43 protein-coding genes and 3 pseudogenes are annotated in these 41,013 nt (G+C 62.3%); 25 read left to right on the plus strand and 21 right to left on the minus strand.

What is annotated here, in order from left to right; translation table 11 throughout:
- From LPA34_RS24640 to LPA34_RS24655, 4 genes and pseudogenes are all read left to right on the plus strand, one after another.
- Positions 1–116 (plus strand): 4Fe-4S dicluster domain-containing protein (locus LPA34_RS24640; protein WP_148092860.1); only part of this gene is annotated, 116 nt, incomplete at its 5' end.
- A gap of 59 nt (positions 117–175) precedes the next feature.
- Positions 176–1,363: a beta-ketothiolase BktB gene (gene bktB, locus LPA34_RS24645; protein WP_228983404.1), complete on the plus strand. Its 1,188-nt coding sequence runs from the start codon at positions 176–178 to the stop codon at positions 1,361–1,363.
- A gap of 34 nt (positions 1,364–1,397) precedes the next feature.
- A pseudogene (locus LPA34_RS24650) lies at positions 1,398–2,243 on the plus strand (3-hydroxybutyryl-CoA dehydrogenase).
- Between the two features lie 102 nt (positions 2,244–2,345).
- Positions 2,346–3,008 (plus strand): type II toxin-antitoxin system HipA family toxin, encoded by a 663-nt coding sequence (locus LPA34_RS24655; RefSeq protein WP_228983405.1) that lies wholly within the window; start codon positions 2,346–2,348, stop codon positions 3,006–3,008.
- A gap of 151 nt (positions 3,009–3,159) precedes the next feature.
- On the opposite strand, the gene LPA34_RS24660 is transcribed toward LPA34_RS24655, so the two are convergent.
- The 3 genes from LPA34_RS24660 to LPA34_RS24670 are packed head-to-tail and all read right to left on the minus strand — an operon-like array spanning position 3,160 to position 6,010.
- Positions 3,160–3,930 carry an ATP-binding cassette domain-containing protein gene (locus LPA34_RS24660; RefSeq protein ID WP_228983406.1) on the minus strand — a complete coding sequence of 257 codons (771 nt, stop codon included), beginning with the start codon at positions 3,928–3,930 and terminating at the stop codon, positions 3,160–3,162.
- Positions 3,930–4,922: an ABC transporter permease gene (locus tag LPA34_RS24665; protein WP_407672619.1), complete on the minus strand. Its 993-nt coding sequence runs from the start codon at positions 4,920–4,922 to the stop codon at positions 3,930–3,932. The genes LPA34_RS24660 and LPA34_RS24665 overlap by 1 nt, the downstream gene beginning before the upstream one ends.
- Positions 4,923–4,930: 8 nt before the next feature.
- Positions 4,931–6,010, minus strand: coding sequence for a sugar ABC transporter substrate-binding protein (locus tag LPA34_RS24670; RefSeq protein WP_228983408.1), 1,080 nt, complete (start codon positions 6,008–6,010; stop codon positions 4,931–4,933).
- Between the two features lie 342 nt (positions 6,011–6,352).
- Here LPA34_RS24670 and LPA34_RS24675 point away from each other — a divergent pair, with 342 nt between their 5' ends.
- Entirely contained in the window at positions 6,353–8,095 is a 1,743-nt protein-coding gene (locus LPA34_RS24675; RefSeq protein ID WP_228983409.1) for an IlvD/Edd family dehydratase, read from the plus strand.
- A 150-nt stretch (positions 8,096–8,245) separates the two neighbouring features.
- On the opposite strand, the pseudogene LPA34_RS24680 reads toward LPA34_RS24675, so the two are convergent.
- From LPA34_RS24680 to LPA34_RS24715, 8 genes and pseudogenes are all read right to left on the minus strand, one after another.
- Positions 8,246–8,323 (minus strand): annotated as a pseudogene (locus LPA34_RS24680) (3-oxoacyl-ACP reductase); the annotation flags it as partial.
- Positions 8,324–8,427: 104 nt separating this feature from the next.
- Entirely contained in the window at positions 8,428–9,180 is a 753-nt protein-coding gene (locus LPA34_RS24685; RefSeq protein ID WP_228983410.1) for an SDR family oxidoreductase, read from the minus strand.
- Between the two features lie 248 nt (positions 9,181–9,428).
- Positions 9,429–9,809 carry an SRPBCC family protein gene (locus tag LPA34_RS24690; RefSeq protein WP_228983411.1) on the minus strand — a complete coding sequence of 127 codons (381 nt, stop codon included), beginning with the start codon at positions 9,807–9,809 and terminating at the stop codon, positions 9,429–9,431.
- Between the two features lie 124 nt (positions 9,810–9,933).
- Complete coding sequence (locus LPA34_RS24695) at positions 9,934–10,425, minus strand: VOC family protein (protein ID WP_228983412.1); 492 nt, start codon at positions 10,423–10,425, stop codon at positions 9,934–9,936.
- A 122-nt stretch (positions 10,426–10,547) separates the two neighbouring features.
- Positions 10,548–11,276, minus strand: coding sequence for a FadR/GntR family transcriptional regulator (locus LPA34_RS24700; protein ID WP_228983413.1), 729 nt, complete (start codon positions 11,274–11,276; stop codon positions 10,548–10,550).
- A gap of 214 nt (positions 11,277–11,490) precedes the next feature.
- Positions 11,491–11,853 (minus strand): nucleotide pyrophosphohydrolase, encoded by a 363-nt coding sequence (locus LPA34_RS24705; protein ID WP_228983472.1) that lies wholly within the window; start codon positions 11,851–11,853, stop codon positions 11,491–11,493.
- Positions 11,854–11,864: 11 nt separating this feature from the next.
- Positions 11,865–12,359: a hypothetical protein gene (locus tag LPA34_RS24710; protein ID WP_228983414.1), complete on the minus strand. Its 495-nt coding sequence runs from the start codon at positions 12,357–12,359 to the stop codon at positions 11,865–11,867.
- A gap of 70 nt (positions 12,360–12,429) precedes the next feature.
- A complete protein-coding gene (locus LPA34_RS24715; RefSeq protein ID WP_228983415.1) occupies positions 12,430–13,413 on the minus strand; it encodes an aldo/keto reductase in 984 nt (327 codons plus the stop codon).
- 151 nt (positions 13,414–13,564) lie between these two features.
- On the opposite strand from LPA34_RS24715, the gene LPA34_RS24720 reads away from it, so the two are divergent.
- A complete protein-coding gene (locus LPA34_RS24720) occupies positions 13,565–14,464 on the plus strand; it encodes a LysR family transcriptional regulator (RefSeq protein WP_228983416.1) in 900 nt (299 codons plus the stop codon).
- A 51-nt stretch (positions 14,465–14,515) separates the two neighbouring features.
- Here the strand turns inward: LPA34_RS24720 and LPA34_RS24725 are convergent, their stop codons facing one another.
- Together LPA34_RS24725 and LPA34_RS24730 are read right to left on the minus strand one after the other, a co-directional pair.
- Positions 14,516–15,520, minus strand: coding sequence for an aldo/keto reductase (locus LPA34_RS24725; protein WP_228983418.1), 1,005 nt, complete (start codon positions 15,518–15,520; stop codon positions 14,516–14,518).
- 72 nt (positions 15,521–15,592) lie between these two features.
- The gene (locus LPA34_RS24730; RefSeq protein ID WP_228983420.1) at positions 15,593–15,919 is read right to left on the minus strand and encodes a carboxymuconolactone decarboxylase family protein; all 327 of its coding nucleotides are present in this window, start codon (positions 15,917–15,919) and stop codon (positions 15,593–15,595) included.
- A gap of 155 nt (positions 15,920–16,074) precedes the next feature.
- Here LPA34_RS24730 and LPA34_RS24735 point away from each other — a divergent pair, with 155 nt between their 5' ends.
- The 3 genes from LPA34_RS24735 (at position 16,075) to vapC (ending at position 17,936) form a co-directional block, all read left to right on the plus strand.
- Positions 16,075–16,968 carry a LysR family transcriptional regulator gene (locus tag LPA34_RS24735; RefSeq protein WP_228983423.1) on the plus strand — a complete coding sequence of 298 codons (894 nt, stop codon included), beginning with the start codon at positions 16,075–16,077 and terminating at the stop codon, positions 16,966–16,968.
- A gap of 327 nt (positions 16,969–17,295) precedes the next feature.
- Positions 17,296–17,526, plus strand: a complete 231-nt coding sequence (gene vapB, locus LPA34_RS24740) for a type II toxin-antitoxin system VapB family antitoxin (RefSeq protein ID WP_228983425.1) — start codon at positions 17,296–17,298, stop codon at positions 17,524–17,526.
- A complete protein-coding gene (gene vapC / locus LPA34_RS24745) occupies positions 17,526–17,936 on the plus strand; it encodes a type II toxin-antitoxin system tRNA(fMet)-specific endonuclease VapC (protein ID WP_228983426.1) in 411 nt (136 codons plus the stop codon). Before vapB ends, vapC begins: the two co-directional genes overlap by 1 nt.
- Before the next feature lie 16 nt (positions 17,937–17,952).
- Here vapC and LPA34_RS24750 read toward each other — a convergent pair whose 3' ends face one another.
- Both LPA34_RS24750 and LPA34_RS24755 read right to left on the minus strand, forming a co-directional pair.
- Positions 17,953–18,186, minus strand: coding sequence for a hypothetical protein (locus tag LPA34_RS24750; RefSeq protein ID WP_228983428.1), 234 nt, complete (start codon positions 18,184–18,186; stop codon positions 17,953–17,955).
- A 91-nt stretch (positions 18,187–18,277) separates the two neighbouring features.
- A complete protein-coding gene (locus LPA34_RS24755; protein WP_228983432.1) occupies positions 18,278–18,745 on the minus strand; it encodes an Lrp/AsnC family transcriptional regulator in 468 nt (155 codons plus the stop codon).
- A gap of 136 nt (positions 18,746–18,881) precedes the next feature.
- Here LPA34_RS24755 and LPA34_RS24760 point away from each other — a divergent pair, with 136 nt between their 5' ends.
- The gene (locus tag LPA34_RS24760; RefSeq protein WP_228983435.1) at positions 18,882–19,511 is read left to right on the plus strand and encodes a LysE family translocator; all 630 of its coding nucleotides are present in this window, start codon (positions 18,882–18,884) and stop codon (positions 19,509–19,511) included.
- Positions 19,512–19,554: 43 nt separating this feature from the next.
- On the opposite strand, the pseudogene LPA34_RS24765 reads toward LPA34_RS24760, so the two are convergent.
- Positions 19,555–19,725 (minus strand): annotated as a pseudogene (locus tag LPA34_RS24765) (DUF1289 domain-containing protein); the annotation flags it as partial.
- Positions 19,726–19,884: 159 nt separating this feature from the next.
- On the opposite strand from LPA34_RS24765, the gene LPA34_RS24770 reads away from it, so the two are divergent.
- Entirely contained in the window at positions 19,885–20,205 is a 321-nt protein-coding gene (locus LPA34_RS24770; protein WP_228983437.1) for a YnfA family protein, read from the plus strand.
- Between the two features lie 152 nt (positions 20,206–20,357).
- On the opposite strand, the gene LPA34_RS24775 is transcribed toward LPA34_RS24770, so the two are convergent.
- Positions 20,358–20,873, minus strand: a complete 516-nt coding sequence (locus tag LPA34_RS24775; protein WP_228983440.1) for a DUF1993 domain-containing protein — start codon at positions 20,871–20,873, stop codon at positions 20,358–20,360.
- 292 nt (positions 20,874–21,165) lie between these two features.
- Between LPA34_RS24775 and LPA34_RS24780 the strand changes: the two genes are divergently transcribed.
- The 4 genes from LPA34_RS24780 to LPA34_RS24790 all read left to right on the plus strand — a co-directional run bounded on the left by LPA34_RS24780 (position 21,166) and on the right by LPA34_RS24790 (position 25,391).
- The gene (locus LPA34_RS24780; protein ID WP_228983442.1) at positions 21,166–22,725 is read left to right on the plus strand and encodes a S53 family peptidase; all 1,560 of its coding nucleotides are present in this window, start codon (positions 21,166–21,168) and stop codon (positions 22,723–22,725) included.
- A gap of 118 nt (positions 22,726–22,843) precedes the next feature.
- Positions 22,844–24,499 carry a S10 family peptidase gene (locus tag LPA34_RS24785; protein ID WP_228983445.1) on the plus strand — a complete coding sequence of 552 codons (1,656 nt, stop codon included), beginning with the start codon at positions 22,844–22,846 and terminating at the stop codon, positions 24,497–24,499.
- A 490-nt stretch (positions 24,500–24,989) separates the two neighbouring features.
- Complete coding sequence (locus LPA34_RS26925) at positions 24,990–25,115, plus strand: hypothetical protein (RefSeq protein ID WP_267478884.1); 126 nt, start codon at positions 24,990–24,992, stop codon at positions 25,113–25,115.
- Positions 25,116–25,127: 12 nt separating this feature from the next.
- A complete protein-coding gene (locus LPA34_RS24790) occupies positions 25,128–25,391 on the plus strand; it encodes an RNA-binding protein (RefSeq protein WP_228983447.1) in 264 nt (87 codons plus the stop codon).
- Positions 25,392–25,427: 36 nt separating this feature from the next.
- Here LPA34_RS24790 and nadE read toward each other — a convergent pair whose 3' ends face one another.
- Positions 25,428–26,279, minus strand: a complete 852-nt coding sequence (nadE, locus tag LPA34_RS24795) for an ammonia-dependent NAD(+) synthetase (protein ID WP_228983448.1) — start codon at positions 26,277–26,279, stop codon at positions 25,428–25,430.
- Positions 26,280–26,491: 212 nt separating this feature from the next.
- Here nadE and LPA34_RS24800 point away from each other — a divergent pair, with 212 nt between their 5' ends.
- The gene (locus tag LPA34_RS24800; RefSeq protein ID WP_411179034.1) at positions 26,492–27,583 is read left to right on the plus strand and encodes a L,D-transpeptidase; all 1,092 of its coding nucleotides are present in this window, start codon (positions 26,492–26,494) and stop codon (positions 27,581–27,583) included.
- Between the two features lie 180 nt (positions 27,584–27,763).
- On the opposite strand, the gene LPA34_RS24805 is transcribed toward LPA34_RS24800, so the two are convergent.
- Both LPA34_RS24805 and LPA34_RS24810 read right to left on the minus strand, forming a co-directional pair.
- Entirely contained in the window at positions 27,764–28,633 is an 870-nt protein-coding gene (locus LPA34_RS24805) for a DMT family transporter (RefSeq protein ID WP_228983449.1), read from the minus strand.
- A gap of 123 nt (positions 28,634–28,756) precedes the next feature.
- Positions 28,757–30,313 (minus strand): ABC1 kinase family protein, encoded by a 1,557-nt coding sequence (locus LPA34_RS24810; protein ID WP_228983450.1) that lies wholly within the window; start codon positions 30,311–30,313, stop codon positions 28,757–28,759.
- A 155-nt stretch (positions 30,314–30,468) separates the two neighbouring features.
- Between LPA34_RS24810 and LPA34_RS24815 the strand changes: the two genes are divergently transcribed.
- Positions 30,469–31,224, plus strand: a complete 756-nt coding sequence (locus tag LPA34_RS24815; protein ID WP_228983451.1) for a DeoR/GlpR family DNA-binding transcription regulator — start codon at positions 30,469–30,471, stop codon at positions 31,222–31,224.
- A 51-nt stretch (positions 31,225–31,275) separates the two neighbouring features.
- On the opposite strand, the gene LPA34_RS24820 is transcribed toward LPA34_RS24815, so the two are convergent.
- Positions 31,276–32,442: a 2-aminoethylphosphonate--pyruvate transaminase gene (locus tag LPA34_RS24820; RefSeq protein ID WP_407672620.1), complete on the minus strand. Its 1,167-nt coding sequence runs from the start codon at positions 32,440–32,442 to the stop codon at positions 31,276–31,278.
- A 279-nt stretch (positions 32,443–32,721) separates the two neighbouring features.
- On the opposite strand from LPA34_RS24820, the gene phnS reads away from it, so the two are divergent.
- The 8 genes from phnS (at position 32,722) to LPA34_RS24860 (ending at position 40,848) form a co-directional block, all read left to right on the plus strand.
- Positions 32,722–33,810, plus strand: coding sequence for a 2-aminoethylphosphonate ABC transporter substrate-binding protein (phnS, locus tag LPA34_RS24825; protein WP_228983452.1), 1,089 nt, complete (start codon positions 32,722–32,724; stop codon positions 33,808–33,810).
- A gap of 50 nt (positions 33,811–33,860) precedes the next feature.
- Positions 33,861–34,961, plus strand: coding sequence for a 2-aminoethylphosphonate ABC transport system ATP-binding subunit PhnT (gene phnT / locus LPA34_RS24830; RefSeq protein WP_228983455.1), 1,101 nt, complete (start codon positions 33,861–33,863; stop codon positions 34,959–34,961).
- Positions 34,939–35,862 (plus strand): 2-aminoethylphosphonate ABC transporter permease subunit, encoded by a 924-nt coding sequence (locus tag LPA34_RS24835; protein WP_228983458.1) that lies wholly within the window; start codon positions 34,939–34,941, stop codon positions 35,860–35,862. The genes phnT and LPA34_RS24835 overlap by 23 nt, the downstream gene beginning before the upstream one ends.
- Positions 35,852–36,715 carry a 2-aminoethylphosphonate ABC transport system, membrane component PhnV gene (gene phnV, locus LPA34_RS24840; protein ID WP_228983460.1) on the plus strand — a complete coding sequence of 288 codons (864 nt, stop codon included), beginning with the start codon at positions 35,852–35,854 and terminating at the stop codon, positions 36,713–36,715. The genes LPA34_RS24835 and phnV overlap by 11 nt, the downstream gene beginning before the upstream one ends.
- 79 nt (positions 36,716–36,794) lie before the next feature.
- Positions 36,795–37,550 (plus strand): phosphonate utilization associated transcriptional regulator, encoded by a 756-nt coding sequence (locus LPA34_RS24845; protein ID WP_228983462.1) that lies wholly within the window; start codon positions 36,795–36,797, stop codon positions 37,548–37,550.
- Positions 37,551–37,572: 22 nt separating this feature from the next.
- Positions 37,573–38,832, plus strand: a complete 1,260-nt coding sequence (gene phnA / locus LPA34_RS24850) for a phosphonoacetate hydrolase (protein WP_228983464.1) — start codon at positions 37,573–37,575, stop codon at positions 38,830–38,832.
- Positions 38,829–40,283 (plus strand): phosphonoacetaldehyde dehydrogenase, encoded by a 1,455-nt coding sequence (gene phnY, locus LPA34_RS24855; protein ID WP_228983467.1) that lies wholly within the window; start codon positions 38,829–38,831, stop codon positions 40,281–40,283. The genes phnA and phnY overlap by 4 nt, the downstream gene beginning before the upstream one ends.
- Positions 40,284–40,287: 4 nt before the next feature.
- Positions 40,288–40,848 (plus strand): phosphonate degradation HD-domain oxygenase, encoded by a 561-nt coding sequence (locus LPA34_RS24860; protein ID WP_228983470.1) that lies wholly within the window; start codon positions 40,288–40,290, stop codon positions 40,846–40,848.
- The last annotated feature ends 165 nt before the right edge of the window (positions 40,849–41,013 follow it).

Here is a 41,013-nt window from a genome sequence, read left to right on the forward strand (position 1 = left end):
TGATCAATGCGCAGAACTGCGTGCACTGCAAGACGTGCGACATCAAGGACCCGACGCAGAACATCGTGTGGGTCACGCCCGAAGGCGGCGGTGGGCCTAACTATCCGAATATGTGAAGCGCGAGGCGGACTCGACAAGACAGTCCGCGTGCACCGTTTGAGTCAAGGAGTGAAAGATGCAAAGAGAAGTCGTCGTTGTTAGCGGTGTGCGTACGGCCATCGGCAAGTTCGGTGGCAGCCTGAAGGATTTGCCGCCGACTGAACTCGGCTCGCTCGTCGTGAGGGAAGTGTTGGCGCGTGCCGAAGTGAAGGGAGACGACGTCGGACATGTTGTGTTCGGCAACGTCATTGCAACAGAGCCGAAAGACCTGTACCTGGCGCGTGTTGCGGCACTCAATGGTGGTGTGTCGGAAGCGACGCCGGCCTTCACCGTGAATCGCCTGTGCGGCTCAGGTCTGCAGGCGATCGTCTCTGCCGCTCAGACAATCCTTCTCGGCGACGCCGACATCGCGATCGGCGGCGGCGCGGAGAACATGAGCCGTGCACCTTACATTACGTCCGACGTGCGCTTTGGCGCAAGAATGGGCGATACGCGTCTCGTCGACATGATGCTCGGCGCGTTGAACGATCCTTTTCATGCGATGCATATGGGCGTTACCGCCGAGAATGTCGCAGCGAGATACGGCATCACACGCGAGCAACAGGACGCGCTCGCAATCGAATCGCATCGCCGCGCGGCCCACGCAATCACAGAGGGCCGCTTCAAGGAGCAGATCCTGCCTGTCACGCGCAGGGTGAAGGGCAAGGAAATCGCATTCGATACCGACGAGCACGTGCGTCATCAGCTCGATCCGGATGAGTTTGCACAGCTTCGTCCCGCGTTCCAGAAGGCCAAAGGCACCGTGACGGCGGGCAATGCGTCCGGTCTCAATGACGCGGCGGCCGCCATACTGATGATGGAGCGCGAAACCGCGCGGCAACGTGGCCTGAAGCCGCTGGCGCGTCTCGTTTCGTATGCGCATGCGGGCGTCGATCCGCGCTATATGGGAATCGGTCCGGTCCCCGCTACGCGCATCGCGCTTCAGCGCGCCGGTCTACGAATCGAAGACCTCGACGTCATTGAGGCAAACGAGGCCTTCGCGGCACAAGCATGCGCGGTCAGTCAGGAATTGCAATTCGACCCGGCCAGGGTCAATCCGAATGGGTCGGGGATTTCACTTGGACATCCGATCGGCGCGACGGGTGCATTGATTACCGTGAAAGCGCTTTATGAGCTGCAGCGGATCGGTGGCCGCCATGCGCTTGTGACCATGTGCATTGGCGGTGGACAGGGCATTGCCGCCGTGTTTGAGAATATGCAGTAGCGCGACGCACTGCATCGGGAGAAAGAAAATGGTGATGAAAATCGAAACGGTTGGGATCGTCGGAGCGGGCACGATGGGCAACGGTATCGCCCAGACTGTCGCGATGGGGGGCTCAGGGCGGTCATGATAGACATCCACGAGACTGCGCTGGAAGCGGGTATGGCGACATTGGCGGGTAGTCTCGAACGACTCGTATCAAAAGGCAAAATCGATGCAGCCGCGCGTGACAATGCGCTCGCCCGTATCGAAACGTCGACTGACTATCAGCGTCTCGCTGATGTCGATATCGTGATCGAAGCAGCCACGGAAAACGGCGAACTGAAAAACCGTATCCTGCGACAGATCGAAGCCGCGGTCCGGCCCGATTATTGCGTCGAACACGTCGTCGATTTCGATCACCACACTCGGTGCGACGCTGGCGGACCCATCGCGCTTCATCGGCATGCACTTTTTTAATCCGGTGCCGCTGCTTGCGCTAGTGGAAATCATTCGTGGTTTGCAGACCAGCGCTGAAACCGAAGCAGCCGTACGCGAGCTCACGTTGCGTCTCGACAAGTCGCCGGTCGGCGTCAGGAACTCCCCGGGTTTCGTGGTCAACCGGATTCTCGTGCCCATGATCAACGAGGCGTTCTTTGTGCTGGCCGAGGGCGTGGCCACGGCAGAAGAGATCGACGCGGGCATGCGCCTCGGCGCAAATCACCCGATCGGCCCCCTGGCGCTCGCCGATCTGATCGGTCTGGACGTCTGCCTGTCGGTGATGGATGTTCTCTTCAATGACTTTCGCGATTCGAAATACCGTGCGTGTCCGTTGCTGAGGGAATACGTAGCCGCCGGGCAACTCGGACGGAAAACGAAGCGCGGTGTGTATCAGTACGGCTAGATTCAGCCGCCTGTCTGGCCCTGACTTCCCTGAAGATCGACAGGGCCGGCCGGGACTGTCGTTCGATAATCGTTAGGCCTGCTGCCGGTCCAATGCCGGCTCGTGAAATTCCAGGGCGAGTCCGAGCACAAGGAGGTGTGCGCCATTGAGGCAACCTATGCCTTACTGGCACGGGACTGTGGTCTGGATATGCCAGAAACTGCCTGGTTTGATGTGGATACGAAGCTGGCAGCTTTCGGTATCGCCCGTTTTGATCGCGAAGGTAGTCGGCGTGTGCCGGTCCATACCGTTGCCGGTGCGCTAAACGCCAACTTTCGCGTTCCGTCGTCCGTGGACTACACGTCCATGCTGCGCCTCACAGGTTTCATGACGCGCGATGTCCGCGAAATCCTTAAGGCTTACGAACGCTGCGTGTTCAATGTGATCTTTCACAATCGCGATGATCACGCGAAGAATTTCTCCTTCCGCATGAACGATCGCGGCCACTGGCGGTTCTCTCCGGCCTATGGCCTGACCTTCAGCGAAGGTCCGGGCGGTGAACATCAAATGGATATTTGCGGCGAGGGCCGCACGCCGGCCAAAGCCGATCTGCTTAAACTGGCAAGCCAGACGAACATCAAAAGGGTGGACGCCATCGCCGCCATCGAGCGCATCAGCGCCGTCGCAGCAGACTTCACCAAAACCGCCAGGCGCTTTCCGATCCGGAAGGCAACGGTCGAACAGATCGCAAAAAAAATCGACACCAACCGGAGCCGCATGGCCTGACATTCAGGCGATGGTCCAGGCCTGACGCGACGAGCCTGCGGGGTGCATCAAGCCAGAACTGACGGGCGGTGCCTTCGACGTGCGGGCGAACCCGGGCGCGGGTGATGGTGAATACGAGACTCAACCGAAGGCGCGGGCGTGAAGGCAGGTTTCAGTTCGTCGTGGCGCGCATTGCCCGATACTCGCGGCGCACGATATCCATCAGCTCCGCGACCGACGTGCTTGCGGCTTCCCGCTGATAGGTCACGCGGCCACGCTGCATCAGCATCACGCGATCGGCGATATCGAGCGTCTGTGCGTAGTTGTGCATGATCATGATGATGGACAGGCCGCCTTTCTCCTTGAGCCGAAGGATCAGGTCGATAATCAGCCCTGCCTCGCGTGCGCCCATTGCGGCGAGCGGCTCGTCGAGCAGGAGTATCTTCGCATTCGAATTGACCGCGCGCGCAACGGCGATTGCCTGTCGCTGCCCGCCGGAAAGCTGCTCGACCGGCAGATCCACCGAAGGGACATGTACACCGATTTCCTCGAGACATTCCGCGGCGCGGGCACGCATCGCGCGATTGTTCAACAGCCTTATTGGACCGCGACGGATGATCTCGCGGTTCAAAAACATGTTGTGGTAAATACTGAGCGAATTGGCGAGTGCGAGATCCTGGTACACGCACTCGATGCCAAGCGAACGGGCATGATCGACGGAACGCAACAACGTTTCCTCGCCGCCCACAAAAAGCTTGCCCGTGGTCTGCTGATGAAACCCGGTCAGGATCTTGATCAGCGTCGACTTGCCGGCGCCATTGTCGCCAAGCACGCCGAGAATCTCGCCCTGTCTTAGCGTGAGCGAAACGCCGTCAAGCGCGGTGACCGCGCCGAAACGCTTGACGATGTCTTCGCCGCGCAGCGCCTCGATCACTTCGGCCATCACAACTCTCCCTTGCGCGCGAGACGAACGACGTGAATGTTGAAGATCATCGCGCCAAGGATCGCCGCGCCAAGAATCATGTTGAACGTGAAGGCATTGATCCCGATGAGCGTGAAGCCATCGTTGAGGATGCCGAGCACCGCCGCGCCAATCAGCCCGCCGATGATCGTGCCCGAGCCGCCGGCAAGCGGCGTGCCGCCAATCACGGCGGCGGCAATCGCGAGAAACATGATCTGGTTGCCGCCCGCCTGCGGATCGATCGACGTGATGCGAAAGCCTTCCAGGATGCCGGTAAAGCCCGCAAGCAACGCGGCAAGGATGAAGTTGCCGAGCTTGAGGCGGCTGACATGTATGCCGGCTTCACTCGCGCCAAGTGGATTGGCGCCGGACGCGATCGTATGTAGTCCCCAGCGCGTATAACGAAGCAGGACGTGCATCATCGCGGCAATCGCGACCGTCCAGATGATCTCGCTGTAGCCCCAGCCGCCCATGAATGCCGCAAAAAAGGTTGAATCCTCCGGCGGCGCAACCGGCGTGCCGCGTGAAATCGTCAGCGTGAGACCATTGACGAAAAACAGTGTGCCTAACGTCGTGACGAAAGAGGGGATGCGAAGATACACCGTTACCGCGCCGTTGATCAGGCCGACCACGCCGGCGGCGAGAACACCGCTCAGCAACGAGAGCCATGGGGGCAGGCCTGCTTCGTGCGCGAAGTGCATGATGAACGGCGCAAATGCAAAGACCATCCCGGCCGAAAGATCGATCTCGCCGCCGATCATCAGCATGATTTCGCCAAACGCAATGATCGCCACCGGAGCGATGAACTGCGAGAGATTCTGAAGGCTTGCGCTCGTCAGCAGAAAATCATGATTGACGGTTTCAAAGTAAATGCTAAGGATGAGCGCGACCGCGAAGATGCGAATCTCGCTGGAACGCCCGAGCGCGCCAGACCAGCGCCTCGGGCGTTTGGCGGATTGAGTGGTATCCGTCACGGATGACGTCACCCTTTGATCGCACCCGTACGTGGCACGATCTGGGCTTTGGTGCTCTTGCCCTCATAACGTGTCGAGGTGGTCAGGTAAGGATCGACCGTGCCCTTCGTGACGAACTTCAGACCCGTGTTGATGTTGGCGGGTCCAACAAGGCCACCGGAGGCAAGGAAGGTGAACGCTTCGACCACGGTATAGAAACCCTGAACGTACGGCTGCTGGTCGATCGTGAAATCGAGGAAGCCGTCATGGATCAGGTCGACCGTGCGTGGCAGCAGATCGAAGCCGCCGCCATGAACACCCTTCGATGGCAGACTGGATTCCTTCATGACCTCCGCAACGCCCTGCGTGCTGCCCGCATCGACCGCGAACATGCCTTTGAGGTCCTGATGGCCCAGATAGAATGATTTGATCTTCGATAGTTCTTCGTTGACTGTCGCGCCGGTTGCGATGGTCTGCACGTCGATTTTCTTGCCCGACTTCTTGATGGCCGCGACCGCGCCGTCAAGCCGCGGCTGGATGTTGAGCTGGCCAGGCGTCGCGATGAAGAGCGCGACGAGGCCGCTATCGATCAGGCTCACGATGCGCTCGCCCATCTGGTAACCCGACAGGTACAGGTCCTGTCCGATATACGCAAGACGCGGATTCGTCGAACCCGAAGGTGCATCCGCGTTATAGGCAAAGACGGGAATGCCGGCATCGAGCGCGGCCTGGATCGGTTTGTCGAACGCTCTTGGGTCGACGATCGGCACGGCGATCGCGTCGGCCTTCGCGGCCACCGCGGCGTTGACCGCGTTCACCATTTCGGCGATGTCGGCGTTGGCCGAACCGGTCCACTGATAATCCATGCCGAGCAGGGCAGTGGCGTCCTGAATGCCGTATTGCGTCGGAACGAAAAACGGATTCGTCGTGACGTGGTTGACGAAAACGATCTTCCAGCGCTTGTGCGCGGGAAAGGATCCGCCTTCGGCCGCCTGCGCCGGCGTGATCGCGCCACCTAGCAGTGCAAGTGCGGCAGACAGACCCGCACCCTGCAGCAGCCCGCGACGCATGCCCTGGACTTCACCTTTGTCTTCTTTGTCTTGCGCCATCTCAGTCTCCTGTCTTTCAGTTATCAGACACTTCACTGTGCATGACGGCGCAGGCCGGAAAAGCACCGTAGCCGGGCATCACGTCCTGAATGAACCCCGCGGGCATGCGCACACGCATGGCAACGTTGCCGAAAATCCTATATCACGCCCTTTTACCTATTAATCGATGTATACCCTTAACTAGTCCGACTAATTAACCCGCGCGGTGCGCCAGAGGTCGTGGAAGTACGGAGAGCTGTGCAGCACAGCACGTTTATGACGGAGCGCCTGGTCGACATGATCTTCACGAAGCGCCACTTGAATAGTATTACTATCGAGGTGCTTTCAAGGAGGAGAAGGGACATGAGCCAGGGAAAACGCCCACTACGCTCTGCACAATGGTTCGGTTCGGCCGACAAAAACGGCTTCATGTACCGGAGCTGGATGAAAAACCAGGGCATTCCCGATCACGAGTTCGGCGGAAAGCCAATTATTGGGATCTGTAATACGTGGTCCGAGCTGACACCTTGTAACGCACATTTTCGAAAGCTTGCCGAACACGTGAAGCGCGGCGTGCTGGAAGCGGGTGGTTTTCCGGTCGAATTCCCCGTGTTTTCCAACGGCGAATCGAACCTGCGTCCCACGGCCATGCTGACGCGCAATCTCGCGAGCATGGACGTCGAGGAATCGATACGCGGCAATCCGGTCGACGCGGTCGTGCTGCTCGTCGGTTGCGACAAGACCACGCCGGCGCTTTTGATGGGCGCGGCAAGCTGCGACGTGCCGGCGATCGCCGTAAGCGGCGGCCCGATGCTCAACGGCAAGCATCAGGGCCGCGATATCGGTTCGGGCACGATCGTCTGGCAATTGAGCGAGCAGGTGAAGGCGGGCAAGATCTCGCTGCATGATTTCATGTCGGCCGAAGCCGGCATGTCGCGCTCCGCGGGCACCTGCAACACGATGGGCACGGCGTCGACAATGGCATGCATGGCAGAGGTGTTGGGCGTCTCGCTTCCCCACAACGCCGCGATTCCCGCCGTGGATGCGCGCCGCTATGTTCTCGCGCACATGTCGGGCATGCGCATCGTCGAGATGGCGCTCGATGATCTGCGTCTGTCGCAACTGCTTACGCGTGAAGCGTTCGAAAATGCGATTCGTGTGAATGCGGCGATTGGCGGTTCGACGAACGCGGCGATCCATCTGAAGGCGATCGCGGGGCGCATCGGCGTAAGTCTTGAACTTGACGACTGGACGCGCATCGGTCGCGGCACGCCGACGCTCGTCGATCTGCAACCGTCAGGGCGTTATCTGATGGAGGAGTTCTATTACGCGGGCGGCCTGCCGGCGGTGGTGCGTCGCCTTGGCGAGGCTGGGCTTTTACCGTATCCGGATGCACTGACTGCGAACGGTCATTCGCTGTGGGACAACTGCAAGGACGCGCCGCTTTACGACGACGCAGTGATCCGCCCGCTCGACAAACCCGTGTTCCCCGATGGCGGGTTGTTCGTGCTGCGTGGCAATCTCGCGCCGAACGGGGCGGTGCTCAAACCTTCAGCGTCGACACCCGCGCTGCTCAGGCATCGTGGACGCGCTGTCGTGTTCGAGAACCTGGAGGATTACAAGGCGCGCATCGGCGCGGCCGATCTCGACGTCACGGCCGATTCCGTGCTGGTGTTGAAGAACTGCGGCCCGAAGGGATATCCCGGCATGGCCGAAGTGGGCAACATGGGACTGCCGCCGAAATTGCTGGCGCAAGGCGTGACCGACATGGTGCGCATTTCCGATGCCCGTATGAGCGGCACCGCGTACGGAACGGTGGTGCTGCACGTGGCGCCCGAGGCGCGCGCGGGCGGCCCGCTTGCAGTGGTTCAGGACGGCGACTGGATCGTACTGGATTGTGATGCGGGGCGGTTGCATCTCGACATAAGCGACGCAGAACTGTCTACGCGGCTTGCAGCGTGGCGCGCGACGCACAGGGACGATCCCGCTGACGCAAGCGGCTACCGGCATCTGTACGTAGAGCACGTCCTGCAGGCGGACCAGGGGTGCGATTTCGATTTCCTGGTGGGTTGCCGGGGCGCCGAGGTGCCCCGACATTCGCATTGACATGCGTTACCCGCGTGGGCGAATCCGCGCGGGATCCATCTGGATATCCGGATTCCATGGCTGGTTTCTGCGTGTGCGACACAACAGTCGCTGCGTGGGGCGGTCGTTACTTCCTGGACGCCGAACGGCCATCTGCGGACCCTCATCCCAGCGAAACGCCTTGACGACTTCGGCGCCTATGCCCTGCGATGCGCCGGTAACGACGACAACCTTTTGTGACGTGCTCATGCTTGACCCAGGAAATTATTGCTCGGCTGCAACGCCGATCGGGCTGGCAGCCCAGATCAAGGCAAATGAAGGTGCGTTGATTCAGGTTTCGCCTTAACCGGCGATCAACCCTCTTTCGCCTTTGCCAGCCACTGGTCGAGACTGACGCGACCGATCCGCGCGTCGCCGAGCGGCACGAGCGACTGTTCCTCGACACGGCCACCGTAGTACCGCGCCTCGCGATCCGTCACCACCGGGCGTGGGTCGCCTGCCGACTTCAGATAACGCGCGACAATCTCCGCGAAGGGCGCACGGTCTGGGCCGGCGATTTCGATCGTGCCGTTCAGTGGCGCGGCGAGCGCGATCTGCGCGAGGATCGCCGCGACATCGTCCGCGGCGATCGGCTGAAACAGTCCGTCGCCGATCCGCACCGTGCCGCCGTCCGTGCCGAAATCCGCGATACCGCCGATGAACTCCATGAACTGGGTCGCGCGCACGATTGTGTATGGCACACCCGCTGCTTCGATCACATCTTCCTGCGCGACCTTGGCAGTGAAATACGCGTTCTCCTGCGTACGGTCGCAGCCGACGATGGATAGCGCGACATGATGGCGTACTCCCGCGGCCACTTCAGCCTTGCCGAGATTGCGCGCCGAGGTGCGGAAGAAGTCGAGCACCGCCTGCGGCTCCCATGACGGCGCATTGGTCACATCCACTACGACGTCCGCTCCCGCGAGCGCGTTGCCCAGTCCCTCGCCGGTGACGGCATTCACGCCGCTACGTGGCGACGCAGCGAGCGCTTCATGGCCCGCCTCGCTGAGCAGCGTGACGAGGCGCGACCCGATCAGGCCGGAACCACCCATTACGACTATCTTCATGTCAGTTTCTCCAGAGGAAAAAACAAGGAACGCGCGGGCACGCCTGGCAGGAGTTGTATTGCGTGAAAGTGTTCGCCGCTGTCCCATCGCGTGAGGCCATTGTGGAAGAATCATGCTCTACTGAGAAGTGCCAGGAATTGTCGATTCGACTAGTCCATGTCGTTTGCGCTCCCCTGGCCTGCCTGAAGCGCTGGGCCCGATGATCATTCAGGTATAAACCTGACTCGCGCGATTCCGCATCGCCAGGATTACTCCGCTTCCAGCAGTTCTTTCAACGTGTTCAGGTCGCGCATGACCCATCCCGCGTCGGCGGCGAATTTTTCGTCGCTCATCCCTGGCACGCGGAACAGCGTGAACAGCATTTCGGTACCCGTGCCATTTGCGATTACGCGCATTGGCACGTAAATCTCGCTGCCGTCTGGCAACTCGACGTAGTGATCGAGCACGCCGTATGCGTTGGGTTCGGTGAAGCGAATCTTTACGGGGCCATTCTCGCCCTCGAATCGCCACACGGTTCCTTCGTTGCCGAGCGGCTTGCCGAGCCCCGATGCCCAGCGCGCGAACGAGGCAGGCGGCGCCGTGAAGTCATATACGTCCTGCGGGCTCCGCTGGATCGATATGCTGATCATTTTCGATTCGGCCGTTTGCATCGCGATGTCGCCAGGCTTGCCTCAAGCGTTCGAATGAATACCGTGTTGTTGAATCTCATGCAGATGCGGATACTCAAATATCATCGCGTGCGCGCCATCAACTTCAGGATATGTTTCGGCCCAGCCGTGCCGCCTCTATCGCGGCGATGTCGATCTTTTGCATGGTCATCATCGCGTCGAATGCGCGCCTGGCCGCCGCGCGATCGGGGTCGCATATCGCCGCGGTGAGGGCGCGCGGGGTGATCTGCCATGACAGTCCCCACCGGTCCTTGCACCATCCGCATGCGCTTTCCTGGCCGTCATTGCCGACGATCGCATTCCACAAGCGGTCGGTTTCGGCCTGGTCGTCGGTCGCGATCTGAAAAGAGAAGGCCTCGTTGTGCCTGAAATGGGGGCCGCCGTTCAGCCCGAGGCAGGGGATGCCGACGACAGTGAACTCGACCGTCAGGACATTGCCCTGCTTACCGGCGGGATAGTCGCCCGGTGCGAGGTGGACGGCGCCGACAGTGCTGTCGGGGAATGTTTCGGCATAGAAGTTTGCGGCGTCAAGGGCGCCTCCGTCGTACCACAGACAGATCGTGTTCCTGCTGATCATTTTCGTGTCTCCTGAAGAGGGTTTGACATGCGCCCGATGTCCCGCGGATGCCCAGGATGCCCGATTCTCGCAACGCAGCATGCATCGCGAACGTCAACCGCTGAATCCGGATATCCGGATATTCACGCAGTGTCGCGGTTGGCGATTTCCAGAATGCTCTCGGCGTCGGCACGCGCGTTGTCGAGCTGGACGAGGCTCGCATGGCGCGCGCCGAGCGCGTCACGACTCTGGATCGCGGTGAGGATCGCCTTGTGGCGCGGCAGGGACAACGTATGCGTGTCGGGATGCCGGCTTGTCAGCTTGATGGATTCCGATAGCGCGAGCGAAAGCATGTTGCCGATATAGCCCAGCAGATCGTTGTGCGTAGCGGCCATGATGGCGCGATGAAACTTGAGGTCGGGGTCCAGCAACGCGCTGGCGGTTTCCGCATTTTCCATCTGCTCATAGGCCGACGCGATGTGCTCGAGGTCTTCGCTCGTCGCCGAGGCTGCGGCGAGCGCGGCGGCAGCGGGTTCGATAATGCGACGCACCGTCAGCAGCGAGCTGAAGAATTCGCCTTCCGGCACGCTTTTGATCGTCCAGTACAGCACATCGGGATCGAGCATGTGCCATTCCGCGCGCGGCTTCACGACACTGCCGACACGCGGCTTCGAGACAACCAGTCCTTTGGCGACGAGCACACGTGTCGCTTCGCGCAACACGGGGCGGCTCACGCCATAGCGCTCGCACAGCATCGCTTCAGCGGGCAGGCGCTGACCGGGCTGCACCTTGCCGCCCACGATGTCCATGCCGAGGTCCTGCACGATGCGGCCATGCAGACTCTTGCGTTCCTGCAGATGACGATAGTCCATGGTTGGCGATTGCGCTTTTGCGTGGCCTCTCTTCCGCGACGACCTGTACAGCGTTCGAGGTCATATCCGGTTCGCTGTCTCGCTGCCGGCGCGGTTCGAAGCCTGTCTCGCGAAGCTCCGTTGCGTGATCAAGCATAGCACGCGATTTTCCGGGCTGAGCCTGCCGGCGACGGGTGCGTCGTGCCCAGCAATGGCAACGGGTTTCGCGCGGGCTTTATTCCCTGTCGTCGTATTCGGAGTATTTTCGTGCGTCGCCACGTACCTTGTCGGCGGGATATTTTGTACGGTTGATTGCCATCTTTTCGAGCACGGCGGCGAAGAGATCGACATCCAGCTTGTCTGCGAGACGAACGAGATACACGAGAACGTCAGCCATTTCGTGCCGGATGGCGGTGAGCTTCGCATCGCTCAACTCGCTCCTGTCACCGGATACAAGCCACTGAAAAGGCTCCAGCAATTCGCTTGCCTCGACGCTGAGTGCTGTCGCGAGATTCTTTGGCGTGTGAAATTTGTCCCAGTCGCGCTCGCTGACAAACTCACGAACGAGTTCGCGCAGTTCCATCAGGTCATTTTGCATTTCGGCGTTTTTCACACTGCTTCCTGTGGCATGTCTGGAATGATCGCTCCGTGCGCACCCTGCGCATGGGGATGCTCGCAGTCGTCTCGCAGCAGGCCGCGGATCGGGCCTGGCGTGGCGACATATCCTTCGATGTTACAGCGCAGTGCGCGCGATGACCGTCTTACCCGGCGGGCATTTGCAGCAATGCACGAGCGGCGTATTCGTTTAGCCCGTAACGGGTGCTTCGCGGGCGGCAGCGGAGGAGGCGGGCACGAGGCACAGTGCGCAAAGCAGGCTGCCCACGCCAAAAAGCGCAATGACCCACCCATCGGCCAGGGCGAACCGTCCGCGAAGATGCCGACCATCGCCGAGCCCAGAATGCCTGTGCCGTACTGGATTGCGCCGATCAGCGCCGACACCGCGCCCGCACGTTCGGGCCAGTTCGACAGCGCGCCGGCAATCGGGTTGGTCACGATAAAGCCCGCGGCGGATACGAACAGGAAGGGCGGAATGACAAGACCCATCAGGCCGCCCCAGCCGGTCCTCGCGTCGAACGCCAGCAGCGTACCGGCCGCGGTGAATACCCACGATAAATCAGCGATCGACGCGCTGCTGGATGTGAGCCGGGTAGCGATCGCCCACCACGGTGATCTGTTGCAGCGCTGCTTCGATGGCGGCGAGATCGCTAGCCGACAGATCGACCGCGGCGGCACCGACGTTCTCGCTCAGGCGATGCAACTTCGTCGTGCCGGGAATCGGCACGATCCAGGGCTTTTGCGCCAGCAGCCACGCAAGCGCGATCTGCGCGCGCGTCGCGCCGCGGTCGGCGGCAATCTGGCCGAGTACGTCGACGAGGCCCGCGTTCGCCTTGCGGTTCTCCTCGGAGAAGCGCGGCACGACGTTGCGGAAGTCGGTCTTGTCGAACGCCGTCGCGGCATCGATCGCGCCCGTCAGAAAGCCCTTGCCGAGCGGGCTGAACGGCACGAAGCCGATGCCCAGTTCCTCGAGCGTCGGCAGCACTTTCTGCTCCGGCTCGCGCCACCACAGCGAATACTCGCTCTGCAGCGCCGCTACCGGCTGCACGGCGTGCGCCCGACGGATCGACTGCGTGCTGGCCTCGGACATGCCGAAGTGCTTGACCTTGCCTTCCCGGATCAGATCCCTGACCGTGCCGGCCACGTCCTCGACCGGTACGTCCGGATCGACGCGATGCTGGTAGAACAGGTCGATGCGATCGGTTTTCAGACGCTTCAGCGAAGCCTCGGCAACCGCACGGATACGCTCGGGGCGGCTGTCGAGCGGCTTTTTCGAGTCGCCGTCCTGGAAGCCGAACTTCGTCGCGATGACAACCTGATCCCGGATCGGCGCGAGCGCTTCGCCGACGAGTTCCTCGTTGACGAACGGACCGTAGCATTCGGCAGTATCGAAAAACGTGACGCCCTGTTCGAACGCCGAGCGGATCAGTTTGATGCCTTCGGACTTTTCAGTCGCCGGGCCGTAGCCGAAGCTCAAGCCCATGCAGCCAAGGCCGATCGCCGATACTTCGAGGCCGCTGTTTCCAAGGTTGCGCTTTTGCATGATGTTTCTCCTTTCGAATCGCCGCGAACGAACGGTTGGCGTTTGCCGGGGCGGTGCCTGTCAGGCGGTTGAGCAGGATTGAAGCTTAGGCCGTTGTGTTTCTCTCAACAATCCAGCTAGACTTGCACGAGGTGTTGAGGAAAATTCATCTATGCTGCGCGCCGGCCTGTCTGAACTGACTGCTTTCGTTGCGATCGCCGAACAGCGGAGCTTTCGCGCGGCTGCCCGCGTGCTCGGGGTTTCGCCTTCGGCGCTCAGCCATTCGATGCGTGGGCTCGAAGCGCGCCTCGGCGTGCGGCTCTTCAATCGTACGACGCGCTCTGTCGCGCTGACCGAAGCGGGCGCGCAGTTGCTGCGGCGCGCGGGGCCCGCGATTGCCGACCTCGAGGACGCAGTGAACGAAGTCGCTTCGGCGCGCAACCGGCCGTCGGGCTCGATTCGCATCAGCGCGTCGGAATCCGCGGCGCGGCCGATCATTCGCGAGGTTCTTCCGGATTTTCTGGCCGCCTGTCCCGATATCCACGTCGAGTTCGTCGTCGATACACGTCTCGTGGATATCGTCGCCGACGGTTTCGACGCCGGCATACGCGTTCTCGAGGACGTGCCGCGCGACATGATCGCCGTGCGCTTCGGTCCCGACATGCGCTTTGCCGCCGTGGCCTCGCCGGACTATCTGTCGCGTCACCCCGCGCCGAAAGCGCCGCACGACCTCGCGCAGCACCGCTGCATCCGGTTCCGTTTCGAGAGCGGCGCGCTGTATCGCTGGGATCTCGAACATCGCGGCAAAACCGCCAGCATCGACGTCGATGGACCGATGACGCTCGGCAATCTCAATCTGATGGTCGAGGCGGCGCTCGCCGGCATCGGCATCGCATGGGTGACGGAACATCACGTCGTGGCGCATCTGGCGTCGGGCGAACTGGTTCATCTGCTGCCCGAGTGGAGTCCTTCCTTTCCTGGTCTATGCCTGTATTACCCCGCGAACCGGCACCCGCCGACAGCCTTGAGACTGTTCGCGCAGGCCGTGCGCGACTGGGCCAGCACCCGGTAGCAACATCTTGCCCAGACCGCGGCATCGCGCGCGAACGCCCAGGCGCCGCGTTTAAACGACGCGCCGTCCTTCGACCGGATAACCCGGATCGGTGTAACCCGGCGTCGACGCGTGACCCGGCGTCACGAGACTGTCGACGAGTTTTTCGTCGTCGGGGCCGAGTTGCAGCTGTAGCGCTTCGACGTAGCTGTCCCATTGTGCTTCGGTGCGCGGTCCCGCGATCGTCGAACTGACGAGCCGGTTCTTGAGCACCCACGCGAGCGCGAATGCAATCGAGGTCGTGCCGCGCTTCGCCGCGTGAGCTGCGATGGTTTGCGCGATCGCGAGTGATTCCGGCCGCCACTCGGTCTGCTGGATGCGCTTGTCGCCGCGACCTGCGCGCGAATCGGCGGGCGGTGGCGCGTCGGCCGCATATTTGCCACTCAGCACGCCGCGCGCAAGCGGGCTGTACGACACGACACCGAGGCCGTAGTGCGAGGCCGCCGGCAGTTGCTCGACTTCCGCCGTGCGGTCGACGATGTTGTAGAGCGGCTCGCTCGCGACGGGCCGGTCGATGCCGGACTGATCGGCGAGACGCGCCATCTCGGCGATACGCCAGCCCTTGAAGTTGGACACGCCGAAATAGCGGACCTTGCCCTGACGGATCAGGTCGCCGATGGCGCGCACGCCTTCTTCGAGCGGCGCATCGGCGAGCGCGCGGTGAAAGTACAGGATGTCGATGTAATCCGTGCCAAGACGCTTCAGACTCGCTTCGACGGACTGGATGATCCACTTGCGCGATTGTCCCTGTTCATTGGGACCCTGCGACGTGGGATAACCGAATTTCGTGGCGATCACCCAGTTGTCGCGCCGCTCGGCAATCGCGCGCCCGACAATCTGCTCGGAGCGGCCAGCGTGATAGACGTCGGCCGTATCGATGAAATTGACGCCCTGATCGTATGCCTTGTCGATGATGCGTTTCGATGTTGCCTCGTCGGTCTCGCCGCCGAACATCATCGCGCCGAGACACAGCGGCGAAACCTTGAGGGCGCTCTTTCCCAGATACCGGTAATCCATTCTTGATGCTCCATGCAGGGTAGACCTGCGCCAGAAAATGCCGCGAAAAAGGTTGGGGCTGAGGCTGACGTGTCAGACCCTGCGTTCCTCGAACACGCGTCTCGCGATGGCGAGCGCCGTACTGGCAGTGGGCCAGCCCGAATAGAACGCGAGATGCGTGATTGTCTCGATCAACTCGTCGCGGGTGATGCCGTTATCGAGCGCCTTGCCGAGGTGATAGGGCAGTTCGGTGGTGCGATAAAGCGCGACGAGGCTCGCGACGGTGACGAGGCTGCGCTCGCGCGGCGAAAGGCCGGGGCGCTGCCAGACATCGTCGAACAGGACCCGGTCGGTGTAATCCGCGAGGGCGGGTGCCAGGTCGCCGAACGCATCGCGCGCGACAGTGGACTGCTGGGTCATTTCAGGTCATCTCCAACGCAGGTCGGGGTTGCGGTCCGTCACGCGAAAGCCTTGCGCGCGGGCCAGTTCGATCGTCTACAGCACGCAATTTACTGGCTGCCGGAGCATGTGACTAGACGGTAGAATCGGCAAACTCTTATGAATGGGGCTCATGAATGGCACGCGAAAATCTTAACGACCTGCTGGCGTTCGTTGCCGTGGCGCGCGCGCAGAGCTTTACGCGGGCGGCCGCGAAGCTGGGCGTGTCGCAGTCGGCGCTGAGCCATACGATCCGCGGACTTGAATCCAGGCTCGGGCTGCGGCTTCTGACGCGCACAACACGCAGCGTTTCGCCGACGCCGGCGGGCGAGCGGTTGCTGGCGACCGTCGGGCCACGCTTCGATGAAATCGATGAAGAACTGGCGGCGCTGACCGAACTTCGCGACAAACCGGCGGGCACGATCCGCATCACGACAGACGAGCACGCCGCGTCCACCATCCTTCAGCCGAAACTGGCGCGACTGTTGCCGGACTATCCGGACATCAAGGTCGAAATCGTGGTCGATTTTGGTCTGACCGACATCGTGGCGCAGCGCTACGACGTGGGCGTGCGGCTCGGCGATCAGGTCGCGAAAGACATGATCGCCGTGCGCATCGCACCGGATATGCGCATGGCGGTGGTTGGGGCGCCGTCGTATTTCGCGAACCGGGCGCGGCCGAAAACACCTCAGGATCTGACCGGCCACAACTGCATCAATTTGCGGCTACCGACGCATGGCGGCCTGTTCGCATGGGAATTCACAAAGGCGGGACATGAGGTGAGGGTGCGCGTCGAAGGTCAACTGGTGTTCAACGGAACGAATCAGATGTTGCAGGCCGCGCTGTCCGGTTGCGGGCTTGCCTACATTCCAGCTGATCTGGCACTGCCGTATATCGACGAAGGGCGGCTCAAGCCGGTGCTCAAGAACTGGTGTCCGGTCTTTCCGGGCTATCACCTTTACTATCCGAGCCGCCGCCAGTCTTCACGCGCACTGGGCGTGCTTGTCGACGCGCTGCGATATGTTCGTTAGCTTAATTAACGCAACTAACGGTCAAGCCCTTCCTGCCTCTGCGGATTGGGTCGACGTGCGAGGCATGAAGGACGTGAACCGCGGCACAAGGCAAAAGCGGTCTGGCAGGAAGGGGGTAGTCTGGCTAGTTTCCGATTGCCTCAACTCACTCCGGCACGCTGGCGGATACCCCGTAGTACAGGCGTTCGGTCGTGATATCGCGGAAGAAGCGCCCGACCATGTTCAACCATGATGCCGGGGGGAGTGAAGTGCATCTGATCGGTATATCGCATATCCACACGCACCCAGTAATTGGATATACATTCGACATATCCCAGGGAGCCCATCGTGGAACAAGGTGCCATCTTCAAAAGCAACCGCAGCCAGGCGGTACGCCTGCCAAAATCCGTGGCGCTTCCTGACGATGTCAAACGGGTCGACGTGGTGGCCATCGGTCGCATCCGCATACTCACCCCTGCCGGAGAATCCTGGGATAGCTGGTTTGATGGCGAAGGAGTCAGCCCGGACTTCATGTCCACACCCAACCAGCCCACCGATCAGGAGCGCGAGGCGTTTTGATGCTCAAGTACATGCTCGATACGAACATCTGCATCTTCACCATCAAGAACATGCCTCATGAGGTTCGCGAGGCGTTCAACCGCTACCACGGCCAACTCTGCATTAGCACGGTGACCTTGATGGAGTTGGTTTATGGTGCAGAGAAGTCTGCATCGCCGGAGAAAAATCTGACTGTCGTCGAGGGTTTTGCCGCCCGCCTGGACGTCCTGGATTACAACCACGAGGCTGCCGCACATAGCGGCCAGCTCAGGGCCGAACTGGAAAAAAATGGCAGGCCGATTGACCCCCACGACCAGATGATCGCCGGGCACGCCCGATCTCAAGGCCTGATCCTGATAACGAATAACCTTCGCGAGTTCGACCGGGTACCCGGTCTACGGGTTGAAGACTGGGTACACGCGGGTCGGTAATCTGTCCGGCAGTGCCCTAGCGGTTGCCGTCAAGCAGATCGCCGAGGAGTCCATCGAATGCGGCCTGCGCGTCCTCGAGTTCCTGCAGCGCTGCATCGAAGGTCTGCAAGGCCATCTGCGAGGGACGGCCATCGCCCGCAGGCGGAAATTGCGATTGCAACGATGTGAACGCTGTCTGTACCTTCTTCGTTGCGTTGAGCACGCGCTCCATCGCGCTGCTTTCTTCGGCTCGCGCCTGTTCGTGGTTCATGAAAACTCCGAGGTTCATCTGGTAAAAATAGTTGGCCGGTGCGCACTATGCCATGGGTCGATGGCGGGCGCAGCCGTCCGTGGCAACAGGCTCAGGGCAGCGGCAGGCCGCCGTTTGCCTTGATTTCCCGCAGCGACAGCGACGATTCCACGGACGTCACACCTGGCAGACTGCGTAGCTGATCGCGCATGAACGTGCCGTAATCGTCGAGATCGCGCGCGACGACCTGCAGCACGTAGTCTGCGCTGCCCGACACGTTATGACACGACAGGATGCGCGGGATCGCAAGGATTTCGCGCTCGAAACGCGTGGCGACCGCCCTGTCGTGCACGGCAAAGCGCACGTAGACAAACGCGACCACGCCGAGCCCGAGCGCCGCGCGCGAAAGCATCGCGCGATAGCGTTCGATGTAGCCGTCGTTTTCGAGGCGCTTCAACCGGCGCGCGCAGGGCGTTTCGCTTAACCCGACGGTTTCGGCGAGACGCGCGTTGGACATGCGTCCGTCCGTTTGCAGCGCGGCCAGGATGGCGCGATCAATCTTGTCGAGATCGTTGCTCATGTGTGGGTGAAAAACGCTATCAATGTGAAAAACGATAGTTTAATACACCATTGCGGTGCGTTGTTGCCACGAAAATCGCCAGCAATCGCTCCCGCGGCGATAGCAAGATAGACCCCTGGAAAACGCGAGGTTCATCATGGTTTCAGCGCATCTGATGGTCGTTTTTGTTGCCGCACTGGCTGTCGTCTACGCTGTGCCCGGGCCGGACATGGCGCTCGTCATGCAGACGAGTATCGGGCGCGGTACCCGCAGCGGTTTTGCGGCGGCCGGCGGTCTGGCGATGGCGCGCGCCACGCACGTCACGCTGTCCGCATGTGGCGTCGCCGCGCTGTTGCGCAGTGCGCCGTGGCTTTATGAGGTCGTCCGGTATGGCGGCGCGGTGTATCTCGCGTGGATTGCGATCCAGATTTTCAGGTCGCCGGTTTTCGCATTGCCGGCCGGAGGTGTGGCGGTATCCGGGCAGCGTCCGCTGCACGCGGCGTTCGTCAAGGGGCTGCTGACCAACCTGTTGAATCCAAAGGCATTGCTGTTCTGCTCGGTGTTGCTGCCGCAGTTTGTCCGGCCCGAGGCGGGGCCGGTCGCGGCGCAGGTGGTGGAACTGGGTGTCGTGCTGTTGATCATGGGCGCATGTTTCGATGCGGCCTGTGCAGTCGGTGCCGCGCGGATTGCGAACTGGATGCGGACTCATCCGCTCGCACAGACCGTTCAGCGCTGGACGTTTTCTGCCGCGCTGGTCGGCTTCGCACTGCGACTGTCGCTTGACTGAGTGGCAAGAGCGGTGCGACGTGAGAGCCCGTCCAGCCGACCTGCTGTTTCAGCTTCAACTTACGGCGTGGCCTGTCGTCGATGATCTTGCGACAGTGTTTGTCCTTCATCTTCTTCCAGTTCTTGCATTCAGCGCGCGTGCGAAGGCAGCCAATGCACAGGCCGGTCTTGTCGTCGAACTTGCAGATATCGACGCAGGGAGATTGAACGGTCATGAAACACCGGGCAGATTGGGGATACGCTGACTTTCGCATGCGTATCGCACCGCCCGCAAAGTGATTGTGTTAATAAAGGCGACAGGCCGGCCAGCGTTGCTCCGATGCAGCGCCGCGTCTGCCTGCCGACGCATCACACTCATCACCGCACGCTCATCGATGAAGACGTTCCTGCTCTATGCCGTGACCGCCGTCGCGGAGATCGCTGGTTGCTATCTGCCGTGGCGCTGGCTGAAAGAAGGCGGCTCGGCATGGCTGCTCATACCGGGCGCGCTGAGTCTGGCGCTGTTCGCCTGGCTTTTGACACTGCACGGCACAGCGGCGGGGCGCGTGTACGCCGCATATGGCGGCGTGTATGTCGCGGTCGCGATCCTGTGGTTGTGGGTCGTCGATCAGATTCGGCCGACGCTGTGGGATATCGCAGGCGTCGCGGTGACGCTCCTCGGCATGAGCATCATCGCGTTCCAGCCGCGAATATGACCGGCGGCGCATGACGCGCGCCGCGAGTCATGTCGTGCTTCAAATCCTGCGTCAGGTCTTGCTTCAAGCCGGTACATGACCCACGCGCGCGTATCGAAGCGCGCGGCAACGCATCGAAACGCGTCGCCGCTGCCTGCATGGGCAGCTTTACATCAGCCGGCCGGGTCGCGTCCGAGAAAATCGAGCTTGCCCAGTTCGACGCCGCTATGACGCAGGATGTCGTAAGCGGTTGTCGTGTGAAAGAAGAAGTTGGGCAATGCAAAATGCAGCAGATAGTTAAGGCCGACGAACTCGACCGCCCCCGAGCGCATCTTGAGCGTGATCGGGCGTGCTTCCGAACCGTCGATCTGCTCGGGCTTGAATTCCTTCAAATAATCAATCGTCTTCTGGATACGGGCGTCGAGTTCGTCGAATGTCTGTTCGAAATCTTCGTACTTCGGCGCTTCGACACCGGCGAGACGCGCGGCGCAGCCCTTTGCCGTATCGGTCGCGATATAGACCTGACGCTGCAACGGCAGCATGTCGGGGAAAAGGCGGCCGCCAGTGAGCACGAGCGGATCGATCTGCTTTTCCGCCGCATGCGCTTCGGCCTTGCCGAGAACCGCCTGCAGGTTCGTGAGGCCGCGCACGAGTACAGGCACGGATGCTTGATACATTGAAATGGACATGGGAGGTTCCTTTAATTCTCTGGTCGTGCTGCATTCGCAGCGCCGCGCAATCATAGCGCGGTCAGGAATATCGTACCGGGGGCGGCTGACGCTGCAAACTGGCCGGACGGCCAGGTGTGACGACACCAGGAACTGTGTTTGAATGGATCTGTCGGACCGTTCAGCGATGTCGTTGAAACGCAGGCACAGCGCGGGTTTCGGGGCGCAGAAGGCCGGTCTTCCCGAAGTTCGTGCGAAGTTCGCGGTTTAAGCCGCGTGGCGTCAGGTCCGTGCACGGAGGAGTATCCATACCATGGCAAAACATCCACTGGCTGGAAGCAATCGGGCGGCGCAGGCAGGTTCGAAGGTCGTCGGCAGCTGCAATCCTGCGGAAACCATCGAGGTTGTCGTCATGCTGCGTCGCCAGGGCGAACCGCAGTTCCAGGCGCTGATGAAACAGATCGAATCGGGCGACCCGAAAGCGAAGCCCGTCTCGCGTGAGGAATTCGCCAGGCGGTTCGCCGCCGCGCCCGACGATATTGCAAAGCTGAGAGCGTTCGCGCAGACACATGGGTTGAGCATCGTCCGCGAGGACGCTGCTGCTGCCACCGTCGTGCTGAGCGGCACGATCGCAAACTTCCAGAGCGCGTTCGACGTGCATCTGCAGCATTTCGAGCATCACTCGATGGGCCTGTACCGCGGCCGAACCGGCGCGATCAGTGTGCCCGACGATCTTCACGGGATCGTTACGGCCGTGCTGGGGCTCGACAATCGCCCGCAGGCGCGGCCGCACTTTCGCATCCGGCCGCCTTTCGCAGCGGCACGAGCACATCAGGCCACCTTCACGCCGTTGCAACTCGCGCAGCTATACGACTTTCCGGCTGGCGACGGCCATGGCGAGTGCATCGGCATCATCGAACTCGGCGGGGGCTATCAGACAGCCGATCTCAAGTCCTATTTTTCGGGGCTCGGGGTTGCCGTGCCGAAGGTGGTATCCGTCGGCGTCGATCAGGGCAGCAACCAGCCGGGCGGGGACCCGAGCGGACCCGACGGCGAAGTCACACTCGACATCGAGATCGCGGGGGCCATCGCGCCGGGCGCGACGATCGCCGTCTACTTCACCGCCAACAGCGATGCCGGTTTCCTCGATGCGGTGAGCCGTGCTGTGCACGATGCGACACACAAACCCTCGGTCATTTCGATCAGCTGGGGTGGACCGGAATCGATCTGGACCGCGCAGTCGCTGAACGCGTTCAACAACGTATTGCAGGCTGCCGCGACCATGGGCGTGACGGTCTGTGCGGCATCGGGCGACAGCGGATCGTCCGACGGCGTCGGCGATGGCGGCGAGCACGTCGATTTTCCAGCGTCGAGCCCGTACGTGCTCGCGTGCGGCGGCACGCACCTGCAGGCGTCTGGCACGTCGATAACGCAGGAGGTCGTCTGGAACGACGGGACAGACGGCGGCGCGGGCGGTGGCGGCGTCAGTACTGCGTTCCCGGTGCCTGCGTGGCAGAAAGGCTTGTCTGCGACGTCTGCGAATGGCGGCAAGACTGCACTCAGCGGGCGCGGCGTACCCGATGTGGCGGGGGATGCGTCGCCCACCACGGGCTACGACGTGTTGATCGATGGCGCGAGCACGGTGGTCGGTGGCACGAGTGCGGTGGCGCCGCTCTGGGCTGCACTGATCGCCCGCATCAACTCGGCAAAAGGGCAGCCTGCCGGATTCGTGAATCCAAAGCTCTATCAGGCTCACGGTGTCTGCAACGACATCACGCAGGGGAACAACGGCAGCTTTTCTGCTGGTCCGGGATGGGATGCGTGCACGGGTCTCGGCAGTCCCGATGGAAAGAAGGTGGCGGCAGCACTATAGTTTTGTGATCGGGTTGCCGGTCTGTCACGAAGATGTGGCGCCGGTAGTCCGTTTGCGTCGATGATGGGCAGCATCGTGCAGGACTTCACAAGACGTCAACGAATCCAATGGAGCGATCATGACGAATTCCGAGTCAGCTTCAGGTAGTCCGCAGTCGCCGCACAATTCCCAGGCGTCCCAATCGCCGATGGCGGCGGCCGTGCCGCATCGGGCAGGAGACAAGCCGTTCTTCGATCCAGTCGCCTACGGCAACGGTCCCGACGACGCCGTGACCGACAGCACCGAGAACGCCGCGATCACAAAGCACACCATCACGACAGGTGGGCGCAAGATCAACTACACGGCGACGGCAGGTCATCTCGTGACGGTCGATTCGAGCAGTTCACTACCGAGTGCGAAGATGTTCTACGTGGCGTTCACGCAGGACAACCAGAAGGAAGAAACGCGTCCGGTCACGTTTTTCTATAATGGCGGCCCGGGGTCGTCTTCCGTGTTCGTGCTGCTGGGGTCGTTCGCGCCACGCCGCATCAAGACATCGATGCCGGGTTTCACACCGCCGGCGCCGTATGCAATGGAAGACAATCCCGACAGCCTGCTCGACAAGAGCGACCTCGTTTTCATTAACCCGGTCGGCACGGGCTATTCGGCGGCCATCGCACCGCATAAGAACCGCGATTTCTGGGGGGTGGATCAGGACGCCGATTCGATCAAGCAGTTCATCAAGCGTTTTCTGACGAAGAACAGCCGCTGGAATTCGCCGAAGTTCCTGTTCGGCGAATCGTACGGCACCGCGCGCAGTTGTGTCCTCGCGTACCGTCTGCACGAAGACGGTGTCGATCTGAACGGCATCACGCTGCAGTCGTCGATTCTCGATTACACGCAGGCGGGCAATCCGGTTGGGGCGCTGCCCACCGCGGCCGCGGACGCGTGGTATCACCGCAAGCTCGGCGTCGCGCCAACGCCGACCGATCTCGGCGCATTCGCTGAAGAAGTCGCCCAGTTCGCGCGCACGGATTACCTGGCCGCGCTACGCAAGTTCCCGACCACCGACAGCGCGACGGTCGAAAAACTGAGCGAATACACGGGCATCGACAAGACAACCTTGCTCGCATGGAGTCTCGATATCGCGGCTTACGACAGTCGGGGTAATTCTCTTTTCCTGACCACGTTGCTGAAATCGAAAGGACTTGCGCTTGGGGAGTATGACGGTCGCGTCACCGGGATCGAAACGGGTATCGCCGGCAAGATCGACCCGAACTCGGGCGGTAACGATCCCACGATGACAGCCGTCACGGGCGTGTACACGGCGATGTGGAATGTCTACCTGAACGAACAGTTGAAGTTCACGTCGAATTCCTCGTTCACCGACCTCAACGATCAGGCATTCGCCAACTGGGACTTCAGTCACATCGACCCGACCGGGGCGCAGAAAGGCATTGATTCGAAGCGCAATGTCATCCTGTACACGGCAGGCGATCTGGCTGCGGTGATGGCGCTTAATGTCGATCTGAAAGTGCTGTCGGCGAACGGTTTTTACGACTTTGTCACGCCGTTCTATCAGACCATCCTCGATCTGCAGGAAATGCCGCTCGTGAGCAATCAGGTTCGCCAGAACCTGTCGGCGCGCTTTTATCCGTCAGGGCACATGATTTACCTCGACGCCGGATCGCGTACGGCGCTCAAGGCCGATCTCGCGAAAATGTACGAATCGGCGGTCGCCAATGCGGGTGCGATGATGCGCATCCGGTCTCTACAGGCGCGCAACAAGAGCTGAGGATGGGGCACAAATAGAAACGGCGGGCTGACGCAAGCCGGCCCGCCGCCCCACTTGTTACTGCACACATGCGTCAAACCGCGATGCACGCGACAGTCTGGCAAGGGCTCGCCATCGCATAGCCGCGTGCAGCCCTTTTCCTCGCGTTCGCCCACCGCATGACGGCGGACGATGCCGACGTGTCGCATTCGATGCGCACGCCAGCCGCCCCGTAAAACAACCTGTACAACCTCGATAACCCGCCGGAATGCCTGTTTTATGGCAACCGGTCGCTACTACCCCCGTTTCTGCCCTGTGTGACGGACAATGAAAAGGACCATGAAAAAAATGGTATTGCCATTTTTTTGCCGTTCAATCAGGTACAGTTCACTAATAACGTCTTGCGATCATGTCATGTGAGCAGGTCATGTCATGGCAAACTGTCGTATCGCATTTGCAGCAGGTTCTGACTATCCTGACATCAGGACGAAATGCAAAGGGGAGATTTGAAATGATTATTCTTTATGTCTCGGTGGCGTTGCTCGGCGCGGCGATTATCCGTCATGCGGCTGCGAAGAACAGGCGCGAGCGCCTGCAGCCGGTTCGTGTGCGCAGTAGTGCGCGGCCCAACCGGTGATCATGGTTCGCCATGAATCTCACCGTCAGGAATATTCCGAAGTCGTGTACTGAGCAGGAAGTGCGTGACTTTCTCAAGAAAGAGTTAGGGCACTACGCGTCCGGGATCGAGGTGCACGAGGTGGGTACGCCCACTGCATACGCCGTCATCGAGCTGGACGCGAGCGTGCCGTACGTCGGTGAGGTCATCGCGCGGCAGGTTAATGCGCTCCATCTGAACGGCGTGGCACTCGAGGCCAGCTCCTCGCTATTTAGCGACGAACCGCCCCAGCGGTAACAGTGAAGCAGCGAGCGGGTCCGTCGTGCTCTCCAGCTATTCGTTCACCGGCCAGTCGAATGGCGTATAGGGCAGCGCCCGCTTGTGTCGCGTCGCGTGATAGAAACGAAAAACGGTCTCGTACACTGCGTCGCTGACCGGCTTGCCCTCCAGAAAATCGTCGATATGCTCGTAGGTGATGCCATACGCATCTTCGTCGGGGCGTAGTGGACGCAGCGTCTCCAGATCGGCCGTAGGTGTCTTCGACGCCATGGCTTCCGTGGCGCCCAGCGCACGCACCAGTTCGCGTACCCGGCGTTTGTTCAGTCCCGCCAGCGGCAATACGTCAGCACCCCCATCGCCGAATTTCGTAAAGAACCCCATCACGGATTCAGCCGCATGATCGGTGCCGATCACGACGCCGGCCCGCGCGCCGGCCACCGCGTACTGCGCGATCATCCGCTGACGCGCCTTGATGTTGCCGAGAATGAAGTCCCGATGCGCGTCGTCGCTGAACGGCGTGCCGCTTGCGACAACGGCGGCGAGCATGGCATCGGCGGCCGGCTTGATGTCGACGGTCAGATTTTCGTCGGCGCGGATGAACGCGAGCGATTGCTGGGCGTCCTTTTCGTCGTGTTGTGTGCCGTAAGGCAGGCGCATCGCAACGAAGCGCGCATCGTGTCCGCCAGCACGCAGACGTTCGACGGCGAGTTGCGCGAGCCGTCCCGCAGTCGTCGAATCGACGCCGCCGCTAATGCCGAGCACGTAGGTCTTCAATGCGCTGTCGTGTAGATAGCGCGCGAGAAACGCGACCCGTCTTTCAATTTCCTGCACCGCATCGAATCGCTGGGCGACATGCATTTCTTCGATGATGCGCCGTTGAAGCAGGGCAGAATCTGTCTGAGTCATCGGTTTTCCTTCGGCGTATTTGACGGTTTTCGTCTTGCGAGTATCGCGCATTGATTGGGCCTGTCACCATGCGATCGCTAAAATCCCGTTCGCCGGCCGGCATTCGATGTCCGATCGTCACGATGAGCAATCCTGGTAATATGTTTCGGGCCTGTCGCGTGCGGGTTGATGAAGTTGAACAATTCAATAACGGGCTCGCTCGAAGAGACGAGATGAACATCGACACATGTCGTGATCAGGCCGACGAAAAAAATGGAATAACAGGCACGGTCGCCGGGTTTTCTGGCGTTCGGCAATTCAACCGGTGTCATCGCTGGATGGGCCGCGCGGCCGTGGCTTCGGTGTGTGCATTGTCGTGCGCGCTCGCGTTTGCCGCCAGTCCCGCATCGACCGTGACGGCGGCGCCGGCGAGCGGCGCGGCATCGATGGTCCGGCCGATACCGCCGCTGCTTCCGGCAACCCCTGCCGCGCCGGCAAGCGCATCGCAGCCCGCGTCGGCGCCGGTTGCTGCGCCCGATGCGGGCCGCGTGGCCGATCCGCGCCGGGCACTGCTGATGCGCAATACGTTCGCACGCGAAGTCACACGTCGCCTGAAGGTACCGGCGGTGGATCAGGCGGCGTACGGCGTGCGTCTGCAGGCGGCGCTGGCGGCAAAAGATCTCGGCGGATTGGCGGGTGAATATGTGGTGCTGGTGGATCGCAACGCTAAGGTGCAGGCGCTCTTCATTTATTTCCGCGCGACGCCGGCCGACAACTGGCAGATGATCGGCGCATCGCCGGTCGCGACGGGCCGGCCGGGCGAATTCGACCATTTCATCACGCCGCTCGGTGTTTTCGAGCATACGCCCGACAACATGGATTTTCGTGCCGAAGGCACGATGAACCAGAACGGCATTCGCGGCTACGGCAAGCGTGATATGCGCATCTTCGATCTGGGCTGGGCCGAAGGCGAGCGCGGCTGGGGGAAAGGCGGCGTGTCGCAGATGCGCTTCCAGATGCATGCAACCGATCCTGACCGGCTCGAACCGTTGCTCGGTATCCGTCACTCGAAGGGATGCGTGCGCATTCCCGCGTCGCTGAATGTGTTTCTCGATCATCACGGCATTCTCGACGCCGAATACGAAGCGCTCGTCGCGTCCGGCCAGTCGCTCTGGGTGCTGCACCCGGACCGGCAGGCAACGCCGTGGGCCGGACGTTACATCGTCGTGGTCGATTCAGGGCGCAAGACGCGGCCCGCGTGGTCTCCGGCGCCCGGCAGCAAGGCTCACGCGAAAATGCCGGCCGGCGGCGACAACGCGGACTAGGGCACCATGAGGCACCACGCAACCGGGTCCGGAAACGGTCAGTGCAATCCGCGTACCCGGGTGGCGACGGGCAGATCAGGTGTGCGTCGACAACTGGGTCTATCGTCGCGACGCCGTTCCGACGCATCGTGATCACGCAACCCAACCCAACGCAACATCACGTGAAGCAACGCGTGATGGTCAGGCCCGCACGAGCCAGACGCCCGCGAGCGCAAGCACGAAACCGGCGATCTGCACGGGCAGCAGCATTTCCCCGAAGCCGATATAGCCTTCGAGGGCGGCAAATGGCGGCGCGAGAAACAGGAGCGCCGTCGCGCGTGACGCGTCGCCGCGACGGACCATCCAGACAAGCAGCGTCACGCTGACGCCCGAAAGCATCACGATGCCCCATGCAAGCGATGCCCACAGCGATGTCGAGGAAATCCAGCGGTGCTCGCCGAGCGCGAGCGCCAGCACTGCGGCGACGGCGGCCGCGCCCAGATTCTGCACGGCGCTCGCGCTGCGTAGATCGGCCTTCGCGAGCGACGTCTTCTGAAACAGCGTGCCCGCCGTGATCGAAACGACAGCAAGAATCGAAATGACGATGACAAGCCACGGCGGTGCACTCCCGTGCGGCACGGGCGCGGCGGCAGCGAGCTTCGGCTCCAGTACGAGCGCGACGCCGGTCAGGCCAAGTACCATGCCGCTCCAGCCGCGCGGGGACAGGCGTTCGCCAAGGAGCGGCGCGGCGACGGCGGCGGTCAGCAACGGCTGGAGCGCGCCGAGTAGCGCCATCACACCCGCGCTCATCCCCTGTGCGACGGCCCAGTAACCCGCACCGAGATACACGCCCTGCAACAACGCACCGGCGAGCAGATGCTTGCCCAGATCGCGGCCGCGTGGCCACGCGGCGCGCGTCGCGAGTGCCACGAGCGTGAACAGTACGGCGGTTCCGCCAAAGCGCGCCAGCAGAAAGAGATTCGGATCGGCAAACGGCGTGATCGCGCGGGCGACCACAAAGCCCGTCGACCACAGCACGACGAACAGCACAGCATTGATGGCTACGAACATGGAACGGCGAACGGCTCGCGACGAACGAAAACGGCAGTGTGATCCACCGTGGACGGTGCGTCTTGTTCGAACCTGCACTGCGGCGCGTAAGCTGGGCGACGGGCGCGCGAAGTCCGGCCGGCGTTACTGCGCGAGCAGAATCGCGCCTGCGCCCAGCACGGCGCCGCTCACGGCGCACGCCCAGAGCAGCGCGCGGGTGCGCCTGATTTCGCGGCCCAGTTCGCGCGTCAGTTCGGCATCGCGCTGTGAGCGTGTCTGGTCGTGCTGATGCTGGAGGTAGAGCACGGCCAGCTGCGGCATGCGCGGCACGATATGCGCGAGGTGCGGCAATTCCTGCGAAATGCGCCTGATCCAGCCGTGATGGCCGAGATCGCGTCGCGCGATGCCCGCGAGCGTGCGTCGCGCGATGTTCCATGTATCGACGCCGGGGTGCAGCGCGCGCGCCAATGCCTCGGCCTGCTCGAACGAGCGCTGCGCATTCGCGAGGCGCGCGGACACGGCGCCCCCGAATGGCTGCACCGCATGCAGGAGATGATGGAACAGTGCGCCGGCTGAACGCGCTTCGGGTTCATCCGCGAAATGGGCTTCCGCGCGGGTGCGCAGTTCCGCTTCGAGCACCTCGGTGCGTGTGCTGGACGGCACGTGACCGGCATTACGGTGCAGGTCGGCGAGGTGACCGTATTGCTGCCCGAAAAGCGCGCTTGCGCCATGAACGAAAAAGTGGCGCTCCTGCGAGGAGAGGCTCGACATGATCGCGAAATCCGCCAGCACGAGGCGTCCGCATGTATCGGGTTCGATACTCACCCGCACGCGTTCGGCGTCGAGCGCCGCGTGAAAGAAGCCATGCTCGAACGTCTGCTCGCTGACTACTTCGATGATATGCGCGGCGAGCGTCGCGAGCTTGATGTGATGTGCGTGCAGTCCAATGACGTTCGCGACCGACAGGGTGTCGATCCGCTGCGCGACGAGCGTGGTGGGCGTACACAGGTCCCAGATCACGGTTGGTACGGCGATCCGCATGTCGCGATCGAAGTGATGACCGGTCTGGCTGAGATTGGCCGCTTCGGCGCGCAGGTCGAAGCGACGCAGCAACTCCTGCGTGAACGATCCGGAGAGCGAGCGCAGTTGCAGCCGGCGCGCGGTGCCCGAAAACTTCTCGAGCCAGCGCGCGACCCAGCGCAGGAGCGCGGCCTCGTCGCTGATCTGCTCGACTTCCGCCTCGCGCAGCAGCTTGATCGACACGTTGCAGTGACCGTCGACGGGCGCGATCAGACGTGCGATATGCGTCTGTTCGGCAAAGCCGTTGCGTGCAGGCACGAGATCGACGGATGCGAACAGCGTGGTGAGCGGGCGTTCGAAGGCCGCCTCCAGTGCGCGTTCGACCGCTTGCGGCGGTAGCGGCGCCTGCATGTGGTCGACGGCGTCGATCACGTCGTGCAGCGTGCCGCCCGCGAGCTCCGGATGTTCGACGAGCGCGGCGGCGAACGCGCTGGCGAGCGGGCCGAGTTGCGGCAGCGCGCCATGAAGGCTTGCGCGCGCCTTGTCCGATCCATGCAGACGGCTTACAAGTGTAGCGGCCCAGCGCAGCTTGTGGTGTTCCGGCGCCGCGAGCCAGATAAGCCGCGCGCCGTAGCGCAAAGCGTGAAACAGCAGCAGGAGTCGGCGAAACAGTGGGCGCATCGGTAGTTCGTGTGACGGAGCGCGCATCGACGATGCGTGACGGGAGCGCACAGGGTAGCAGGGAAGCACATGGGGCAGAGCGTTCCCGCGGATCGCGTAATACAATACGCCGGCCTTCCGAACTCACGTGTGCCGTCAGCCCGGCGCCCCCAGAGATGCTCGCAGAACAACGTCATCAATACATCCTGTCGCAGGTCGCCAGAAACGGCGCGTTGTCGGTCGCTGAACTCGTTCGCGAGCTGAACGTTTCGCGCGAGACGATCCGGCGCGATCTGAATACGCTGGCCGGCCGCGGCCTGATCGTGACAACTCACGGCGGCGCGCTGTCGAGCGACCGTCGCGAGCCCGATCTCGATACGCGTGAAGCAGCGAACGCCAGCGCCAAGCGCGCGATCGGCGAACGCGCCGCGCAGTTCATTCCCGACGGCGCATCGGTCATCATCGATTCGGGCAGCACGACGCAGGCCGTCGCGCGCGCGCTGACCGACCGGCACCGGCTCACCGTCTACACCAACGACTGGCGCATCGCGCTGCTGCTCGGCAGACGCAACGACAATCGCGTGACGCTGCTCGGCGGCGAGCTGTCGGATCTGGAAGACGCCACGTTCGGCCTCGATACGATCCATCAGCTGGCCCAATACCACGCGGATTTCGCGCTGATCGGCGCGGGCGGTATTTCAGCCGATGCGTGGCTCACCGATTACTCGCGCATGGCCGCCGAAGTGCGCAGCCGGATGATCGCGGCAGCCGGAATGGTGATCGTCGTCGCGGACAACTCGAAGTTCGGCCGTGTCACGCCCGTGCGGATCAATGGTTTCGAGTCGGCCCGCTATCTCGTGACCGAGCTGGCGCCGGACCGCGCGCTGGCGAAAGCGATCGCGACGCGCGGCCCGGAAATCCTGATCGCCTGAGGCACCCGCATTTCCACGGCCTTCCCCTGCATTCCGCCGCCGCGTCTGCCGTCAGCGCATGCGCACGCCCAGTTTTTTGAGCGAGCGGTCGATCGCAGCCACCGCGCTGTGCAGTTCGTTCGCGTCGATAGCACCGATGCAGCCCACGCGGAACGTTTCCACCTGCGTGAGCTTGCCCGGATACAGGATATAACCGGCATCTCGCACGGCCGCGTAAAAGTCCACAAAACGCCACGCCGGGTCTTTCGGCGCGTGGAACGTGACGATCACCGGCGCCTGCACGTCGGCCGCGAGGAACGGCTCGAAGCCGAGCGCTTTCATCGCGTCGATCAACGTTCGGCAGTTCTGCTGGTAACGCGCTCCGCGCGCCGGCTGGCCACCTTCGGCGATAAAGCGGTCGAGCGCATTGCGCAACGCGGCGATGACGTGCGTCGGCGGCGTGAAACGCCACTGCGTGGTCTTCTGCATGTACGCGTACTGGTCGTGCAGATCGAGTGCGAGCGACGGCGACTGGCCTTCGCTCGCCAGCAGCACGCTGCGCTTCACGATCACGAAGCCCATGCCCGGCACGCCTTCGAGGCACTTTCCGCTCGCCGATACCAGCGCGTCGATGCCGCCTTTGCGCAGATCGATCGGCAGCGCGCCAAACGAACTCATTGCGTCGACGATCAGGCTTTTGCCATGACGCTGACACAGCGTGGCGATGTCATCGAGAGGATTCAGGAGGCCCGCGCTCGTTTCCAGATGCACCTGGGCGACGTGCGTGATGCGCGCGTCGCTGTTGAACGCATCCTCGATCGCTGCGGCGCTCGCCGGCTCGTCGTCGCGCAGCGCAAGCTCCACGTACGCGATACCCATGCGCTGCAGGATCTTGATGATCCGCGTGCAGTACGCGCCGTTGTTCGGCACGAGCACGCAACCGTTACGCGGCACCAGCGTGCCGATGGCGGCTTCCACGGAGAATGTGCCGCTGCCCTGCATCGGCACGCACACGTAGTCATTTTCGCCATGTACGATTTCGAGCAGGTCGGCGCAGACGGTTTGCGTCATCTGGTTAAAGGCGACGTCCCACGATCCCCAGTCACGCAACATCGCCTGGCGGGTTTCGGGCGAGGTCGAAAGCGGCCCCGGCGTCAGCAGGATTGGATCGTTTCCGAGAATCACACAACCTCCGTAGTCAGATGAAATGCGCACTTTGCGTGCGCGAGCAATATGCATATTATTGGCGAATTGTGTCATTTTTTGGAATTCGTGAAAATAGTCATGCCGCTGTCACGGAAACCTGTGATTCTTGCCGTGCCCGGTCAGGCAAGGCATGGGGTTACGGAACAATCCGCCGGCCGGACGTCTCGCTGGAAATGAATCAGTAAGGTTGTCAGCAATCTGCAATCTGGCTGTGGCAATGCAAAAAAAAACGGGCACGGCGTACGCGCCGTTTCAATCACAACAGGTATGGGGTTTTCCCGACCGTCTGGTTTTTGCCTTTCGGAGAGCGACATGACAGAGAAGAATCACCTTCACACGACGGCCGGCATCGTCCGCAAACTGCTTCCGGCACTCGTGGCCGCGGCGGCATTCGGCGGCGCGGCCTTGCCGGCACACGCGGCTGACGCGGTGGTGCTGTACACCGCCGACGGCCTTGAGAACCTCTACAAGGACGTGCTGCCCGCGTTTGAGAAGAAAGAAGGCGTGAAGGTCAACATCGTCACCGCGGGTAGCGGCGAAGTGGTGAACCGCGCGACGATCGAAAAGGATGCGCCGAAGGCCGACGTGCTCGTCACGCTGCCGCCGTTCATCCAGCAGGCGGGCCAGGCGGGCCTCCTGCAGAATTACGAAAGCGTGAACTACAAGAACGTGCCGGCGATCGCGAAGGCGTCGGATGGCGCGTGGGCGACGTTCGTGAACAACTATTTCACGTTCGCGATCAACCCGGAAGTCACGAAGACCCAGCCGAAGACGTTCGCCGACCTGCTGCATCCGGATTACGCCGGCAAGGTGGCGTATTCGAACCCGGCAACGGCGGGCGACGGCATGGCCGTGATCATTCTCACGACCGCGCTGATGGGCGAAGACAAGGCGTTCGACTACCTGAAGAAGCTCGAGCAGAGCGCGAAGTTCCACACGAAGGGCACGGGTTACCTCGACGTGCTGCTCTCGCGTAACGAAATCGCGCTCGCGAACGGCGACCTGCAGATGGACCTCGACGACGCGGCCAACGGCGGCCTGTCGCTCAAGCCGATTTTCCTCGCGCACGAAGGCGGCCAGCCGACGACGTTCCAGCTGCCGTATGCCATTGGTTTGATCAAGAACGGCCCGAACCAGGCGGAAGGCAAGAAGCTGATCGACTACCTGATGTCGAAGGAAGTGCAGTCGAAGGTGCCGGATATTTTCGGTATCCCGGGCCGTACGGACGTTGCGCTGACCGGCAAGAACGGCGAAATCGTGAAGAAGGCGACGGCAGGCGTGAAGGTGATCCCGGTGGACTGGAATCAGGTGATGGCGAAGAAGGCTGACTGGACGGCACGCTGGAAGAATGACGTGATCGGTTCGTCGGGCAAGCAGCTCGAAGTCGTCAAACCGAAGTAACGCGCGATCGTTCCCTGTACTAGCACTATCCATGTTGGAGGATGAAACCGGTGAATACGGCCAGTCTTGCTCATCCAGGCGCGCTTGGCGCCGAACCGGACGCGCTCGGCGATGCGCGTTCGGGCACGCCGGGCGGCGTGCAGATCGATCATCTGACGGTGCGCTTCGGTTCGCGCACGGTACTCGATGATCTGTCGCTGACGATCCAGCGCGGTGAATTACTGACCGTGCTGGGCCGCAGCGGTTGCGGCAAGACGACGCTGCTGCGCTTTATCGCCGGTTTCATCGAAGCCGACGGACTGGCGGGCACGCTGACGGTCGCGGGTCGCGACCTGACGCATGTCTCGCCGCATCGTCGCAATCTGGGCCTGCTGTTCCAGAGCTACGCGCTGTTTCCGCATCTTTCCGTGTACGAGAACGTCGCGTTCGGGCTGAAGGCGCGCCGCACGCCCGCGAAGGATATCGCGCGACGCGTCGCGGATGTGCTGAAGCTCGTGCAGTTGGGCGACGCCGGGCACGTGATGCCCGCGCAGCTGTCGGGCGGCATGCAGCAGCGCGTCGCACTGGCGCGCGCGCTCGTGATCGAGCCCGACGTACTTCTGCTCGACGAACCGCTATCCGCGCTCGACGCCAATCTGCGCGCGTCGGTGCGCTCTGAACTCAAGGCGCTGCATGAGCGCCTGCCGAACCTGACGATCGTCTGCGTGACACACGATCAGGACGACGCGCTCGTGCTGTCCGACCGGACGCTCCTGATGCGCGACGGCCGTATCGCGCAGCTCGGCACGCCGCAACAGCTGTATGACGCGCCGAACGACGCGTTTGTCGCGCGTTATCTGGGCGCGGCGAACCTGATGCCGCCGCAGGTCGCGTTCGCGATGGGCGATGCCCGCTACAACGAACGTGAACGCGTGGCGTGCCTGCGCCCGGAGAGCATGCGCATCGTGCCGCTGGGCGAAGGGCAGTTGCACGGCACGATCGCTTCCGTGGAGTGGTACGGCGCGGTGCTGTCGGTATCGGTCACGCTCGACGCCATGCCGAACGATCCCGTTCTCGTCCAGATGCAACGCAGCCACGGCATGATGCCGGAGAAGGGCGAGCGCATTTCCCTGCACTATGAGGCTGACGATGTCGTCCTTATCCAGCCCTGAAGCGCTCGCCGACGCACATCGCGCGGCCAGCGGCGCGGCGCACCGGGCGGCGGTGCGCCGCCGCGAGCGCGCGGCGCAATGGCATCTGCTGTTTCTCCTCGTCGTCGTACTTGGACCGCTGGTGATTTATCCGCTCGTGCGGCTCGTGTTGCTGAGCCTCTCCGGCCCGCACGGGTTCGGTGTTCACGCGTACGCGCAGTTCTTCCAGAATCCGGAGACGAGCGGCGTCGTCGGCACGACGTTGTGGATCCTGTTCGCGAGCGCCGGGCTCGCGTCGCTGCTGGGCGTCGCGCTGGCGTCGCTGCTGTTCTTCAAGCCGTTTCCCGGCGCGCGGATGGTGACGCGGTTCCTCGAACTGTTCGTGGCGTTTCCATCGTTTCTCGTCGCGTTCACGCTGATCTTTCTGTACGGCTCGCAGGGCTCGGTCAGCATCGGGCTGCAACGGCTTTTTCATCTGGAGAACCCGCCGCTCGACTTTCTGTTCGGCATTGGCGGCGTGATTCTCGCTGAAGTGGTGTTTTACGCGCCGTTCGTCGTGCGTCCGACACTCGCTTCGTTCGCCACGCTCGACATGCGTCTGATCGAAGCGGCGCGCAGCCTCGGCGCGCACGGCTGGATGGTCGCGTTTCGCGTGATCCTGCCGCTCGCGTGGCCGGGCATCGCGGCCGGCACGATTCTCTGTTTCCTGCTGACGCTCAACGAGTTCGGCATTCTGCTCGTGCTTGGCAGCGCGCATCTGATCACGCTGCCGGTGGCGATCTACAGTTCGGCGACGGTCGACCTCGATCTGCCCACCGCGGCGGCGGGCGCCGTCGTCATGCTGGCGATGTCGCTGTCGCTTTACGCGCTGTATCGCCAGGTCAACCGACGCAAGGCAGGAGGCGCAGGCCATGGACGCTGAACTCGACCCGGTTCCGCTGCCGGCAATCCATCATCGCGCACGGCCGGTGAAGCGCAACATACTGGTGCGTTTCGCGGGCTCCGTGCTGCTCGGTCTCGCTGCGCTGCTGTGTTTCTGGCTGTTCGTGTTGCCTGTGGTCGTGGTCGCGCTCTCGAGCGTCGCGGCGCACTGGTCGGGCACGATCCTGCCCGATGGTTTCAGCATGCGCTGGTTCGAACGCCTTGGTTCCAGCGATTTCGATGCGCTCACCACGAGCCTCGAAATCGGCTTCGGCGTTGCCGTGCTCGGCACCGCGCTTGGCTTGTGGCTTGCGCTGGCGCTCGAAGGACGCGATCGCCGCGGGCTTGGCGTGCTCGTCGATACGATCGCGATGATGCCCAACGGCGTGCCCAGCGTCGTGCTCGGTCTGGCCGTGCTGATCGCGTATCACAAGGCGCCCGTCGACCTGTCGAGTTCGGCTGCGATCGTCGTGTTCGTGCAGCTCGCGCTCGTCTTGCCGTTCTGCTATCGCTGCGCAAGCGCCGCGTTGCGCCCCGAATTGACCATCCTGCGCGAAGCGGCGGCCAGTCTCGGTGCGCCGCCTGCGATGGTGTTGCGTCGCGTGGTGCTGCCGCAGCTCGTACCGGCGATCCGCGCGAGTCTCGCGCTCGGCTTTGCGTTATCGCTCGGTGAACTGGGCGCGACGCTGACTGTTTATCCGCCGGGTTTTGCAACCGTGCCGATCGTCGTCGTTGGACAGGTCGAGCGTGGTTATTACCTGCCGGCTTCCGCACTTTCGCTGATTCTTCTGCTCGTCTCGCTCGCTGCGCTGCTGCTGATTGCCGCTCGCGTACCACGCCGTCGCGTGGACTGACCGGCCGCCGTTCAAAAATTTTCCCGCGATGTGCCCTCGTTGGCGCATCGCGCATATCGATGTGGCAAAATATGTCGAAATGACCGAAAATATGCAAACTGTTGCCGTCGATGCAATTGACGTGGTGCGCAGGCATTCGCTGACAACCCTGGTGCGCGATGCGATCGAGCGCCAGATCGCCGACGGCAACCTCGCGCCTGGCGACAAGCTCAACGAAGCCGGTTGGGCCGCGCGGTTGCAGGTATCGCGCGGGCCGGTGCGGGAAGCGTTTCGCGCGCTGGAGCAGGCCGGGCTCGTGCGTACCGAGAAAAACCGTGGCGTGTTCGTGCGTACCGTGACGCTCGCTGAGGCCGACGAGATTTACGCCGTGCGCGCGGTGCTGGAAGAAGCGGCGTGCCGGATGCTGGCGGCGCGTCTCGACGGAATACAGCTCGCGAAGCTGCGCGGCTGGGTGGAGAGCATGCAGGACGCGCTCGCCGTGCAGGATAAGGACGCGTACACGCGCGCCAACGTCGCGTTTCACGACACGATCGTGGTCGCGACGGGCAACGGCAAGCTGTACGAGACCTACCGGCGGCTGGTTGGCGAACTGAATCTTTTCCGTCGTGCGGCGCTTGTCGCGCATGACGATGCGATGGAGCGCTCGCTGGACGAGCACCGCGCGATCCTCGCGGCGCTTGCCGCGCGCGATGCGGAGCACGCGGCGGCGCTGATGCGCGCGCACGTGAACGGTGGCCGGCAGCGTGCGCATGAAGCTTGTGAACCGGCTGGAGCGCGGTCGATGCGGTCTGCGGTAGCGGCCGTTCCAGTCTCGACTGATGAAGAACGCGCGTGATCGACGCGAATGGATGAAGACGATGTCAAACCAGACTCAACGCAGTTTCGAAGCCAATGGCCGCCAGTACGCCTTTCCGTCCACGCCGGTTGTTGTCGTGTGCGTCGATGGTTGCGAATACGACTATCTGGAAGCCGCGGTCGCGGCCGGCGTCGCGCCGTTCCTCGGCAAGATGTTGAAGGGCGGTGCGGCCTTCAAGGGCGACTGCGTGATTCCATCCTTTACCAACCCGAATAACCTGTCGATCGTGTGTGGCGTGCCGCCTTCGGTGCATGGTATTTGCGGCAACTACTTCTGGGATCCGGACGCGAACGGCGGCAAGGGCGCCGAAGTCATGATGAACGACCCCGCGTATCTGCGTGCCGGCACGCTGCTCGCCGCGGCGTCGGAAGTGGACGCGAAAGTGGCGGTCGTGACGGCGAAAGACAAGCTGCGCCGTCTGCTTGGCTGGCAGATGAAAGGCATCTGCTTTTCCGCCGAAAAGGCCGACAGCGTGACGCGCGAGGAAAACGGCATCGACAACGTACTCGATCTGGTCGGCCTGCCGGTGCCGGACGTCTACAGCGCCGGACTGTCGGAATTCGTGTTCGCGGCGGGCGTGCGGCTCGCTGAAACCCGCAAGCTCGACCTGATGTATCTGTCGACCACCGATTACGTGCAGCACAAGTCCGCGCCGGGCACCGAAGGCGCAAATGCGTTCTACGCGATGATGGACGGCTACCTCGCCCAGCTTGACGCACTTGGCTGGGTGGTCGCGCTGACCGCCGACCACGGCATGAACGCAAAGCACGATCCGGAGACGGGCGAGCCCAATGTGATTTATCTGCAGGACGTACTGGACGACTGGCTCGGCGCGCGGACCGCGCGTGTGATTCTGCCGATCACCGATCCCTACGTGGTTCACCACGGCGCGCTCGGTTCGTTCGCGACGGTTTATCTGCCGCGTGACGTCAGCGCCGCACAGGTCATCGAACGCATTGGCGGTCTGCCGGGCGTCGAGGTCGTGCTCGACAACAAGGCCGCATGCGAGCGTTTCGAATTGCCGAACGACCGCGTGGGCGACATCGTCGTGGTCAGCACGCGCAACGTCGTGCTGGGCACGCGCCGCGAGCAGCACGATCTTTCGGGTCTGACGGTGCCGCTGCGCTCGCACGGCGGTTTGTCCGAGCAGACCGTGCCGCTGCTTTTCAATCGCCCGATTGAGCGTTCCGCGACGCAAGGCCGGCGCCTGCGTAATTTCGACATCTTCGATCTTGCGCTCAACCATGTGGTGAAATCATGAATGCGCTCACACATAAGGATCACCCCGCGTTTCGTGCAGAAGCGCTGCGTCTGAGGGGCGAGCGCGCGATGCGCGATCGCACGCTCGATGTATTCGATCCTTATACGGGGCTGCGTGTGGGTACCGTGCCGCTTGCAAGTGTCGACGATGTGCGCGGCGCATTCGAATACGCAGCCGCGTATCAGTCGACGCTCACGCGCTACGAACGCTCGCACATTCTTGAGCGCGCTGCCGCACTGCTGCGGGAACGCACTGAAGAAGCGTCGGATCTGATTTCGCGCGAATCCGGCTTGTCGAAGCAGGATTCGCGTTACGAGATCGGACGCGTTGCGGACGTGCTGAAGTTTGCGTCGATCGAAGCGTTGCGCGACGACGGCCAGAGTTTCTCGTGCGATCTCACGCCGCATGGCAAGAAGCGTCGCGTGTTTACGCAGCGCGAGCCGCTCGCGGGGGTGATCGTCGCGATCACGCCATTCAACCATCCGATGAATCAGGTTGCGCACAAGGTGGCGCCGGCGATCGCGACCAACAACTGCGTGTTGCTGAAGCCGTCGGAGAAAGTGCCGCTGTCTGCGTACTATTTCGCGGACATCCTGTACGAAGCCGGTTTGCCCGCGCCGATGCTGCAGGTCGTGACGGGCGATCCGCGCGAAATCGCCGACGAGCTTGTGACGAATCCGCGCGCGGAACTGGTGACGTTCACGGGCGGTGTGGCAATCGGCAAACACATCGCAGCGAGAGCGGGCTACCGGCGCGTCGTGCTGGAACTGGGCGGCAACGATCCGCTGATCGTGCTCGAGGACGCCGACCTCGAACGCGCGGCCACGCTGGCGGTGCAGGGCTCGTACAAGAACTCCGGGCAACGTTGCACGGCGGTCAAACGCATGCTCGTGCAGAAGAGCGTCGCGGCGCGTTTCACCGAGCTCGTGGTGGAGAAGACACGCGCCTGGGTCTACGGCGATCCGTTCGACACGGCAAGCCAGATGGGTACCGTCATCGACGAAGCTGCTGCGATGTTCTTCGAATCGCGCGTGAACGAAGCGGTCGCGCAGGGCGCGCGGCTGCTCGTGGGCAACCAGCGCCGCGGTGCGCTGTATTCGCCGACGGTTCTCGATCAGGTCGACCCTTCGATGGCGCTCGTGCGCGAGGAAACGTTCGGTCCGGTGTCGCCGGTCATCACCTTCGATACGCTCGACGACGCGATCCGGATCAGCAACGGCACGGCGTTCGGATTGTCATCGGGCGTCTGCACGAACCGTCAGGACGCGATTATCCGTTTCGTCAACGAACTGCGTGTTGGCACGGTGAACGTATGGGAAGTGCCGGGCTACCGGTCGGAACTGACGCCGTTTGGCGGTATCAAGGATTCAGGCCTTGGCTACAAGGAAGGCGTACAGGAAGCGATGAAGAGCTTCACGAACCTCAAGACGTTTTCGTTACCGTGGGAGTAAGAGCGTGGCATTAAGTCTGGACGACATCCGTACGTTGTTCGAGCAGTACGGCGAACTCGCCTATAGCGGCGAGCCGGTCACGCAGCTCGAACACGCATTGCAGAGTGGCGCGCTCGCGGAAGAAGCAGGTGCGAGCGATGCACTGATCGCCGCGGCTTTCCTGCACGATCTCGGACACCTGCTGAACCAGCAGGGCGAGACGCCGACGGTGCGCGGCATCGACGACCTGCATCAATATTTCGCGTTACCGTTCCTGCGGCCAGTGCTGCCTGAGGCGGTACTCGAACCGATCCGTCTGCATGTGGACGCCAAGCGCTGCCTTTGCGCGATCGATGAGACGTACTTCGGGCAGCTCTCGGCCGATTCTGTGCGAAGCCTCGAATTGCAGGGGGGTATCTATAGCAGCGAAGAAGCTCAGATCTTCCTGGCCAGACCCTGGGCGGAAGATGCACTGCGCCTGCGCAAATGGGACGATCGCGCGAAAGAAGCGAATCGCGACACACCTTCCGTCGATCACTTTCTGCGGATCGTCGGACGGCTGATGGAAAAGCCGGCCATCGTCTGATCGACGACATCTCTGGTTAGCGGAAACCACCCCTCTGTTCACCTCAATCGCCGTGTTCAGGCGTCGCCTTGATGTTCTCAAAAATAACGCTTGCCAGGCATGGAGGAGGTGGCTAGAATCTCGATCTTTCGCGCTTTCGGCAAGGGAGTGCGGGGGAGGCGGGAA

It is taken from the genome of Paraburkholderia gardini (genome assembly GCF_907164575.1).
Classification (GTDB): domain Bacteria; phylum Pseudomonadota; class Gammaproteobacteria; order Burkholderiales; family Burkholderiaceae; genus Paraburkholderia; species Paraburkholderia gardini.

Excerpts from the sequence above, each read along its gene's own strand:
- bktB (WP_228983404.1), top strand. The coding sequence starts at position 176 with ATGCAAAGAGAAGTCGTCGTTGTTAGCGGTGTGCGTACGGCCATCGGC.
- LPA34_RS24660 (WP_228983406.1), bottom strand. The coding sequence starts at position 3,930 with ATGGCCGAAGTGATCGAGGCGCTGCGCGGCGAAGACATCGTCAAGCGT.
- LPA34_RS24670 (WP_228983408.1), bottom strand. The coding sequence starts at position 6,010 with ATGGCGCAAGACAAAGAAGACAAAGGTGAAGTCCAGGGCATGCGTCGC.
- LPA34_RS24675 (WP_228983409.1), top strand. The coding sequence starts at position 6,353 with ATGAGCCAGGGAAAACGCCCACTACGCTCTGCACAATGGTTCGGTTCG.
- LPA34_RS24685 (WP_228983410.1), bottom strand. The coding sequence starts at position 9,180 with ATGAAGATAGTCGTAATGGGTGGTTCCGGCCTGATCGGGTCGCGCCTC.
- LPA34_RS24690 (WP_228983411.1), bottom strand. The coding sequence starts at position 9,809 with ATGATCAGCATATCGATCCAGCGGAGCCCGCAGGACGTATATGACTTC.
- LPA34_RS24695 (WP_228983412.1), bottom strand. The coding sequence starts at position 10,425 with ATGATCAGCAGGAACACGATCTGTCTGTGGTACGACGGAGGCGCCCTT.
- LPA34_RS24700 (WP_228983413.1), bottom strand. The coding sequence starts at position 11,276 with ATGGACTATCGTCATCTGCAGGAACGCAAGAGTCTGCATGGCCGCATC.
- LPA34_RS24705 (WP_228983472.1), bottom strand. The coding sequence starts at position 11,853 with ATGCAAAATGACCTGATGGAACTGCGCGAACTCGTTCGTGAGTTTGTC.
- LPA34_RS24710 (WP_228983414.1), bottom strand. The coding sequence starts at position 12,359 with ATGGGTCTTGTCATTCCGCCCTTCCTGTTCGTATCCGCCGCGGGCTTT.
- LPA34_RS24715 (WP_228983415.1), bottom strand. The coding sequence starts at position 13,413 with ATGCAAAAGCGCAACCTTGGAAACAGCGGCCTCGAAGTATCGGCGATC.
- LPA34_RS24720 (WP_228983416.1), top strand. The coding sequence starts at position 13,565 with ATGCTGCGCGCCGGCCTGTCTGAACTGACTGCTTTCGTTGCGATCGCC.
- LPA34_RS24725 (WP_228983418.1), bottom strand. The coding sequence starts at position 15,520 with ATGGATTACCGGTATCTGGGAAAGAGCGCCCTCAAGGTTTCGCCGCTG.
- LPA34_RS24730 (WP_228983420.1), bottom strand. The coding sequence starts at position 15,919 with ATGACCCAGCAGTCCACTGTCGCGCGCGATGCGTTCGGCGACCTGGCA.
- LPA34_RS24735 (WP_228983423.1), top strand. The coding sequence starts at position 16,075 with ATGGCACGCGAAAATCTTAACGACCTGCTGGCGTTCGTTGCCGTGGCG.
- vapC (WP_228983426.1), top strand. The coding sequence starts at position 17,526 with ATGCTCAAGTACATGCTCGATACGAACATCTGCATCTTCACCATCAAG.
- LPA34_RS24750 (WP_228983428.1), bottom strand. The coding sequence starts at position 18,186 with ATGAACCACGAACAGGCGCGAGCCGAAGAAAGCAGCGCGATGGAGCGC.
- LPA34_RS24755 (WP_228983432.1), bottom strand. The coding sequence starts at position 18,745 with ATGAGCAACGATCTCGACAAGATTGATCGCGCCATCCTGGCCGCGCTG.
- LPA34_RS24760 (WP_228983435.1), top strand. The coding sequence starts at position 18,882 with ATGGTTTCAGCGCATCTGATGGTCGTTTTTGTTGCCGCACTGGCTGTC.
- LPA34_RS24770 (WP_228983437.1), top strand. The coding sequence starts at position 19,885 with ATGAAGACGTTCCTGCTCTATGCCGTGACCGCCGTCGCGGAGATCGCT.
- LPA34_RS24775 (WP_228983440.1), bottom strand. The coding sequence starts at position 20,873 with ATGTCCATTTCAATGTATCAAGCATCCGTGCCTGTACTCGTGCGCGGC.
- LPA34_RS24780 (WP_228983442.1), top strand. The coding sequence starts at position 21,166 with ATGGCAAAACATCCACTGGCTGGAAGCAATCGGGCGGCGCAGGCAGGT.
- LPA34_RS24785 (WP_228983445.1), top strand. The coding sequence starts at position 22,844 with ATGACGAATTCCGAGTCAGCTTCAGGTAGTCCGCAGTCGCCGCACAAT.
- LPA34_RS26925 (WP_267478884.1), top strand. The coding sequence starts at position 24,990 with ATGATTATTCTTTATGTCTCGGTGGCGTTGCTCGGCGCGGCGATTATC.
- LPA34_RS24790 (WP_228983447.1), top strand. The coding sequence starts at position 25,128 with ATGAATCTCACCGTCAGGAATATTCCGAAGTCGTGTACTGAGCAGGAA.
- nadE (WP_228983448.1), bottom strand. The coding sequence starts at position 26,279 with ATGACTCAGACAGATTCTGCCCTGCTTCAACGGCGCATCATCGAAGAA.
- LPA34_RS24800 (WP_411179034.1), top strand. The coding sequence starts at position 26,492 with ATGAACATCGACACATGTCGTGATCAGGCCGACGAAAAAAATGGAATA.
- LPA34_RS24805 (WP_228983449.1), bottom strand. The coding sequence starts at position 28,633 with ATGTTCGTAGCCATCAATGCTGTGCTGTTCGTCGTGCTGTGGTCGACG.
- LPA34_RS24810 (WP_228983450.1), bottom strand. The coding sequence starts at position 30,313 with ATGCGCCCACTGTTTCGCCGACTCCTGCTGCTGTTTCACGCTTTGCGC.
- LPA34_RS24815 (WP_228983451.1), top strand. The coding sequence starts at position 30,469 with ATGCTCGCAGAACAACGTCATCAATACATCCTGTCGCAGGTCGCCAGA.
- LPA34_RS24820 (WP_407672620.1), bottom strand. The coding sequence starts at position 32,442 with ATGCATATTGCTCGCGCACGCAAAGTGCGCATTTCATCTGACTACGGA.
- phnS (WP_228983452.1), top strand. The coding sequence starts at position 32,722 with ATGACAGAGAAGAATCACCTTCACACGACGGCCGGCATCGTCCGCAAA.
- LPA34_RS24835 (WP_228983458.1), top strand. The coding sequence starts at position 34,939 with ATGTCGTCCTTATCCAGCCCTGAAGCGCTCGCCGACGCACATCGCGCG.
- phnV (WP_228983460.1), top strand. The coding sequence starts at position 35,852 with ATGGACGCTGAACTCGACCCGGTTCCGCTGCCGGCAATCCATCATCGC.
- LPA34_RS24845 (WP_228983462.1), top strand. The coding sequence starts at position 36,795 with ATGACCGAAAATATGCAAACTGTTGCCGTCGATGCAATTGACGTGGTG.
- phnA (WP_228983464.1), top strand. The coding sequence starts at position 37,573 with ATGTCAAACCAGACTCAACGCAGTTTCGAAGCCAATGGCCGCCAGTAC.
- phnY (WP_228983467.1), top strand. The coding sequence starts at position 38,829 with ATGAATGCGCTCACACATAAGGATCACCCCGCGTTTCGTGCAGAAGCG.